Raw genomic sequence first — 55,262 nt, forward strand, 5'->3', positions numbered from 1 at the left:
GTCGCCGCGCGCTGGAAGGCGCGCACGCCGTCCGAAGCCGATGAATGGTCGTCGTACGCGACGATCTGGATGGGCCGGCCATCGACGCCACCGCTGGCGTTGATCTGGTCCGCGGCGAGTTGCGCCGCCTTGCTGATCGAAGCGCCCGCCACCGAGGATTCTTCGCTGATCACGCCGATCTTGATCGGCTCTGCCGCCGCATGGGCGCCTGCCGGCAGACCCAGGCCCGCCGCTACCATCCCCGTCGCGACGACGCAATGAAAGTTTCGCCACACACTGTTACTGGACATCATGCATCTCCGATTCGAAAGGATCGTTGAGCAACATTTGCCCGCCACATCGCAGCATTTGAAGAATGCGCACACAACAATATTCACGGGCCTCGCAGCGCTCAATCGGTACAAACGATGACCGGGTCCCTACGGATTTCATGGTGCAGAGCGGAAAAAATATTCCTCCCGCGCCGCCGGACGCGGTTTGTCCACCGTGAGAGCGATGGCTATGGACCGCGAGATTAGCGGCCTTCGTCCTCTCGCTCATTCGTCGTCCGAAGCATTGTGGCCGCATCGCTTTGCGGGGTTGGTGCGGCGGTTCAATGGACCGACCCGCGCCATGATCAGCTGAGGGCGGTCGCGGCGCGGAAACGGACCACGCGGCGAGCGTGCCTGCGTGCGGGTCCGAACACTGCGCGGCAACCCTGCTTGCTGACACATGTACGTCATGATAGGTTGCTGCAATTCCCGCTGCCGCATCTGGCATCTATTTTTCGCAACGCTGCGCGCGATCAAAAAAAAGCGGGGTGGGTTGCTCTGGACTCATCGTACGCATACGCCTTTCCCCTAGAGGAATTCAAGAGCCATGGCTTCAATGATCCAGCGGACGACCCTGTTCGCCTGCCTCCGCGCGGCTTCCGTCGCGGCTTGCCTGTCCATCGCCGCCTTTGGTGCCCATGCCGCGGATCTCGTGATCGCAGGCCGGGACGACATCTACGGCCGCGGACTCGCGCAGGCGGTGGACGGCTACAAGAAACAGCACCCGGGCGTCGATATCGAGTTGCTGAAGCTGCCGAACAACGACCTGTATCAGAAACTGAAGCTATCATTGCGCGAAAACACGCGCGCCTATGACCTGGTGATGATGGACGACACCTGGTCCCCCGAATTCATCGCCAACGGATGGCTTCAGCCGCTGCCCGCCACGCTCGCGGATGCCGACATGGTGACGTCCACGATCTCCCTCGGACGCACGTCGACGGGAACCTTGTACGCGATGCCGATCGTCGGCAATGTCGAGATGTTCGCTTATCGCAAGGATCTGCTCGCGAGTCGCGGCCTGCAGCCGCCGCGCAGTTGGGACGACGTGCTGAAGATCGCGCAGACCATCGGCACTGCCGACAAGGACGTCTCGGCTGTCGTGTTTCGCGGCGTGAAGGGTAACCCCGTCGTCAGCGGTTTTCTGCCGATCCTTTGGGCCTATGGCGGAGAAGTCGTCGACACCAACGGCAAGGTCACGATCGATTCGCCCGAAGCGCTGGCCGCGCTGAAGATGCTGCTCGCCCTGAAGAAGTGGGCGCCGAAGGACGTCGACGTATATGGCGCCGGTGAAGTGCGAGACGCCCTGCAGGGCGGCACGGCCGCGCAGGCCATCGAAGTGTGGCCCGCCTGGCTGCCCGCGCTCGACGATCCGGCGAAGTCGCGCGTCGTCGGCCAGGTCGCGCTGCAACCGCCGCCCGGTCAGGTCAAAGGGCCGGCGCCGATGCTCGGCATCTGGCAAATGGGTATTGCGAAAGATGCGGCACATGCGAAAGTGGCGGCGGATTTCCTCGCCTATCTGACTTCGTCGGCCACGCAAACACAACTGGCCGTGCTCGGCATTCCGCCGACGCGCAAGAGCGTCTTCGTCAATCCGACGCTCGTCAAGCAGTATCGCTGGTACCCGGACCAGCTGAAGGCGCTCGAAGCGGGCCGTGCGCGGCCTCGCGTGAAAGACTGGCAGCAGATCGAGGCGATTCTCGGCGACGCGTTGCAACTCGCGCTGACGGGGCAGGCCGCGCCCGACGCAGCCTTGCATCAGGCGGCGCAGAAGATCGCCCAGGCCAACGCCGCATTGCAGTGAAAGCGGCTGTGACAGCGCAGACAAGCGTGGGAAAGAGTCGATGAGCGGGTTGCGACGTTATCTGCCGCTGATCGTCCTGATGAGCCCAGCTGCGCTCGTGCTCGGCGTGCTGGCGCTCTACCCGATGGCGCGCGTGCTGATCGATTCGTTTTTCTCGGTGAATTACGCGTCGGGGCATCGCTCATTCATCGGGCTCGCCAACTATCGATCGGTCATTTCGGACGGCGAGTTCGGCACGAGTTTCGTCAATACGATCCAGTTCATGAGCGTGGCCTCGCTCGCTGAAGTCCTGTTCGGCCTCGCGCTCGCGCTGCTGTTCGTCCGCGCGTTTCCGGGCCGGCGCATCGCCTTGCCGCTCGCCGTGCTGCCGATGATGCTCTCCACGCTCGTGTGCTCCGCCATCTGGCGCAATTGGCTCAATTACCGCGGCTTCCTGAATGCGCTGCTGACGGCGGCTGGTCTGCCGGCGGTGCCCTGGTTATCCGATCCGCACCTCGCGCTCTGGTCGCTGATGTTGGTCGATGTCTGGCAATGGACGCCGATGGCATTCCTGATCATTCTCGCGGGGCTGCAGTCGATTCCGCCTGAAATCGCCGAAGCGGCCCGCACCGACGGCGCGAACGAATGGCAGTGCCTGCGATACATCACGCTGCCGCTCGTTGCACCCCACGTCGCCCTCGCGATGCTGCTGCGCTCGATCGACACCTTCAAGCTGTTCGACAAGGTGTACGCATTGACGGGCGGCGGTCCGGGCAATGCCACGCAAACGCTGTCGACGTACATCTACGACACGGGTTTCCGGTTCTTCAACGTAGGACCCGCCAGCGCGGCTTCGGTACTGATGCTGCTCACGTGCGCGGTGCTGGTCTCGGGATACATATGGAAATCGGCCGTCAAGCGCGACCGTTGATGCCTCTCGCACGCTTGCAGGGTTTAGCGCGACGCTCCTCCGCTGCCGCGGTACGAGGGCTGTTGCGGATCGCTGCGCTGGCGGTGCTGCTGCTGCCGTGCATATGGATGGCTGGCGCGGCCTTCACGCCGACGCTGGAACGCCTCGCCCATCCGCTCGCGTTGTGGCCTTCGGCGCCCACGTTCGAGCATTTCGCGGCGGTGTGGGAAAGCGGCATGGCCCAGTCGGTGCTGAACTCCGTGTGGGTCGCGCCAGTCGCCACGTTGCTCGCGCTCGCGCTGGCTTTTCCGGCCGCTTATGCACTCGCGCGGCTTGCGTTTCCCGCGCGCCTCGATCTGCTGTTCCTGCTGCTCGTGCTGGCACTGAAGCTGATGCCGCCGATTACGGTGGCCGTACCGCTGTTTTCGCTGGCCAAGTGGCTCCATCTGCTCGATTCGCTGTTTGGGCTGATACTCGCCTATCAGCTGTACGCGCTGCCGATGGCGATCTGGATGTTGCTGCCGTTCGTGCGCGACGTGCCGATCGAATTCGAGGAGGCCGCGGCGCTCGACGGCGCGAACCTCGCGCAGCGCATCGTCTTCATCGTCGTGCCGCTGTGCGCGCCAGGTCTCGTTGCCACCGCCATCTTCGTGTTCATCATCGCGTGGAACGAGTTTCTGCTGGCGCTGTTGTTCGTCTCGTCGCCGAGTCATTTCACGCTGCCGCTCGCCATGGCGGGTTATGTGACCGAGAACGGCATCGACTGGGGCGAACTGATGAGCGCGGGGCTGATTTCGTCGGTGCCGACGCTTCTGCTCGCGGGCTATGTGCAGCGCTATCTGCTGCAGGGCTTTTCGGGCGGGTTGAAGTAGGGGGCTCCGACTTCACGCCGCCGCTGCGGCAGACGCTTTGCTTATCCAGAGGTTCTCTTGCGCCCTGCCCTGACTGATCACACCGTTTCGCCGGCTGACTGGATGTCGGCCGTCGATGGCAGCCGCTTGCTGTCCGTACTCACCTTGCCGGGTAGCCACGACACCTGCGCCTACACGATCGATGACCGGCTCGCGCGCACGCAGCATGCCACGCTCGACGATCAGTTGCACCATGGCGTGCGGGTCCTCGACATCCGCTGCCGCCATGTGCGTGATCGCTTCGCGATTCATCACGGCGGCATCTCGCTGGGTCTGACTTTCGACGATGTGGTGCGGACATGCACTCAGTTTCTCACGCTTCACCGCGGCGAATGTATCGTCATGTCCGTCAAGGACGAATGGCCCGCGCGTGAGTGCGCCCGCGCGTTTGCCGCGACCTTCGAATGGTATGTGGAAAGACATGCGGATTTGCGCTGGCACCTTGCTTCCGGGCGGCCGCTGCTGGAGGCGGTACGCGGGAGCATCGTGCTACTGCGGCGCTTCGCAAGTGAAGAGCCGCTCGGCATCGACCTGACAGTCTGGCCCGAGAACGCGACGTTCGATATCGACGTCGCGCCGGCGCCGTTCACCATTCAGGACGAGTTTCGCGTGCCGGTGCCGACATCGATCGCTTACAAATGGCGCGCCATCGATTCACTGTTGAACCTCGCCCCCGCTCTGTGCGGCGAGCGGTGGGTAGTCAACTTTTGCAGCGGCACGGGATGGCGGCGGCGCCGGTCGTCGTGGCGTGTGGCGATACACGGCATCGCGGCATTCACGAGCAACTTGCGGAGCGACTCGCGGCTCGTCCGGAACCAGGCGGCACAATGATGCTCGACTTTTGCGACTGGCAGGACTGGCGCCTCGTTGATGCGTTGATCGACTGCAACTGGAGCCGATAAGGTTTCGCTGCGGGTATGACGTTGCCCGCGAACGTCAGCGTGGTTCCTTGTTTGCCTGAGGCTGCCGCGGTGGCGGCTTCGATTCTTGTCCGCGTTGCGCCGGTTCACGCGCACAGGCGTCCGGCGGCGTGACATAAGGAACGTCGTCGCGGCAACACGCATAGATCGGAAACCCATACGCGTTCGTGCCGACGATGGTCGTTGGCCCGTGCAGCGGGCACACCACCTTCATGGCGCCCCCCATGAAACTCATCGATCAATCGCTTCCATCTTACGCTCGCGTGCGAACGGTGTTCTATGCGCCTGCGTTGCCCTTCGAAACCCGGTCCCGTTCACCGCCGCCGACACGCATTCGCTATGCGTGCCGCGCCGCAGCGTTCGCCATTCTCTACAGCACGCGTCGCGCTCGAGCGACGCTACCTGGGCAGCCGCCCCCTCGTGCAGCAAGCCGGCCGGGCTCACGCCGGAGTGCCTGACAGGGTCGGCTGAATTGACATTTTCTTGCATAACATGCAATGATGCATCCGGTGGTGCTCACTGCAGTGTCCTGTCATTTCGGCCATTTTGGTGACATTGTTGGGGTGCTCTGCGAAGCAATCGGAGAGCGCATTCATCATCGCTGGCCATTGACGTCCTTCGTTCGGACGTTCAAACGTCGACTTAGCGCGACTACGCCCCTGACAGCCGACCTTTCGGAATAGGGGTATTCACCTAGCCTTTCGTCCCAAAAATTTAACATTTCGAAGTTAGAATTAATCCTCTAAAAACGAGATTGTGATGTCATTTCATGACAGTTGAAATAGAGGGCGCAGCATCCGGTCAGTGACACGGCAGGACTGACGAGGGTTATGGCCAACCGATCGGCCACGACCCGATGATGGACACCGGGTCGTCATTCGACTGTTGAATACCCACGATCAGAAGTGCGATCCGGGCCGAACTGGTTTTGTGGTGTTTATTTAGTCTTACTAATAACACTTTTGCTCCGGAATCCTCTCGACCGACATTCAGCACATTCATCGCGCATGTCGTCTCCGGGGCAAGCGGGTTCGAAATCAATTCAGGGAGAAGCAATGAAAGACCTCTCGTCCGAAGATTTGCTGAAACTCTGCCGAACGAATGCGTCAATTTTTCTTTCGCTCGCCAGCGAAGCGTTTGAAGGGCACAGAAACTCGCCGGCCTGAACCGGCTGGCGAGAAACGCCATTCGGGGCATCTGGAATCTTTGAGCAGTGCGCCGGCGCGGCATATCGCGGCGAGCTGGCGCACCCGGCTCCATTCGCGCAATACCACAAGCCAATAAAAACCCGCGCGGTTCAATCAATGCCGCAGCCGTTCTCCCACGACGCGGGAGGAGCAGCGCATTGTGGCAAAGGAATGGCTGGTTGTGCGAGACGGCCATTGGGTATTCACGATCCTCGCAGATATGACGATCACGGATGGAAAGGATGACGAAACGAATCGTAGTAGTAACAGGCGGCATGGGCGGCCTGGGAGAAGCGATCAGTACGAAACTGCACGACGCAGGGTATGCGGTGGTAGTCACGCACTCGCCGAACAACACCGGTGCGGACAAATGGCTGGCTGACATGGAAACTCAGGGCCGGAGCTTCCGCGCTTACCCGGTCGATGTGGCCGACTACGACTCATGCCAGCGTTGCGCGGACAAGATTCGGGCGGAGGTCGGCCCGGTCGACATCCTGGTCAACAACGCGGGGATCACCCAGGACATGACTCTCAGGAAGATGGACAAGGTGAACTGGGATGCGGTCATTCGCACGAACCTCGATTCGGTCTTCAACATGACCAAGCCGCTGTGCGAAGAGATGGTCGCACGAGGCTGGGGGCGCATCGTCAATATTTCGTCCGTCAACGGTTCAAAAGGCTCGGTCGGCCAGACCAACTACGCCGCGGCCAAGGCTGGCATGCACGGTTTCAGCAAGTCGCTAGCACTGGAAGTGGCGCGCAAAGGGGTCACCGTCAACACGATTTCGCCGGGCTACCTGGCCACCAAGATGGTCACCGCGATTCCGCAGGAGATCCTCGATACGAAGGTCCTGCCGCATATCCCGATGGGACGTCTCGGCAAGCCCGAGGAAGTCGCGGCGCTCGTGCTCTATCTATGCTCGGACGATGCCGGCTTCGTGACCGGCTCCAATATCGCGATCAACGGTGGCCAGCACATGCAGTAACGCGACACACCGCGCCGGTACGCCCCGGAACATCGGACGAAGACGGCGTGAACCATTCACGCAACACCCCTGTGCTTCCATGAGAGGAACGTGTCATGAGTGAGACCTGGATGGGCCTGATCATTGGGGGCTCGGCCCTCAGCATCGCAATGCTGATGGTGATTGATCACTATCGCCGTGAGCGCAGACGGGCACGACTGCTACGACATCTGGATCATCACGAGTGGTGGCATCAACCGCGCGGGCGAATGTAGGCGCATCGTCCGTGCCAATAACAGATCAGATACTTCGAGAGGGCTGAAGAATGACACCGGAAACCACCGGACAACTAAAGGCCACAGGCCATCAGATTACGGTTCGTACGAGGCGCGGCGGCATGCGGGTCGCCGCAGTGTGGCAGGTATTGATGCCGGTCGCGGATGCCATCGAGGACGTACGGATTACGAGCAACCGCAAACGCGACGTCGAAGACATGACGATCGCGTTTGCCGACAGGTTCTCCGGATCGCTGCACACCGTTCTCAGGCAGTTCGAGACGATGCCGTGGGTGGCCGCCGCGGAACTTTGCTGAACACCGGGGCCGTGCCGCTTGCAATGGGTCGCGTCGCCACGCCACCCCGCGCGCGTCATGCTACCTGGCCCGCCAGGTAGCTGGCGGGCGCGCGCCCCGCATGGGTTGTTTGGCACGAACCGGCCAATTGAAGTCGGACGCATACGACCGGACCTAGCCGGTCACCACCTGAGAGAAGTGGATGAAAACAACAAGCAAGAAAGGGCCCCCGGACAGGGAGAGCCCCTATACACCCCTGACCGCTGGAGATGCGATTTCCCATCTCGAACGGATCCTGTCCTCCGATGGCGCGGATTCGTTGTTCAGCCGGACCTACTGGCGCGCGCGTGTTCAGCAGGTGAGCGCTACTCAAGGACTGACTCCGCGGCAGCAGGCAAGGCTTGTGAAGTTGCTCGAGTCGCTCCCGCCCCCGGTCCCGAGCGAAGAATCGTGCTAGGGCCTGTTCACTTTTCGACCTCGCTACATCGTGGAGATTCGGGCGCAACTCGATTGGCAGGCGGCCGCCGGCTCGGACAGCCAATCGCCAAGCCGCAGACGTACGCCGTCCGCGATGGATCAGAGCTGGTCGTCTACATCCAGCAGCCGATCCTCCACATGCAGATCTTCGGCGCACTCTCCCCGCAAGGGCAGCTCACCGCCTTCCGCTCGGAGTCGATCGCGGACCATTTGGCCGAGGCGTTCGCGCACGAGGATACGTTGTGCCGTGTCCATCCGCGCGTAACGCTGAATCTGCGAATCCGAAAAGTGGAGTGTGAGCACGCATCGCGCATCCAGCGTCGTGTCGCCATGTGACTCGACGACCCAGGAGGCCCGGATGAAAAACGTCCGGCCGTCGTCGTAGCTGCTGATCGCGGGCGCCTTCGGCGACTCGAATAGCGTGGAAAGAGCCAGTTCGATTTCTTCGACGCGCTGGTTCAGATCGATGTCTTTCATTGAAAGTCCTCCTTGTGGTCGAGGGCCCGGTTGCGTGGCATCGGGCGTCGTCGTGACCGCGGGTTCGCTCGACGCTGCGCCCGAGTCGCCCGCTGGCACGACGGCGCTCGCGTGTCCGCACTATGCGTGCCGGCATTGCGCCTGGCCCCGCCGAATTGATGAATCGATGAATACGCGAGCAAGAACTGTGACCGGCTGCCTCTGGCCGCCCAATGAAGAGGCAGCGTGCTTCGGCTGAAGCCGTCGAAATCGCTGGCGCGTCCGGAAGTGGGCGCGCGGCTCGTGAAGAAAAGCGCGGACTACGACCGTGCCGTCGAACAGATCGTCGGGTTGCAAGCCGAAGGCCTCCGTAGTCAGGCTATCCAAACCCTGAACAAGGAGCTGCTGCCGATCTACATCGGTTACACGGCGACACTCGAGGACATCAACCAGTTTCAGGTCGCCGGGACAACGAAGGCCATCGCCGCCATCACGGACATCGCCCAGAAGTTCGAGGTCACCAGCAGAGACGAACGGGCCATCTGCTCAACGCTCTCAAGGACATGAACGACAGGCAAGGACGTCACCGCATTCAAGCCTCACCGGCGCGCGCTGATGCTCAATCCCAAGGTGCTGCTGCTCGACGAGCCGCTCGAGGGCCTCGCGCCGATTATCGTGCAGGACTTGATGCGCATCCTCTCGGAGATCATCCGCGACGAAGGCCTCTCAGTGATTCTGGTCGAGCAGAACGCGCGCAAGGCGCTGGGCATCACGCACAACGCCGTGGTGCTCGAGCGCGGCTCGGTTGTTCATTCGAGTACGGTGGTCGAGTTGCTGGCCGAGGATCACAAGATCGATACCTTGCTGGCCGTGTCTCAACATTAAGAGGCGCGCGATGCGCGGGGCTGCCCCCTTTGGGCTCCGCAGGCGCATCGCGTGCTGGCCGGGAAAACCAGCGTGCACGCCGGAGCACTCTGCCGCCAACCGGGCTACGCCGCGAAAGTCGCTACCGCCCTGTTGAACGCATCCGGTCTCGCGACATTCATCCCATGCGACGCACCCTCGATCGTTTCGCGTTCGGCAAACTCGATCCACTGTTCGAGCTTGTCGACCGTATTGCGGAACATACGGGGACTTTTCTGGCCATCGATCAACAACGTACGGCACTTGATATCGCGCGCGGATTCCGGCGTATAGGCGGGAAGCGGATCGAGCAACTGCTTTGGCAGCGTGAGCGCGTTGTCGAGCGCCATGCGACGAAAGCTCTCCGGGCTTTTGTTCCAGAACCCCGGCATGCTCACCGAGTCGACGAACATCGACAAGCCGGCGTCGAACTCGCCCCGCTCGATCAGTTCCGCGACCCGTGCGCGCAACACGTTGGTCGCTGGCGGCATGAACGCGGGCTGCCCCCTCGGTTCGGTTTGCAGCGGGCCGCCGGGATCGGCTAGCGTCAGCGTTTTCACGAGGCGCGGAAATTCGCGCGCGAGATGGAAAGCCACGCACCCACCCCGCGAGTGACCGACCAGATGAACGGGAGCAAGGTCGAGCGCCGTGATGAATCCGGCAATTTCCTCGACGTGCGCCTCCCAACTGAAGTCGCTGTATCCAAACGCATCGATCTCGGGCCAGTAATGGCTCAAGCTCGGCGCGAAGCAGCGAAACCGGCCAGACAGAGAGGCCATCTGGGCGTCCCAATAGCGATAGTCGCAAAGCGAGCCGTGCACGAACACCATCGGCTCGCCGCGCCCGGACTCGACATACGGTATCGCAAGACTCGATGCGGTGGTCACAAACGATGGCGCGGACGCGCCAAAGGCCGAGGCCAGAATCGATGGGCTGCTACGTGCATTCATCACAGGGGCTCCTTTGGCGCCACTATCGAGGGTGTGCTCGCAAAAGAAAATCGCATAATATTGATGGAATCGATCTACTTTTCTGATATCAACCATCATGGCAACGGAAATGAAAGCGCTCGATCTGGACGTGCTGTCCATGATCATCGCGGTCGCGGACGCCGGCACGATCAGTCGCGCGGCGCAGGTCGTGCATCGTTCGCAATCGGCGGTGAGCATGCAGATCAAGACGCTCGAGACGGCGCTCGGCAAGGCGCTTTTCGTGCGCAAGCCTCGCAGCGTGGTGCCGACGCAGGACGGCGAAATGCTGTTGACCTACGCGCGACGGATGATCGCCCTGCGCGACGAAGCGTGGGCAGCGGTGGTACGGCCCGACGTGACCGGACGCGTGGTGATCGGCGTGCCTGACGACTATGCGACGTCACTGTTCCCGCCGATCCTCAAGAAATTCTCGGCGACCTATCCGAAGGTGGAGATTCAGGTAGTGGGCCTGCCAAGCGTCGCTCTCGAGCCCATGTTGAAGGACGGCACGGTCGATCTCGTCTGCGCGACGCGCGTGAAAGGATTGCACGGCGAGTTCCTGCGTCATGAACCGATGGTCTGGGCCGCCGCGCCAGGCGCGACCGAGATCTGGCGTGAAAGGCCCTTGCCCATCGCCGTGTTTTTGCCCGGCAGCGTCGCGCGGGAGAAAGCCATCCGGAGCCTGGAGCGCGCGCGCATCACGTATCGAACCTCGTATGAAAGTCCGAGTCTGCTGGGTCTGCTGACGATGGCCGAGGCCGGACTCGCGGTGACTCCTTTGGCCAAGTGCGCGGTACCGGCTCACTTCTCGCTGCTGGGAACCGCGAATGGCCTGCCGGAAATCGGCACACTTGAAGTCGTGCTGGCGCGAAGTGCCGCTTCGAAACGGCCTGTGTGCGATTTTCTCGCGGAACGCATTCTCGCCGACCTGAAGAATTAACCCGCAGATCGACGGTTGCGTATCACGCCACGGCGGACAGTTCCGACGGAGCGTACTTCGAGGTCGCGAGCGCTTCGGCGGGAACGGCAACGTGCGCGCGCCGCACCAGCGCGCCGCCGAGAAACAGTCCGCTCGGGCGCTCTCGTCCGCCGCAAAGACGTGGCGGTGCCAACCACCTCAGGACGACTCCCACTCCTGGACCCCGCGCGACGCGCACATCCGCCACGAAGCCTTCGGCACGGCAGCGGTTTGCGCAACGTCGCGCCACCAGCGTTCGCCGCGATGCACCGCAGTCAGATCGAGCCGCTCGCCCATGCGCGGTGTCGACAGCGCGACGCCTCGCGCAAGCGCCAGCCCCGTCACCCTTTCGAACGGCTCCTGCCAGCGATGCATCGCGAGGTCGAAGGTGCCGTTATGGATCGGCACGAGCCAGCGGCCGCGCAGGTCGATATGCGCCTGCACGGTTTCTTCGGGCTGCATATGGACGTATGGCCACATCGCGTCGTACGCGCCGGTCTCGATCAACGTGACGTCGAATGGTCCGAGGCGCTCGCCGATCGCGCTGAAACCCTCGAAGTAACCGGTGTCGCCGCTGAAAAACACGCGCAAATCGTGATCGACGATCACCCACGACGCCCACAACGTCCGGTTGCCGTCGAACAGGCTGCGCCCGGAGAAGTGCTGCGCGGGCGTTGCGGTGAACTCGATGCCCTCGACCTCCGTGCCCTGCCACCAGTCGAACTGCCGGACCTTTGCCGCGTCGATACCCCATTCGATGAGCCGGTCGCCGACCCCAAGCGGCGTCAAAAACACCTCGGTACGCTGCGCCAGTATCAGCACGGTTTCGCGGTCGAGATGGTCGTAGTGATCGTGCGACAGGATCACGCCGCGCAGCGGCGGCAAATCGTGGAGTGAGACCGGCGGCGCATGAAAGCGCTTCGGACCGAGATTGCGGAACGGAGACGCCCGCTCGGCGAACACGGGATCGGTCAGCCAGAACTTGCCGCGCAACTTCAGCAGCATCGTCGAATGACCGAGCCGGTACAGGCTGCGGTCGGGCGCCGCGTCGAGTTGCGCGCGCGTCAGCGTTTCGACCGGCAACGCGTCGGCCGGCACGGTGCCGCTCGGCTTGTTGAACAACACCGTCCACGCGAGCCCGAGCGTTTTGCGCAGGCTTTCCGCCGGACGCGGCTTGACGTTGCGGAAGCGCTCGCCGTCATGCTGCGGCGACAGGCTGAACCTCGCGCGGCTGCGCTGTGCGGCGTTCACGCCGAGCATTCGGCGGACAAAGGCGGGAAGCGACGTCATGAAGTTGACCTTCCGAAGAAAATTTACACTCGGCAGTGTAGTTTATTTTCAAGAAAAGTAAACTGGCCAGTGTAAAATCGTTGGATGGAATCCTGTGCCCGCCCCCAACGTCTGACTGACCGAAAGCGCGTCGCGATCGTCGCCGCCGCGATCGAGGAATTCCTCGCGGCCGGCTACGACGCTACCAGCATGGACCGCATCGCCGCCCGCGCGAACGTCTCGAAGCGCACGGTCTATAACCATTTCCCGAGCAAGGAAGCGCTTTTCGCGGCGATTCTCCATCAGCTGTGGGACGCGAGCCATGACGGCGATGCACCCTCTTATCGTGCTGGCCAACCGTTGCGCGCGCAGTTGCTCGATCTGCTGGAGCGCAAGCTGCGGTTGCTTCACGACGAGTCCTTTTTGTCGCTTGCCCGGGTGGCGATCGCGGCTGGCATACATTCACCGGAGCGCGCGCGGGACATGGTCGCTCGCATGGGGGAACGCGAGGAAGATCTGACGGCGTGGGTCCGGGCGGCCGCCGCGGACGGCCGCATCAAGACCGATGACCCCGTCTTCGCGGCACTGCAGTTGCAGGGGCTCGTGAAGGCTTTTGCCTTCTGGCCGCAAGTGGCGATGGGGCAAGTGCCGCTCGATGCCAAGGAGCAGAAGCGCATCGCGGAAGCGGCAGCGGATATGTTTCTCGCGCGGTATGCGTGAGTCGGTTTGCCGGGTTGGGGCGTCACGTCGATCGCGACTGGAGGGTTGATCTGCGTCGAGTCTCTGTCGTCTGTCGAGCACTACCGATGGCTGGAATTGCCCTTCATCCTCCTTGAATCGACTTTAATTCATCAATGGTTGCAGCAACTACGTCGTCCAGTGAGCTACTAGCCCACCGTCCGGCAGCGGCTCCAGCCGGACTTTTTCTCCGAACCACCCGGGCAGGAAGACGCGCGCCTCGAACGACTCGACCACCTGCCGCCGTGGCGCGTGGCGTATTGCCCGCCGCTTACGTTTAGACGCCAATACAGTCGTAGAAATAACGCCGCGCGAAACCAACGCGAGCCCGAACGTGTGAAAACTTGACGGCTCCCACCTAAGGCCAGCGGGCTATGGTGATGACAAAGTCCAGACCCAGAACAGACGATTTTTCGTCTGGCGGCCAAAGCCGAAGAGGTACGGAAAACCGGCAACAGGGCAATCTGTTCGAGGGTTCGCAGTCCGCGCCTTCCGCGACTGATCAATCTCGCGCCGGCACGGACTCACTTGCCGCGGATGATCAGCCAGCGCGAGCGGATGCCCTCCGTGAGCGACTGCACGTTGTCGCCCAGTTTGTATTTTCCCCGCAGCATTTCCTTGCCCGACGAGATGCCGCGGTGGCAGGCCTCGATCAGCTTCTTGCGCATCGAAGCCGAGAACCCGATCCCATTGCCGAAGCAGAGTTCGATCAGCGAGTCGACCAGCGCGGTCGCGACCTCGTCGCGCTCGCGCCGCGCGCCCGGGGCAAGGATGCGGCCGGGCCAGAGGGCGTACTCGACGCCTAAGTTCTTGTTGGTGGCCTCCAGGTCCTCGATGGTGCGGTTCAGGTCGGACCAGGGGCCGGCGCCGTCGTAGGTATCCAGGCCTACGGCCGTGAACTTCCCGTACCTGATCTGGAAGAAGATGTTCTGGTCGCCGAGGATCGAGCCGCGCGGATACTTTTCACCGGAGTTCACTTCGCGAAAGCGGTCTCCGTTGCCGATGAAGAAGTCGACCGCCAGTATCTCGCCAAGACCGAAGGGCACGTCGGTATTGCCGCGCACCAGCGCGTCGCCGAGTAGCTTCTTCTGCTCCAGATCCTTGCCGATACCGTGCAGGTTTGCCAGCTCCTCGACGAAGCTAACCTTGATGGCGGTCTTGACCGTTCGGTCAGCGGTATGGAGCAGGTCGTCGAGCTTCTGCAACCATTGCGTCTGCGTGAGCGGCGGGGTGGCTTTGACCTTGGCCGGGTCGCAGCGCTTGAGTTCGTCGATTTCCTTGAGTGAGAGCTTGGCGGTTTCGAAGGGCAGGCCACGCAGCCTGGAGAAGGCGGTGGCATGGAACTCCAGCATGGCGCCGACGTTGTTGCGCCCGGCGCCGTCCTCGGACTTCACCACCAGCGGGCGCGAAGCATTGCGCTGGCTAATGAGCAGCACCACGTTCTTGTTGTTGGCCTCGACCGGCTGGATCGACGAGATCTCGCCGGCGGCGATATCCATGAACGGCATCAGACTCTCCTTGGGGATCAGGAAATCAGAACGACCTTTCGGCCAGACTCGGGACTCGGGGTCAGGTAGCCAGGCATCCAATGGGCATATGACTGAAACGCGACGAGTTTCAGCCACATGTCTGCGTCGAGCGAGCGTCGCTTCATGGCCGGCCTCTGCCCGATGCGCTCGGCTGGAGACGACGTTCAGGCGTTGATCCAGGCTCGCGCCTGTTCCAGCTCGTTCACGTGGAACGCCTTGATTTCAGCCTTTGTGAAGAACCGCGCCAAATGCATCGAGGCGTGAATCCAGCCCGCGTCAGCCACCACGGCGGCGCGCTTGACCTTGCGGGCGACGGAGACGCCGAGCGTCAGGTCGGTCCACAGCGCCTTCGGCTCGATGCCACTGAAATGCTCAATGCGTTCGAGCACGCGGGTCTTACCGTTCAGTTCAAGATCACCACGCATACGCTCGATGGTTTCGCGCAGTTCGTGGTCGGTGATCTTGCCTTCAACGGCTATTTCGATGACCGACGAATCGGGTGCAGTGTGATAACGGATCATGGCAAGCCCCCAGGCCAGGGAGATGCTACACGTTCAGGCACGGATGAGCCTGGCGTTCGATGGCTTGCTCATGGTACCCCTTTCCACGCGCCCGGTAAGGCTACGAGCACCGCGTTTCGTTCTGATGCCCGTCGGTGCTCGTGCGTTGCGAACGACCCTTGCACATAATCCAGCGGACGTTCGGTTCCACACGTCGAGCGTCGCGTCATGGTCGAGAGCACCAGTTCCGCGAACCTACTCCAGAGCTGACGTCGGGGTCTTCAATGGCCGCTTTCCGGCGAGGGGGACGAATGCGTACTGCCGGCCATGAACGGTCTTCCGATAGCCGCTCCACCGCGACATTCGACCGGTTGAATCCGCCTCGAGAAGCGGTCTTTCGAACGCCATCGTCCGGGAGAAATCCTTTCTCGCGAGACGTTGCGCGGCGCGAGCGTACCTGAGTGATACGCAATACCGTGGAGTTGGACTACGCAAAGCGTTCGCCTGCGCCTGACCTGTGTCCGGAACTTTGCATGGACTTTCAGCTGTGCGGTGATGCGACCGCCGAGCAAGAGAACGAAATTCGCCCGATCCAGACCCAACCTGACATTCAGGTTACGCAACCAACGCCAAGCCCCCGGACTTCGGCGGAAAATTTTCCAAAAATTGGTAGATTATCCAGTGTCATTCAACATATTGTCGATTGATAATTGATTTCACGCACCCGCCGCGGCAAGTACACACCGACTTGAAATTGTCTCGCGATGCCGGTGCTGGACGGCAGCCGGACCAGCCGGGGCCGCACGCCCCTGTCGACAATCTTTGATAAGCGAGTCAAGCAATGGAACCGAGGTTTTACCGATCGTGGCATCTCGCAAAATCTGACGCCGAGTTCAAGATCGCGGAGTTCGAGTGGTCACTGATTCGTTTTTACGAGTCCTTCACCCGCTTCGTTCTGGCAACAGGCGTCGTTACGATCACAGCGAACGTCGAACTCAAACATCAGGAGCACGTGATCCTTCACGTCATTCGTATGCAGGACCGTCCCAAGACCAGCGCAATGATCGGACGATTGATGAACCGCGACGATATTCCCAACATCCAGTACAGCCTGAGAAAGCTGGAAGCCGCCGGGTTGATCGAAAAGCTACAGGACACGAGCAGCAAGACCTACCTGTATTGCGCGAGCGATCTGGGGATCCGATTGACGGACGAGTACTACAAGGTCCGAAAAGAGATACTGGTTCAGCGCCTCGGGGAAATCAGCGACACAGAGGAGAAGTTCGAGCGCTACGCGCGCTTCATGTCTCTGCTTACTGGGATTTACGATGAGGCTGCTCGCGACGCCGCCACCATCACACCGCAGACTGAAAAAAGTGCGACAGCCACCGGATCGGCGCAAAGCGTGACACAGCAAAAGGAACCCTGAATCGGGTCTGATGCGGCGAAAACAACCCCTCCCCCGGCGCAAAGTCCGAGGAGAGAGGTAGCAGGGGCGGATCAGTCTTCGATCTGCTCGGTCTTGTAGGTCATCCGCTTGCCGTCCGCAGCGCGCTTGAAGCGCAGGCTGCTGTCCTTTCGCGCGCCCGGCACGCCGCGTCCCGGTTTCGCGATGCCGCGATTCCAGCGCGAAGCAACCTTGCGCCAGGTGATGGCCGAGATGTCCGTTGCGACCATCTGCTCGCTCTCCCATCCGGTGCCGTCACCGTAGAAGTCTTCCATCGACTCGCGTGCATAGATATCGCAGTCGTTGAAGCCATGCAGTGCCAGCGGCTCATAGACACGCTCGTAGCGATATTTGTGCGCCTCCAGTTCCTCCGGCGTGTTGCAGATGCGCACGATCACCTCCCAATACTCATGCGTGTCGTCGGTAATCGGCACGAACCACTCCAGCTGGGTCATATGTTCGCCCGGCCAGTTCTCGACCGCCACGAGTCCGGGCAACACGATCGAAGTCCGATAGGGGCGGCCTACGAGTCCAGGCACTTTCAGTCCCAGTTCCTTGTTTTCCAGCACCGGTTGCCACTTGTCAGTGCCGAGCCACTGCAGCATGCCCTTGGGACCGTCAGAGTCTTCGAGGGTCTCGACGCAGTCTTCGCCGCTCGGCAGCAGGCCAAGCGGAAGGACCCATTCCATCGCGTGAATGATGCTGTTGTCCTTGTGCAGCAGCAGATGAGCGTTGTCGATGCCGTTCTCGCACGCAATGCGCCAGTTCGTGAAGCCGATGCGATGAATGCCCATCGCCACCGCGTTCTCGTCGAGCAGACTGGGCACGGCCGGCCACAGCGGGTGCGGGTAGCGGTCGCTTTGCTTCGGAAAGCGCACCGGCAGATCCTGTTCGAGCGACGGAACGTCCTCAAGCGGGAAATCGTCGTCGCGCACGAAGACGAAGATCAAGCCCGCGACTTCGTGCACCGGATAGTTCGTAATGCCGACCGTGCCGATCAGCTTGTCCTCGGGGTTCGCGATGATGGTCGCAAGCTTGCCCGTTTCAAGGTCGAACGTGAAGCCGTGATACCAGCACGATATCGTCTTCTTGTTGAAGCACATCGGCTTTTCGGAAAGGCGAACGCCACGGTGCAGACATTGATCCTTGAGCGCATGAACCTTGCCGTTCGCGCGCCTCAATACAATCGGAATCCCGCATATCTGCACGCCTTCCACCTGGTCCTCCGTCAGTTCGTGGCTGAAAAGCGCCGGATACCAGTGATTGACGAAGCCCCACGCAGCGTCCTTATAGGGCTGGTATTGACTCGATGTACCACTATTGCCGCCACTCACCGTGCGGCGGCGGACGATCGTCGGGTCTGACATTACTTCGCTCCATGATGAAATCGGGCGCCGCGGACTTGCCGTTCGCACGGCCCCGTTGACCAAATCAGTGCGTGGGCCAGCCTGCAATGCCTGGCCGTTATCGAAGCCAAATAGGTGAATTACGTCGTGACGGAGATGGAGCGCTTGCCATGCATCGACACCATCAGGTACGCGGCGACCGAAACCACAAACGTTGCCGGCGCGGAAAACGTGTGGACCGATTCCGGTCCGCTCATCACGCCAATGCCCGCCGCGACGCCGACAAACCACGAAATCAGTCCGCCGGCGTTGAAGGTCGGCACGTTGCGCAACGTCGATTCGAGTGCGTCGTCGGAAGTCCGCTCCGACTTGTGCGACAGGATATGGGCGAGCGCCACCGCCACCCACGCGACGACGAACACTCCTTGATAGGCGAGTGCGAGGAGCAGCTTCGAGAAGATGCCGGACAGCATCAGCGCGTACACGATCACGCCGACGACGATCGTCCAGACAAATTTCGGCAGCTTCAGACCGAGGCCTGCTTCGAACAGTGCCTGCGTATTGATGGTCGCGAGATAGTAGTTGGCGGTGTTGATGCGAGTCTGCGTGACGACGAGGAAGCCGAGTCCCCAGAGTCCCATCAACTTGAGCAGCGCGAGCACGACCGATACCTCGGACAGCGCGCCTTGTCCGGGGATCGTGCTGACGAGATAAATCCCGATCACGCCGTTGACGATAAACGTAACAAACCAGAACGGCATGCCGAAGTTGATCACGCTGTGATAGCGGACGTCCTGCTTCTTGCCGAAGCGCGCGAAGTCGAAAGCGGCGAGCATGAACAGCCACACGCCCATGTAGTAGACGAAGCAGTCCCACCAGCCGTTCGACACGACTGCCCCCTTAGTCTCGCCGAAATGCATCCAGGCCGGGCTATAGCCGTGCGTGGACGTCGCCACTACCACAGCCGCGATCAGGCCGGCCGCGTAGAACGGCAGAAGCACGCCGTTGAGCTTGTCGAGCCAGTTCTGCACGCTGCCGAAAACGAGCGGCACGCTATAGGCGACCACGATCAGGCAAGCCAGTGGATAGGAAACGGATGGAAAAAGACTGTTCAGCGCGACCGCGATAACGGAACTCTCGAAGACGGCATAGTAGATGACGGTTGCCGCGAATATCAGCGTTGCCAATGCGGCGCCCGCACTGCCGAACAGCACGCGGGAGAAAAGCGACACGGAAAGACCCGTGCGGATCGCATAGTTCGTCAGCACGTAGTTCACGGCCGAATAAACGACCACGGACATCACCATCCCGATCAGCGCATTGGTCGTGCCGTAATAAAGCGCCAGCGTCGCGCCGATGATCAGATACACCATCGCGCTGCAGAGCCCCCACCAGGCCATGGTGAGCGCGAACTTAGGCATGCGCGAACTCTCCGGCACCCTGATGGTCGAGACATCGACTTCATCTTCCTGCGTCAATTCAATCGTGCTAGGCATGACTCTCTCCAAACGTTTCGCCATTCGGCGGACAATTAGTTAGTAAAGCCAACTGAAGTACATGAGGCTGATTCAACTTCGCTTTGGCCCCTCCGCCGAAGGGCTTTCTCCGACGCCGTCAAGCGTCAACTCAAACCGCCGTCGGCGCTTCCACGCTGAATGCAGACACAACCCGGGCCAGATGGCCGGCCTCGTCGCGTAGCGCGTTCGCGGCATTCGCGGCGGCCGCGGCCTCTTCCACCATCGCGGAGTTCTGCTGCACCGCTTCGTCCATCTGCATGACCGCGCGATTGATCTGGTCGATGCCCGCCGATCGCTCCTGGCTCGCCGCCGAAATCTCCCGCACGATGGACGCGACCCGGTGGACGCTCGCGACCACATCGGTCATCGTCGCGCCCGCTTCGTCGACGAGCCTGCTGCCCGCGGCGACCTTCGACACTGAGTCGTCGATCAAGAGCTTGATTTCCTTCGCGGCAATTCGGATCGGGCCCTGGTTCATCTCCCGCAGCGCCGCCTGCAAACGCCCCGTTTCATCGCGCAATTTCACGTCGATCGTCTGCGTCAGTTCTTTTTGCTGATTCCGTATTGATTCGTCGTCCCGGGCGTGATCGTTCAACGTCCAATTGCTCGCGCCGGGACGACGTCTCATTGCCCCACCGGTCGTATGGTCAACTGGTTGTTCACCGACACGACACCGGGCACACCTTGGGCCGTGCGCAACGCAAGCTGGAGTTGGGACTGCTCCGGCACCCACCCCTGCAAAGTGAGCGCGCCGTCATTCGCGCGTACTGCAATGCCCGACGCGTTGAGGCCCTTGGTGTGAGCCAGCGCGCGGCGCACTTTCTTCTGCAGTTGCCGGTTCGCCGCGCGCGTCGCGCTTTTGCTCTGGTCCGAAGCCGCGCTCGCAGCCGGCGTCGAAGCCGTTGCACCGCCGCCCTGAGCATTCGCACCGAAGGCAATCAGCGCGATAAGCGCGCCGCCGATATACCGTGCTGCACGATTCGATCTCATCGTTCCTTCTCCTTGTGTCCCGTGAGCCTGAAATGGTCGTTCAGGTTGTCATGCCGCCGTCGACGGAAAGGGTGGTGCCAGTCACATAGGCCGCCTTGTCGGACAGCAGCCAGAGCACCGCGTCGGCGACTTCATGAGGCTGGCCGATGCGGCGCATCGGAATCATGTCATCGAGCAGGTGCACGTCGCCGTCGGTCGAGCGCATGTAGTTCGGCGTCTCGGTTGCGCCCGGACACACGGCGTTAATGCGGATACCGCTACCGGCATATTCCTTCGCGACCGCACGCGTGAGGCCGACTACCGCGTGCTTGCTTGCAACGTAGTGAGCGATGCCGTTCATGCCGCGTAAGCCGAAGATGGACGCGTTGTTGACGATCGCGCCGCCGCCCGCGCGCAGCATCGCTTCAACCTGATACTTGACGCCGTAATAGACGCCCTTGAAGTTCAGATCGATCACCCATTCCGACTCTTCGACCGGTGTCTGATCAATGGGCTTAAAGTCCGCGTGGCCGCCCGCGTTGTTGAATGCGAAATCGAGCCTGCCGAAGCGCGACTCGACGAACGCGACGAGCGCCTCGTTATCCTCGCGACGCGATACGTCGGCCGAGCGGATTTCCGCCCGTCCTCCGGCTCGCTGGATTTCGTCGCGCACGGTCGCAAGCTTTTCTTCACCGCGTCCAGCGAGCACGACGATCGCGCCCTCGCGCGCCAGCGCAAGCGCCGCCGCGCGCCCCATGCCCGAGCCGCCGCCCGTTACGAGTCCCACCTTGTCCTTCATGATCATGTTTAGCTCCGTCACTTCGTTCAGGCCGCCTCAGCCACTTGCAGATCGCGTCGCAACACGACGGGTGCGCCGCCATACATCTTCTTGTTGATCCACGCCGACAATGCCGAATCCATATAGTCGGCGTGACCTGGAAACCAGTCGGCCAATGCCTGTGCGAGACGCTTGACGTCCTGCAGGCCGACCTGGCCAATGGCTGCGAGTGCGTTCACCTTTTGCACGGCCTCCATCACCCGTTGGTGCTCGTCGAGATGGCATTCGGCGGCGGGAAAATCGGTCTTTTCCATCCATTCCTGCTCGACTGCGAAGTGGGACAGCAGATGCGCCTCCACCGCCTGCAAGCAGGCCAGCGCCGTATGCTGCGTACAACCGGCGAGCGCCGTCACCACTTCGACAAACTCTTCATGCGCGGCGTCGATCGGCGCGTGACCGAGCAACATCGCGTCGCTCCATTCCAGCGTTTCGGCGCGTGGTGCCCTGGGCGGCCCGTCGTGGGGATGTTCTGCTTGCTGACTCATCGTTTGCTCTCTCACTTCGTTTGCCGTTACCGCGCCGCCTGCGTCTCGGCGCCGATCAATACCGCCACCATCACCGCCGGCATCGTGCTGCGATTGCGCCATGCGTGACGCGTGCCATTCTGGATCACGATGTCGCCTGCCTTCAGATGGCGAATCTCACCGTCGTCGAGTTCGAGCCACAGTTCGCCGGAAACGATGATGTCGTAGTCGACCGACGCGGTACGGTGCATGCCTGAACCATCGGGTTCGAACGCCTGGGCGAGGCCAGGCAGATGCGCTTCGTATTCCGCGCCAGCCGCAACCGGGTCGAAGTCCGCGGAATCGAGCGAGCTGTCCGGCGGGAACTGCACGACGAGCAGGCGTGTGCCATGCGGATCGGGCACCACCGACTGGATGCCGACCACCGGGTCCTTGCCGTCATGCGGCAGGGGCGCCATGCCCTGCAGCGTCGCCCATGCGAGCGTGGTCTGGAAGCCGGGCACGGCTGCGTAGTCGTGTGTATTGGCGACGGGGCCATCGGAGACGATGACCGACTTGCCGTCTTTCTCGCCTGTCACGACGCGTCTTACCATGATGTTCTCCTGTTCGATTCGGGCTGTTTCATTGAACGATGACGACGTTGACGAAGCCGCCAGCGCGCTTTTCTGCTTCCGAGAGTGCTTCGTCGGCCTGATCGAGCGTGTAGCGGTGGTGTTCGAACACACCGAGATCGAGCGTGCCGGCCGCAGCCATCTTCGCCAGGTCCTGGCCTTCGGCAACCGAGAACCAGAGCGAGCCGATCACGCTGATCTGCGCGCACATCATCTCGTGCAGGTTCAGCGGCAGCGGGTCGGTCATCGCGCCAATTTCGACGAGCCGGCCACCACGCCTCAGTGCCGCCATGCTGTCGAGCGTGACCTGATGCGAGGCGCCCGGCGCGATCGCGTCGATGACCGCGTCGACGCCCACACCGTCCGTCTGCTCGCGGGCCCAGTCGGCCAGCGAGCCGGTGCCGTACGAAAACGTGCGGATACGCTGCGGATCGAGTGCACGCACACGGGCGAGCAGCGCTTCGTTGCGCGCGACGCACAGGATGCGAGTCGCGCCCATCGCGCGTGCGATCTGCACGGCGCCCAGACCCAGCGTGCCGCTTGCGCCCACGATCAGCACGGTCCGGCCCGCGCCGACGCCTGCCTTGCGCAGACCAGAATACGCGGTGCCGAGGTAGCCGAAACGCGCGGCCTGCTCGAAGCTCACTGCTTCAGGCAGCTTGACGAGGCCGTCGGCGGGCGCCGTTGCGAACTCGCTGAAACCGCCGTACGGGTATTGCCGGTACATCGCCTTCGATTGCGGGCCAAAGCCGAAGTAGCCCTGAAACGTGAAGGCCACGCAGTTGATCGACTGACCTGTCCGGCACGCGTCGCACGATCCGCACGAGCGGCCCGGATTGATATAGACACGATCGCCCGGCACGAGGCCGGTCACGGCGCTGCCCACCTCGGCAACCACGCCGGCCGCATCCAGCCCGTAGATAGCGGGCAGATCCGGCACGGTGAGGTAAGCACGCTCGCCGTAATTGCTCATTACGTTGCGCAGATTCGGCACGACGCCGGACGCCTTCACGTCGACGAGGACGTCGGTCGGCCGCAGCAGTTCAGGGCGCGGGATCGTGTCGAGCACGAAGCGCCCGCCGGGTTCGTGTACACGCATCGCGCGCATGGTGGGGTGGTTGCTCATGGTGGTATCTCCTGTATGTATTTGGAGGGTCTTGACTGGCTTGCGCCAGTCGAGAAGCGCGGTGCCACAGCCTCGGTGTGTTGAGCGACGGGTTCCGCGTGGTCAGGTCATATCGTCAGAACACGTGCTGCAGGCCGATGTCGACCGCCGTCTGCCGGCCGCCCGACGAGGGTCCCGGCACAAGCGAAATCCAGGCGGGACCGCCCGAGGCCTGCTGCAGCGCCAGCGCTGAGTAGATGCTCGTGCGTTTGGAGAGCGAATACAGGACCGACAACGTCTCCTGACTGGCCTTCTGGCCTTTCAAGACGTCGTTGCCTTTCATGTACTGGTAAGCGAGATTCGTGTGCAGGAACGGGGAGACCGTCCACGTCACGTCGGCCTCGTAGACACCGACACGCGCGCCGTTCTGCGTGTTCTGCGTGCTCGTGTACATCGCGGCGAGCTCGGTCGGCCCCACGACCCACGAAGCGGCCAGACCCATGTTGCGGATACCGTCGTTGCCGTTGTTCAACTCGGGATACTTGATGTATGTGTACGCGCCATTCAGCGCGACGGCGCCGATGTGATAGTTCAGGCCGAAGCTCTGCCCGCTATCCTGACCGAACGAACCAGCCTGTCCGCCGAAGCTGTACTGCGCGCCCATCGAGAGGCCGCCGACTGTCGGGCTCATGTACTTGACCGAGTTCGCGATCGGAGCGCCGAGCGTGCGGTCGAAGTCGAACGAACCGTTGCCCGGTGGCCCTGGAATATTCAGGCCCGAAAACGAGCCTTGCCGCAGCCCCAGAGAATTGACGAACGGGAAGGCCGGGCCCCAGTGATCGACCACGAGCGAATAGAACATGAAGTCGATCTGATTGCCGGCGGTCAGCGTGCCCCAACGGTCGTCACGCAATCCCACATAGGTTTCGTGCCCGAACAGCCCGTTGGTGGATTCGCCGTTGTTCAGGCTGAACATGCCTTCGAGCTTGAATATCGCCTTCAGGCCATTGCCGAGATCTTCGGTTCCGCGAAAGCCGAACAAATTCGGCGCCATCGTGTCGGGGTCGGCCAGCCAGTTACTGTGACCGCCCACGTTCGACACATACATCACGCCCGTATCGATGATCCCGTAGATTTCGACGCTGCTTTGCGCATGGGCGTTAGCGGCCAGCGCGAGGCCGATCAGTAGTGCAGACTTCTTTATTTTCACCGGGTTCTCCTCTTCCTTTCGTCAATAGCCTTTGCTGCGCCCGCTGACCGGGCGAGTCGCCAGGCGGCGGCTTTTCAGCACACGTTTCGTGTTGTTTCTTTTGCCCTGCGCGTCGCTCTGCTCGGGTACCGGGTTCTCGTCCGGGACGCATTCTGGGCGGGAGCATCGCTAGGGACAACCCTGGGAAGATCGTCCATAGCGGCACCCCGCCTCCGACCAGCACATCTCCCGCTCAGCGCCTTCCCACGGGCGTTCGCCGATTTTTATCGCGTTATGTTCAATCGATTTACGATCAAAGTACGACCGAAGATTGATTGAAAATTAATTGACTGTCAATTTCTGTTTCCGTAGTCTTCACTCACAGCATCGGATGAGACGCGCACGGCGAAGCGCATCGAGCCGCGACAAGCTGTACAGAAATCAGCGCTCGTGAGCAGTCACGAGACGCGCCCCAGCCCACACATCAGGAGCACTCCATGAGCGACACGCCCATCGTCCGCCGGCGCAGCACCGGTCAGCGACTCAACGAGATCAGCGATGCCCGCGTCAACGACGCGAAAGTCCAGAGCCAGTACCAGCCGTACAAGGACGCGGCATGGGGCTTTATCAACCACTGGTATCCGGCGCTCTTCAGCCATGAATTGCCGGAAGATGCCGTAGAAGGCATCCAGATCTGCGGGGTTCAGATCGTGTTGCGCCGCGTGAAGGGCAAGATCTACGCGCTGAAGGACCAGTGCATTCACCGCGGCGTGCGGCTCTCCGCCAAGCCGATGTGTCTTACCGAGGACACGATCAGCTGCTGGTACCACGGGTTCACGTTCGACCTGGAAAGCGGCAAGCTCGCGACCATCGCCGGCAATCCGGATGACAAGCTGATCGGCACGACAGGTATCACGACCTATCCGGTCGAGGAAGTCGCGGGCATGATCTTCGTCTTCGTGCGCGAAGACGACTATCCGGATGAAGACGTGCCACCGCTCGCGCACGACCTGCCCATCCGCTTCCCGGAGAACGACGAGCGCTTCCCGCATCCGCTGTGGCCGTCAGCGCCGAGCCTGCTGGACAAGGACGTCGTCGCGTACGGCATGCACCGCACGGGTTTCGCGAACTGGCGCATTGCCTGCGAAAACGGCTTCGATAACGCGCACATCCTCGTGCACAAGGACAACGCGATCATTCACGCGAAGGACTGGGTGCTGCCGCTTGGCATCGTGCCGACCGCGGACGACTGCATCGCGCCGGTCGAAGACGAGAACGGTCCCAAGGGCCTCGTGCAATGGCTCTTCACGGAGAAGTGGAACCCCGTCCTCGAGAACGAGAGAGTCGACCTCAAGGTCGAGAACGTCAATGCCCGCCCGTACCGCACCTCCGTGTTCATGCCTGGCGTGCTGATGGTCGAGAACTGGCCGGAAGAGCATGTCGTCCAGTTCGAATGGTATGTGCCGATCACTGACGACACCTACGAGTACTGGGAAATCCTCGCGCGCGTGTGCCCGACCGACAAGGAGCGCAAGGACTTCAAGTATCGCTACGACTATCTGTTCAAGCCGCTGTGCCTGCATGGCTTCAACAACTGCGACCTGTACGCACGCGAAGCGATGCAGGATTTTTATGCCGATGGCACCGGCTGGAACAACGAACAACTCGTTGCAACCGACGTATCGCCGATCACCTGGCGCAAGATTGCTTCGCGCTGGAATCGAGGCATCGCCAAGCCAGGCAATGGTATCGACGGCACCATCAAGGCGTCGAGCATCCGCATGAAGCGAACCGCAGACGGCAAACGTCCTTCGTACTTCGTCGAGAAGATCGAAGAGGATCATTAATCACAGCAGTACTGAAGGTATCCGTATGTCTTCCGTTAAAAACGTCACATTGAGCTTTCGCGACGGGAAAGCGACATCGGTTGCCGTGCAGCAGGGCGAGAGCGTGCTGGACGCTGCTCTCGCCGCAGGTATCCCGGTCATCCACCAGTGCCGGTCGGGATCCTGTTCGAGCTGTATGGCGAAGCTTGTCGAGGGCCGCGCCGGCATGCGCTCGGGTGCCAGCTCGACGCTTCTGCGCAGCGAATACGAGGCCGGCGACCGGCTGCTGTGCCTGACCGAACCTGAAACCAACTGCACGTTCACGCTGAACTATGCGAGCGATGCGGCCGACGTGCAGGCGGTCAAGGCGCACGCATTCGTCGACAGCGTCGAGAAGGTGGCGTCGAACGTCGTGCGCCTGCGGCTCGAACTTGCCGAAGGCGCGTGGCTCGACTTCAAGCCGGGGCAGTTCATTCAGGTACGCGTGCCGGGGACGAATGTCACGCGCAGCTATTCGCCCGCCAGCACGGCGGCCGATCTGCCGAAGCTCGAACTACTGATTCGTGTGCTTGAAGATGGCGTGATGTCGAAGTGGCTGGAGCAGGAGGCGAAACCCGATGACGTTCTCGAAATCGAAGGCCCGTTCGGCAGTTTCTTCCTGCGTGAGAAGGTGCCTGCGCCGCACATCATGGTGGCGGGCGGGACCGGCCTCGCACCCATCCTGTCGATGATCGACGCCCTGCGTCGCCAGCCCGGACGCAAGCCGCCGATCCTGCTGAGCTTTGGCTGTGCAACGCCCGAGCAGCTTTTCTGCCTCGACGATCTGGAGCTGCGTCGGCAATGGCTGCCGAATCTCAAAACGCGCATCTCGGTAGACCACCACGCGAGCGGCGAACTGCTCGCCGGCAATCCCGTCGATGCGATCGGCGAGGCCGACGTGACGCACGAAAGCGCCGTCGCCTATCTGTGCGGTCCGCCGCGCATGATCGAGGCGGCCACGAAAAAGCTCGTCAATCTCGGCCTGCGCCCGGAAAACATCTACGCCGAACAGTTCGCGCCGTCGAACTGACCACGCATCGCAACGCAATCTGGAGGTATCCATCGTGATCAGCACCACGCCACTGCCCTTTTCTTCCGAGCAACAGGCCTGGTACGACCGGGCCTGCGCAAAGCTCGACGCGCGGCGGCTGCAACAGCTGCTGTTCAAACTCACGGACATTCACAGCCCGACCGGCGCCGCGCGCGACGCGAGCCAGTTCATGGTCGGGCATCTGGCGAGCGTCGGCCTGAGCGCAAGCTATCGGCCCATGAACGAGCGCACCGGCAACGTCGTCGCCGAAAAACGCGGCAGCGGCGGCGGTGCCGCGCTGATGCTCTACGCGCCCATCGACACCCATCTCGAGGGCGACGAAAGCGACGACCCGTGGATCGGTCCGCCCGATTTCGCGGACCTCAAGCCGCGCGCACGTATGGAAGGTGACTGGGTCTACGGCCTTGGCGCGTCGAACCCCAAAGGGATGATCGCCACGCTGACCGAAGTCGCGACCGCTCTGATCGAGGCCGACGTGCCGCTGGCCGGCGACCTGATCGTCGCGATGGCGGATGGCGGCATGCCCGTCGATCTCGCCGCGCGCGACCACGCGGGCATGTCCGCAGGCGTCACGCACCTGTTGAGCCGAGGCGTAGCGCCCGACTTCGCGATCGTGATGAAGCCCTGGAACTGGGTCTATCACGAAGAACCCGGCATGGGTTGGTTCAAGCTGAAGGTCAAGGGCACACTCGGTTACGCGGGCGTGCCGCGCGACACGCCGGGCTTTCGCAGCTCGGTCGTGCCGGCCGCGCACGTGATACTCGAACTCGAGCAATGGCTGATCGAGTACGCCGAGCGCAATACGTCCGGCGCGGTCAAGCCGCACGGCTGGATCTCGGGCGTGCGGGCGGGCTGGCCTGAACGGCCGGCGTTTCCTTCGGCCGTCACCGAGATTTTCTTCGACGTGCGCATCAATCCCCGTACCTCACCGGGCGAAGTGAAGGCGCAGTTCGCCGCATTCGTCGCGGCACTACGGGAGCGTCATCCCGATTTCGATCTCGACTGGGAAATGTATGGCTCCGTGCCCGGCGGCACGACGTCCCCGTCGAACTGGATCGTGCAGTCCGCGCGGCGCGGCTGGGAGCATATCGAGCAGCGTGCGCATCCGACGCCCGACCTGCTCGGCGGCCAGACCGACGGTGCCGCGCTGCGCCGCTTCGGCATTCCGACCGCGCGCATCGGCTGGCCATGGCCCGCCGAAGGCTCGCCGGTGCCGGTGGCCGAGGGGCTGGGCGGCATGGGCGCGACCTACATTCCCGACCTGATGCCTTGCGCGCACAAGATCATGTACGCCGTGATCGATACGCTCACGCGGCAGCGCGCAGAGCTCGGACTTTGAGTACGGAGGCAGATTGACCATGTCCCATTCCGGACTGCACTACATGGAGGTGCGCGAGTTGGCGCGCCTGATCGCCACGCGCGAGATCTCCCCCGTGGAAGTCACGACCGCGATGCTAGAACGCATCGAGCGGCTCGACCCCACGCTGCACAGCTACGCGCTCGTAATGCGTGACGAGGCGCTCGCATCCGCGCGCGAAGCCGAACGAAAAGTGCTGAATGGTGAGGCGCTCGGGCCGCTGCACGGCGTACCGCTGTCGGTGAAGGACCTGTACTGGTGCGCGGGTTCGCCGACTGCCGCCGGCACGACCATTCATCGCAACTTCGTGCCGACCGAAGACGCGACCGCCGTCAAGCGGCTGCGCGATGCCGGCGCGATCGTGCTCGGCAAACTTCAGCTCACGGAGGGCGCATTCGCAACGCATCACCCCGAGATCGCCGAGCCGGTCAATCCGTGGCATCCGGGGCACTGGGCGGGCGCGTCGTCGAGTGGCTCCGGCGTCGCGACGGCGGCGGGGCTATGCTACGCGTCGCTCGGTACCGATACGGGCGGCTCGATCCGTTTTCCCTCTGCAGCCAACGGTCTCACCGGCATCAAGCCGACGTGGGGACGCGTGAGCCGTCACGGTGTGTTCGCACTCGGCGCCAGTCTCGATCATCCGGGCCCCATGGCGCGCAGTGCAGCCGATGCCTCGCTGCTGCTTGGTGCGATTGCCGGGCATGATCCACTCGACCCAACCTCGTTGCCCGAGGCCAGACTCGTGTTGCCGGACGACGCGCACGATCTGGGCGGACTGCGAATCGGCATCGATGCCGAGTGGAACAGCAATGGCACCGACGACGTCATCGTGCACGCGCTCGCGCGGGTCGTGGAAGTGGTGAAGTCGCTAGGCGCTCAGGTGGAAGAAGTGCGCGCTCCCGATGTGCGCACGGTAGTCGACGAGTGGCAGATCAACTGCGGTGTGGAAGTGGCGGTGGCCCATGCCGACACCTATCCGCGGCTCGCGGCGCACTATGGGCCAGCGCTTACGCGCCTGATCGAGATTGGTCGCGAAACCAGTGGGATGGCGTATCAGCAGGTCCTGTTGAACCGTGCCGCGCTACGCGGAAAGATCAACCGGCTCATGAGCGGGATTGATCTGCTGATCGTGCCGATGCAGCCGTTCGCCGCGCCCACACATGAACAGCTTGGCGCGCTCGCGCAGGACCCGGAACTCAATGCGCGCCTGATCCAGTTCACGGCACCGTTCAACTCCAGCGGCCATCCCGCGATCGCTCTGCCATGCGGGCTCACGCAGGGCGGCCTGCCAATTGGCTTCCAGTTCGTTGCGGCTCATGGCGCCGAAGCCCTGCTGTGCCGCGCCGGCATGGCGTACCAGAAGGCTAGCGACTGGCACAGGTTGCATCCGGCGCTGTGACTCGCGCGGCTGCGGTTGCCGATTAAGCGGACTTGCGCGAAGCCTTCGGCTTCGGCGGCGGCTCGTCGGTTTGGGGCGTGATGGTCGCCGAATCGCGAGCCGCTTCCTCATAAATGCCGGTCAGGAGAGACATGAAGCGCGCGCCGCGCTCGAACTTCTCGTCGACGTCGCTGATCTCCTCGAAACGCTTGACCAGAATCTCCTGCCGGACCTTGTTGTATTCGTCGGTCAGCTTGACGCCAAGCTCGCTCGCCGTATACGAGTAGGTCTTGCTGTTCTTGTCCTTGAGCTTTTCGATCAGGCCGGCCGATTCCAGCTTGCGCAAGCTGTATTGAATGTTCGGGATGTCATCCCGATTCATCAGCCGCGCGATGGTCGCGCTGTTCTTCGGACGATCCTGCATGCGGATCACGTGCAGGATCACATGCTCCTGATACTTGATATCAACGTCGGCCGCGATCGTGATCATGCCCGTGGTCAGCACAAAACGCGAAAACGACTCGTAAAAGCGGATCAACGCCCACTCGAACTCCGTAGCCTTGTACTCCGTGTCCGATTTGGCCAGGTGCCAGCCGCGGTAAAACTTGGGTTCCATACTTCGCTCAACCTTCCATGGTTTCAACAGCCAGTGCCGCCCGGCAAGGCTGGGAACGCTCCAATACGCGTCAATGTGCTGTGTGCGGCTCCGACAGCGGGCCACGGCCTGACTGCCCGCCACCAAACGCGAAAGATTGGCTGTCGATCTTTTATCAACTACCAATTGGTTTTGAAGCGATAGTATACCAACCCTCGGTTCGGCTTGCCGGGGCGTCTGTCGTTACGCGCCTGCATGGGGGGACTCACTGGAGCGGGCAGTTTCGCCACTCATCGACGGACTCCGCCCAGAGCAAGTGACGACTCTATCCCGGAAACCGCCATCGCAATGGGCGAGGTCCAAATAGGCAGCTCCGGGTCAAAACTGTGGGTTCGTCGATGCTCAAAGTTGACGTCGAGGGCATCACGCTGCCAACGTCAGCCACCCGCCACACTGTTGACGCAGAACTCAGCCCCGCCCCGTGGCGCCTTTGGCCGAATTGTTTGCATAGCGCATCGGTCAGGTTGTTCGGCTCCATCAGCATCGACGGGTTGAACAGAGCGACAACATCATGCCGGCGTACACCGGTCCGACCATCGCGCCCTGACGCCCGACCGCCACCGCCGCGCCGACGCCGGTACCGCACAACCACGGCCGGATAGACCTGCTCAGCTAGCGCCTACAGCACCGATCCAGCGCCTGTTTATGAAGAAGGCCCCCCGGAACAGATCTTTGGCAATCCGACGCGCGACAGAACGCGCGCGTTCCTCAAGAGCATTCTGGAATGCCAAGCGTATCTGACCGATATCGCCAAGCCGCTCCATTCAGGCGTCTCTTATGGGGGCTCCGCACCGCGCGTGAAGGTCCCGCTCGTCGATGCAAGCTCCATTCGCTTGCGCTGCAGGAACCGGCGCACGGCCGGATCACGCTCCAGACCGATTGCCAGATCGTACGCGTCGAGTGCTTGCGCAGTCGCGCCGGCACGCGCGAGCAGATTGGCGCGTGCGGCCCAGTAGGGCTGGTAGTCGGCCAGCCGCGGGTCGTCCGCATACGGCGCAAGCGCGTCGAGCGCCGCCTGCGGGCCGTCGCGTTCGGCCACGGCAAGCGCACGGTTCACAGCCACTACCGGCGACGCAGCAATGGCGAACAGCCCATCGTAGAGCTGCACGATTTCGTCCCAGTTCGGGCGACGCGTGCGGCAGCGATCCACATGCGCCGACTGCAGCGCGGCCTCGAGCTGAAAGCGCCCGATTGCGTTGAGCGCGTTCGCGCGCCGCAGCAGTGCGTTCGCCGCGTCGATCATCGGCGCGTTCCACGTTGCAGGGTCCTGGGCCGACAGCGGCACGTAGTCGCCAGCCGCATCGCGTCGCGCATCACGTCGCGCCTGTGCAAACAGCATCAGCGCGAGCAGGCCCAACGTCTCGGGTTCGTCAGGGAGCAGCTCGACGAGCAGTTGCGCGAGATACAGCGCCTCGTCCGCGAGGTCGCGTCGCTCGGTATCGCCGCCGACCGGGTCCGTCCAACCCTCCGCATACGCCGCATAGACCGCTTCGAGCACCGCGTCGAGCCGGCCCGGCAGCTCCTCGCGCTCGGGCACGCTGAACGGAATGCCCGCTTCGCGGATCTTGGTCTTCGCCCGCACGAGGCGTTTGCTCATCGCGGCGGGCGACATCAGGAACGCGGACGCAATCGTCTTCGCTTCCAGCCCCAACACCACTTGCAGCATCAGCGGCGTACGAATCGCGGCCTCGAGCGCAGGGTGCGTGCACGCGAACAGCAGCGCAAGCCGCCGGTCGGGCAACGCGCCTGCCTCACTCTCGTCGATCTCGTCGGCGAGGATCATCAACTGGTTCGCCACGTCGTCGCCAACCTGGCGATGACGCGCGCCGTCGATCGCCCGGCGACGCGCAACCGTCATCAGCCACGCTTCAGGACTCGCGGGACAGCCGTGCTCCGGCCAGTCCGCGAGCGCGGCCGCGAATGCGTCGGCGAGCGCGTCCTCGGCTGCGGCGACGTCGCGCGTGCGCATTGCCAGCAGCGCGACGAGCTTGCCGTAGCTGCGGCGAGCGACCGCCTCGGCAATCGAACGCGCGGCGCCGTCATCGCCAAGGGCGCCGCCGGACGCACTCATGCAGTGGGTGCCTCGTAAGGGGCGGTCCAGACCGGGCGCACCTCCATGACGCCGTGCGCCGCGCCGGGACAACGCGACGCCCACGACATCGCCGCGTCGAGGTTCGGCACGTCGATCAGGTAGTAGCCGGCGAGTTGCTCCTTCGAATCGGAATACGGTCCATCGAGCACCTGCGGCTTGCCGTCGACGAGCCGCACCGTGGTGGCCGTGTTCGTGTGCTGCAGCCGGTTGGCCCCCACCAGGACCCCCGCTTTCTTCAACGATTCGGTGTACGCGTGATAGGCGGCAACGCCTTGCTGCCGCTCGCTGTCGGTCATCTTGTTCCAGCCGTTTTCTTCCGAGTAGATCATCAACAGGTATTCCATTTGAGCCTCCGTCATGGGGTTGAGGCGGATGAATTGCATCGGCCGCCATCACAATGACGCGCGGGCCGCATGCTGACGGACAGCGGGCGTCAAAAAAATCGCGGACGACCGCCTGGGACCCACGCTGCATTGGAAAAAGACGCTGGGATCGCAGCCCGTTCGACCGTGTTTCGCAAAGCATTGTCGGACGGGTCAAGTGCCTTGTCGACCGGGGATTGGCTGCGGCGCGGTAAGGCCGGACCGCGATCCCTGTTCGGCATGATCCGGTGTCGGCGGAATACTCGCTAGGTCCTGACCGGGACAAAGGCCGGACCGGGATCAGACGTGAGAATTTCCGAAACGAAATCGATAAATACGCGGGTCTTGGTCGGCAATCGTCGGCCGGAAGGATGAACGGCGTGAATGGGCATCGGCGCCGGCGCGAAATCCGGCAACAGGCTGACGACCGCACCGCTCGCGATCTCCGGCGCAAAGAGCCACGCCGGCGCTTGAACCAGTCCCATATGGGCGAGCACGGCAGCGCGAATCTGCTCCGCGTCGCCGGTGTGAAAATTGCCGGACGGGACGTGCAAGCCGGGACCGTCGACGTTTTCGAAGCGCCACGCCCGCGGCTCGCGCAGCGGCGCGAAAACGACGCAGGCATGTCGAGCGAGATCCTGTGGCCGTTCGGGGCGCCCGTGTTTTTCGAGGTAATCCGGCGTTGCGACGACAACGACTGGGCTCGATGCCACTTGCCTTGCAATCATCGAAGAGTCGGCAAGCCGCCCGCTTTTGATCGAAAGGTCGAAGCCCTCCTCGACCAGATTGACGGTTCGCTCGGTTGCCGCCAGGTCCACGGACACGTTGGGATACCTGGCAAAAAATGCCGGCAGGCGCGGCACCACATGCAGCCGGCCAAAAACCGGCGCCACGGTGACCCGGACCATCCCGGCCGGCGAAACCTGACCGCGCCCTACGGACGATTCGAGCTCCGTGAAATCTCCAATGATGCGCAAACCCGCTTCATAGACCGATTGTCCCGTCTCGGTCAGCGTCATGCTGCGCGACGTGCGCCTGACCAGTTGCGCGCCAAGATGGCGTTCGAGCGACGCGATCTGCTTGCTGACCGCGGGCTGGCCCACGCCTATTTCGCGCGCCGCCGCAGCGAAACTCCCGCTCTCGACGATGCGGACGAAAAGTTTGAGAGCATCCAGACGGTCCACCCCTTGCCTCCCAAAACTTCCAGAATGGAATTGATTGTATTCCGTTCGGCCTTCTTCTGGACGCTGCGTGGAATCGATATCGTCTGCCCATCGACCACCGCTAACTGAAGGAGCAAATGATGAGCGTCGTACAGCAGTCCAACCTGATCGAGACGCGGCACCCCTTGAATGACGACGACCGCGAGGCGGCGATATCGGTGCTCGACCGTACTCAACGACTCTTTGCGGAATTCGGCGGAGCCTCGCGTGAGGCCTACGACGCGATGACGGCGCAAACGCCTATAGCGGATGGCGTCGATCTTGAAAAAGTCGAGAGCGCGGACGTAAAAGGTTGGTGGATTCGGCCCGAATCGGCCGTGGCCGGCCGCGCGATCCTCTTTCTGCATGGAGGCGCGTTCGTATTCGGGTCTGCCACCGGTTATCGCGGCCTGGCGAGTCAGATCGCCGTGCGTGCCGGCATCGACACTTTCGTTCTCGACTATCCGCTTGCGCCCGAGCATCCGTTTCCCGCGGCATATGATGCCGTGATCGAAGCGCTGCGGTGGATCGCGACGTCAGGCATTCGCGGCATCGCGCTGGTTGGCGACTCGGCAGGCGGCGGGCTCGCGCTTGCGGCGCTGGGCGCTGACGGAGGCCGGTCGATGAACGTTACTTGTGTGGCCACTTTTTCGCCGTGGCTCGATCTTGCGTTGACGGGCCCGTCGTCGCGTAGTGAAGAGACCTGCGATCTGGTCTTGACGCGGCCCGTACTCGCCGATGCCGCCGCCGCGTACCTTGGGTCAGCCGATCCCGCGGACCGACGCGCGTCGCCGCTGTACCACGTTCCCGCACATCTGCCGCCGATCGCCATTCAGGTCGGCACGGACGAACTGCTGCTCGACGACGTCCGGCGCTACGCGGCTGCCGCTGCGCAGCGAGGAAACACGGTGCAGTTGGAAATCTACGAGGGACTCCATCACGTGTTCCAGCGCTCGACCGACGAGCTTGCAAGCGCCCGATACGCGTTGGACCAGGTCGCGGGGTTTGTCTTGCGATGCGGATCGGCTATCGCCAGGCCCTGAGATTCATCTGCGATCCCGGCGAGGCTGCCGCGCGCGGACCTCGACTCGAACGCCGCAAAAAAATGGCGCCGCAGGCATTCAGCCCACGGCGCCATTTCGTGGCGCTACGACGCGAACCACACGCCGTAGTCCGACAGCACACTTACATCGTCACGGCGTCGGCGACTTCCTTGAAGTCCTCGATCTGGTCGAAGTTCATGTATTGATAGATCTTGTCGCCGTTGGCGTTGAGCACGCTCATGTCGGCCATGTACTCTTCCTTGGTCGGGATCTTGCCCAGGCGCGAGCAGATCGCCGCCAGTTCCGCCGAGCCGAGGTACACGTTCGTGTTCTTGCCGAGGCGGTTCGGGAAGTTACGGGTCGACGTCGACATGACCGTCGCGCCTTCTCGCACCTGTGCCTGGTTGCCCATGCACAGCGAGCAGCCCGGCATTTCGGTACGCGCACCAGCCGTGCCGAAGACGCCGTAATGGCCTTCCTCGGTCAGTTGCTTCTGGTCCATCTTGGTCGGCGGGGCCACCCACAGCTTGACCGGGATGTCGCGCTTACCTTCCAGCAGCTTCGACGCGGCGCGGAAGTGACCGATGTTGGTCATGCACGAGCCGATGAACACTTCGTCGATCTTCGCGCCGGCCACGTCCGACAGCGTCTTCACGTCGTCCGGATCGTTCGGGCAGGCCACGATCGGCTCGTGGATGTCGGCGAGATCGATCTCGATGATGGCTGCGTATTCGGCGTCGGCATCCGGCGACAGCAGTTGCGGATCGGCCAGCCACTGCTCCATCGCCTTGATGCGGCGCTGCAGGCTGCGCGGATCCTGGTAGCCCTGAGCGATCATCCACTTCAGCAGCGTGACGTTGCTGTTCAGGTATTCGATGATCGGTGCCTTGTTCAGGTGCACCGTGCAACCGGCGGCCGAGCGCTCGGCGGAAGCATCCGACAGTTCGAACGCTTGCTCGACCTTCAGATCGGGCAGGCCTTCGATTTCGAGAATGCGGCCGGAGAAGATGTTCTTCTTGCCTTGCTTGGCAACCGTCAGCGTGCCTTGCTTGATCGCGTACAGCGGAATCGCGTTGACGAGGTCACGCAGGGTCACGCCAGGCTGCATCTTGCCCTTGAAGCGGACCAGCACCGATTCCGGCATGTCCAGCGGCATCGTGCCGGTGGCGGCCGCGAAGGCGACCAGACCCGAACCGGCCGGGAAGCTGATGCCGATCGGGAAGCGCGTGTGCGAGTCGCCGCCGGTGCCCACGGTGTCGGGCAACAGCATGCGGTTCAGCCACGAGTGGATCACGCCGTCGCCCGGGCGCAGCGCGATGCCGCCACGGTTGCTGATGAAGTTCGGCAGCGTCTGGTGGGTCTTGACGTCCACCGGCTTCGGATAAGCGGCGGTGTGGCAGAACGACTGCATGACGAGATCGGCCGAGAAGCCGAGGCACGCCAGGTCCTTCAGTTCGTCGCGGGTCATCGGGCCCGTGGTGTCCTGCGAGCCGACCGAGGTCATCTTCGGTTCGCAGTACGTGCCCGGACGGACGCCCTGGCCTTCCGGCAGACCGCAAGCGCGGCCGACCATCTTCTGCGCCAGCGAGAAGCCCTTGCCGCTGTTGGCGGGCTGCTGCGGCAGGCGGAACAGCGTCGACGGGGCGAGGCCCAGCGCTTCACGTGCCTTGGCGGTCAGGCCGCGACCGATGATCAGCGGAATGCGGCCGCCGGCGCGCACTTCATCGAACAGCACGTCGGACTTGACCTGGAACTCGGCGATCACTGCGCCGTTCTTCAGGGCTTTGCCTTCGTACGGGCGCAGTTCGACCACGTCGCCCATTTCCATCTGCGACACGTCGAGTTCGATCGGCAGAGCGCCGGCGTCTTCCATCGTGTTGTAGAAGATCGGGGCGATCTTGCCGCCGAGGCACACGCCGCCGAAGCGCTTGTTCGGGATGAAGGGGATGTCTTCGCCCGTGAACCACAGCACCGAGTTGGTGGCCGACTTGCGCGAGGAGCCAGTGCCGACCACGTCGCCCACGTACGCGACCAGGTGGCCCTTTTCCTTCAGCGACTCGATGAACTTGACCGGGCCGCGCTTGCCGTCCTCTTCCGGGGTGATACCGGGACGCGCGTTCTTCAGCATTGCCAGTGCGTGCAGCGGGATGTCCGGACGGGTGGTCGCATCCGGGGCCGGCGACAGGTCGTCGGTGTTGGTTTCGCCCGTCACCTTGAAGACGGTGATGGTCATGCTTTGCGGCACTTCCGGACGGCTCGTGAACCATTCGGCGTCGGCCCAGCTCTGCATCACGGCCTTCGCATTGGCGTTGCCCTTGTCGGCCAGTTCCTTGACGTCGTGGAACTGGTCGAACATCAGCAGGGTTTTCTTCAGCGCGTCGGCGGCCACGGTGCCCACTTCGGCGTCGGACAGCAGTTCGATCAGCGGCTGGATGTTGTAGCCGCCCAGCATCGTGCCGAGCAGTTCGGTGGCACGGGCGCGCGAGATCAGCGCGCAGGCGCTCTGGCCTTTGGCCACAGCGGCGAGGAAGCCTGCCTTCACGCGGGCGGCTTCGTCCACACCGGCGGGCACGCGGTTGGTGATCAGGTCGAGCAGCGTCTGCTCTTCGCCAGTGGGCGGGTTCGTCAGGAGTTCGACCAGCTCGGCGGTCTGCTGAGCCGTCAGCGGCAGGGGAGGAATGCCGAGCGCGGCGCGTGCGGCCACGTGAGCACGAAAGTTTTCAAGCATGGGGGACCTGCTGGTATTTGCGTTTCAGGGAAAGGCTTTTAAGGCACTCCAAGCTGTGCCGGGCACTGCTTCGATCGCGATTTTAATTGCATTACCCATGCAAGGTCAAATGTCTTATGTCTTATATAAGAGTTGTCCCGCGAAAATCGTCGATGCGCCACGCGCTTCAGGACCGCCAATCTGACTCCGCGGCCCCCTCCTGCACCGCAAAAGCACCGACTGTGTAAGCCGCTTCAATCATTCCCAGTGCCCGGAACGCTTTGATTCCTGCCCGCTTAACGGCTACAACAGAGGATGTCCGGCGATCTTCTTCCCGGCCGGATCCAACCGGCAGCGGAGGCGTGAATGAGCTATCAACTGATGGGCAGCATCCTCGAAGTGTGTGAATGCAAGGTGCTGTGTCCGTGCTGGATCGGAGAAGATCCCGATAACGGCATTTGCCGCAGCGCGCTTGCATACCACTACGAGCAAGGCATGATCGACGGCGTCGATGTATCGGGCCTGACGATCGCGTTCGCGGCATTCATTCCCGGCAACGTGCTCAAAGGCGGGTGGCGCGTCGCGATGTTCGTCGACGAGCGCGCGAGCGACGCGCAATTCGACGCCCTGGTTAGCGTGCACCGTGGCGAGCGCGGTGGCCCCCTCGCGGATCTCGCGCAGTTGATCGGCGAAGTCGTGTCCGTGGAACGCGCGCCGATCGAATACGCGGTCGTCGACGGCAAGGGCAGGATGAAAGTCGGCGAAGCCATCGAGGCCGAGTTGGAGCCCTATCGCGGCCCGACCGGCGAGCCGACCAAACTGGTCGAAAGCATCTTTTCGACGATACCCGGCTCCCCTGCTTTCGTCGGCAAGGCGAACGCATTCCGCCTGCGGCAAGAAAAGCTCGATCTCGACCTCGCCTTGACCGGACATAACGCCATTCAGGGATCGTTCAGCTTCGCGTCGTGAAGATGCTCGCACGCTCGCGGCTGTTCGCGCCGCTCTTCGTCGCATTGACGGGCAGCGCGTGGATCGCGTTATGGATATGGGACGCGGGGCCCTATGCGCGTTTTCTGCGTCATGCGAGTTGGGCCGAACTGCCGCTCGTCGGCGCGATATGCCGTGAGGTGCCCGGCGCGAGCCTCACGATTGCGGCATTGCTGCACAGCGTCGCATGGCTGCTGATGATCGCGGCGATGATGCTGCCGACCGCCTTCCCGCTCTTCGACACGTTCCGGCGGATGACCGTCGCGCGCGCCAACCGGCGCACGCTGATGGCGCTTCTGATCGTCGGTTATGCGACGACGTGGGCGCTGTTCGGCGTGCTCGCGCACGGCTTCGACGCGGCGCTCCATCTGGTCGCGGACCAGTCTCCGAGCTTGCTTGCAAACGGCTGGCTGATCGGCGCCGCGATCGTCGCGCTCGCGGGCCTTTATCAGTTCAGCAGCCTCAAGCACCGATGTCTCGACAAATGCCGCTCGCCGCTGATGTTCATCACCGAGCATTGGCGCGGCAGGAGCGCGCGCCGCGAGAGCTTTGTGCTCGGCATCGGTCACGGCGTTTTCTGCATCGGCTGCTGTTGGGCCCTGATGCTGCTGATGTTCGCGGTCGGCACTGGCAGCGTCGGCTGGATGCTGGCGCTCGGCGCGATCATGTCGGCCGAGAAGAATTTCCGCTGGGGCAGCTCCATCGGCAAGCCGCTCGGCATTGCGTTGCTTGTGTGGTCCGCATGGATCGTCGTACAGCACGCCGGCATCGCCTGAGCCATGCGCGGCATGTTGCGCCCACGCAGCCCCGTTACCCCTCTTCGCTTCCAAAGAAAGCAGTGAGTTCGTCGGCGACCGCGCGCGGTTGTTCTTCTGGAATGAAGTGCCCGCAGTGACTGATGGTGCGGCCTTTGACGTCGGTGAAAAAGGCTCTCAAAGGTGTTGCCATATCGGCGATGGAACCTTGATCGGAACCGAGCGTCAGCAGTGGCAGGTCGAGCATGCCTCGTTGCTTCAGTTCTGCATTCTGTTGGGCGGACACATGCGCGGCCCGGTAATACGCAAGGCCCGCGCGTAAGCCGCCGTCTTTCTTGAGAATGCGTAGATATTCATCGATATCGGCGTCAGTGAAAGTATCGGGATTGGCCGCCTTTCGCCGCAAAAACCAGTCGAGGTATTCACGTTCCTTGCCGGCGAGCAGCACTTCCGGCAGGTCCGGTAGCCCGTGAAATGCGAAATGCCAGGTGCGCCATGCACGCTCGGGCGCGCTCGGCAACGCATCAGGCAACGTCACGCCGGGGATCCCCGCATCCAGCAGCGCGAGTCGCCGGACCTCGTCGCCGAACATTACGGCGTAAGGAAAAGCCACCCACGCTCCAATGTCGTGTGCAGCAAGAAAGTACCGGGTCATCCCCAGTTGCTGGAGCAAACCATGAACATGGCTCGCAAGGGTTTGTGTGTCGTAGCCGTCTATCGGACGATCCGAATCACCTTGTCCGGGAAGGTCCAGTGCGACGACTCGGTAGGTCTTTGCAAGCAGTCCCATCACTTTGCGCCAGGCGAACCAGCTCTCGGGAAAGCCCGCGAGCAACACGACCACGTCGCCCTGTGGGTTTCCACCGGTGACGTAGTGCAGCCTCAGTCCGTCTACGGTTGCGAACTTGTGCTCGAATCCTGCTAGCCCCACCACGGGCCTTGCTACTGGCAACGTGCTTACGATTCCGGAACTCCCTGATGGCATGGGCGAGTGATGTATTTTCACGAACGAAACTCCTCTGGGTTGGGGGATGACACCGTTGAGCGGCTTTTCTCATTGGCGGATCATGTTAGGAAATGGACATTTCCTAATAGGGTGAGCGGCACGCGGAGGTCATGCGATGCTATGTCTTGCTGTGCTTAGTCCAGCAGACGCATGGCCTGATCCGCCGCCGCCATCATGTGTGCCCGGGATCGCCCGACTTTGCCGACGACCCTGAAACCTTGCGTCAGACTCAGCAGTGCGCGGCCGGTAGCGTCCGGATCCACGGCGGACGCGATCGAACCGTCTGTCTGGCCCACTCGGACCAAACGACACAACAGACGCTCCGTTCGCTGCAAAGACGCGACCACGTGACTCGCGACCTCATCATCGAAGGCCAGCAGGTCGACTGCACTTCCGACTACGAGACAGCCTCGCTTACCCTCTTCGCCAATTGCAGACTCAGCATAAAACCGCAGAATGGCCCGTACCTTGTCGCGGCCGGTCTGCTCCACGTCGAGCAGGCTCTGCAACTGGCCATTTCGTAGGTGGATGTAGCGCTCGAGCGCGGCAAGGAATACCGCTCGCTTATCGGCGAACGCCTTGTAGATACTGCCGGCCGTGAGCCCCATCGCGGACCCAAGGTCGCCAAGAGACGTCCCTTGATAACCGCGCTCGCGAAAAATCTGGATTGCGCCGTCCAGCGCGACGTCCATTTCGAATTCGCGTGGACGACCTGGAGCGCGTGGCTGTCTGGCAGCATGGTTGCGTGTAGTCATACGGCGATTATAGGAAATGATCATTTCCTAATCAAGATGTCCCAACGTGTACAGGCATTCGCGCCAGGCTCGTCCACCGTCTCATCCATTTTTTCCGTGTGCAACTTTTATCTGAAACCACTGGGGACGATCGGCCGTGACGCGGTCCAGCCAATCCGGTGTAGTCTGACAGTCTGGTGCTCATTTCGGAGGCGGCATGGAACGGGAGCTGAAGCTGCGCGTTGCGAACGAAGATCTCGTCAAATTGCGTAACGCGTCGATACTTGCGCAATCAGAAGCCACAGCGGGAACGCCTCACCTGCTGACGAGCACCTATTTCGACACGCCCGATTTTTCTTTTCACTGGTGCGGGGCTTCGCTGCGGGTGCGCACCGTCGGCAACGACAAAATCCAGACGCTGAAGCGCGAAGGATCGGCCAAGGCGGGGTTGTTCGACCGGGACGAGTTCGAGATGCCCGTGAATAGCGACGCGCCCGATCTAACGCTGCTGTACGACCAGATCCCCGACGACAGCGACTGCGGAAAACTGATTCGCGACGAGACCGTTGCGGCCCAACTGAAGCCGGTGTTCGTCACGCGGATCAACCGATCAGTGTTTGTGCTGCGCCAGCCGTCCGGAGACGAACTCGAGCTTGCTCTCGACGAAGGAAGCGTCGAGGCGGATTCAGGATCAGTGCAGATCGCCGCGGTGGAACTGGAACTGAAACAGGGCAATCCGGATGTGCTGTACCGCGTCGCGCTGGAAATGCTCGAAACTGTGCCGCTGCGTATCGATCATCGCAGCAAGGCAGATATCGGGTATGCACTGCTCATTGACGAGCACAGCGAGGCGGTGAAAGCGCAACCAGTGCGACTGAACAAACGCGATTCGGTCGAGGATGCGTTCTGCGTGATTGTGCGCAACTGTCTGGACCAGGTCCACGCGAATGAACGGGGCGTCGTGTCGGGCCACGATCCATCGAGCGTCCATCAGATGCGCGTGGGACTTCGCCGCTTGCGTTCGGCTCTCGACCTGTTTGCGAAAGTCATCCCCGCCTCGTCCGGATTCGACGAGGAGTTGCGCTGGATTGCCTCGGAGCTCGGCGCCGCGCGCGACTGGGAAGTGCTTGCGGCATCGACGCTCGAACACGCCGGAGCCGACGGCAATGCGGACGAGATCCGGCCCGTCAGAGAGGCGTGCGAGCAGATTGCCGTCAACAACCGGCAGCGCGCGGCTGCCGCGGTCGAGTCGGTTCGCTACACGCGGCTCGCGCTCCAGTTCGCGCTCTGGTTGAACTGCAAAGGTTGGCGCGATGAGATGTCCGACGAACAGCGCAACGCAATCAGCGGCCCGGTGAAGTCATTCGCCGCCGATGTCCTGCGTCGTCGGCACAAGAAACTGATCAAACGTGGCAAGGGTTTGGCCGATCTGGACGATCACCGTCGTCACCGCGCCCGCATCGCGGCGAAAAAAGTTCGATACGCCACCGAGTTCTTTGCGTCGCTATGCCCGAAGCAGGCCGTTCGCCATTATGTCGACGCGCTCACCGCGCTTCAGGATGATCTCGGCTGGCGCAACGATGCCGTCGTCGCCGATCAGCTTCTGAAGTCGTTGTTGAAAACGTCGCCGGAAGCGGTCTCGGGCGCGGCCTTCGCACGCGGCTTCCTCGCGTCACGCGTCGCGGCCGATCATCAGACATTGAAGAAGCTGTGGAAGCGCTTCAAACTGCTTTCGTCACCGCACTGACGCGAACAATTCACCGCGATCTATCCCGGCACGAACGTGTCACGCGCAACACTCATCGTGAGGTCTCACGATGTTCGAGATCGAAGTCTTATTATCCGAACAAACGCGACCACGCCGCGCGTATGCGGCGCGCGCGGTCCTCGAACAGGTACGACGCAGCGAGCGCGAACAGGCCTGACATGACCCCCGTCGCGACGTGTTCGAGAACATGAGAGCGGTAGTGGCTCAAATGAGAGTAGGCATCGCCGATAGCGGTCAGGCAACCGACGAGCAGCGCGTTGCTATAGCGATTCCCGTACCACTTCGCCGCCGGCGTGAAGGTGAGCAGCAGGGCGAGCACACCGGTGAGCAGCCCGGTTTTGAATGCGATCGCCCAGTGCGTGAGGCTCATGATGTTGCCCCAGCTCCCCGGCATACAGGTCATGCACGCGCTGGTCGGCTGCCAGAAACGCTGGATAAACAGTTTGAAGCGGCGTTTCCATGCGCTTCCCATGAAGTACTCCACGATATCCAGCGCGAGATTTCACGCAGACATGGTACATCGCGAGCGTGCCGTAGCGTGGCATGTGATGAGCGTTCCCACCTGATGGATCCGACAAGCAAACGCCAAAGGCTATGACGACCGATCGCGATTACGCGCACGCGTGGCGCCCGTAATCACCGCAATGCCGAGCAGGATCACGGCCACGATTGCGATGATGTGCTGCGCGACATGCAGCGCCATCAATCCCCACGCGACGCCGCCAATGAAAATGATCCATCCGACCAGATAGATGAGCAGGGTCATCGATTTCTCCTTGTGGTTTCGGCCAATGGCGCCGGTTGCCTGCGCTGCAAAAATTACCGTGCGCTCCGATGATCCGTTGACGGCATTTCTAGCGGCGCATGGCGCGGTGCACACGACGCCCTCGCCGCAAAAGCAATCACCGGGTCTATTTCCGAGCACATTGCGCGCCTGGCGCCGTCTCGCGTTATGTGGGGCATAGTCTGTGCACGTCATCCAGATATCCTGAGGTCGATCACTATGCTCAGGAGGCGCAAGAGCGTCACCACAGCGGCCAGAATCGCAGCGAGATGCAACCCTTCGGCAAGATGATTGAGCTCCGGCCGCACCATCGAACCGAACAGCCCACGTTGATCAGAAAAATTGCCGGCCAACCGAAGCGGTCGACAATTCTGAAGCGCTGCGACGGGCGGTGTTGCGCGGCATGGGCATCGCAATGCTGCCCGAGATTCTGGTGGCCGCGGATCTGCGAGCGAAGCGGTCGATCGAAGTGCTGCTGGCGTTTGCCGCGCCCGAGCGGCCACAGAATCTGCTGTATCTGCGTGAGCGACAGACGTCGCCGAAGCTTCGGAGCTTTATCGAATTCATGGTCGAGCGCTTCGGCGCGAAGGCGGCATCGCACAACGGCGATTGACCAAAAGCAGACGAGCCTGAACGCTCGGCACCGACTCTCAATGCGAATCCCGTTGCCGCCTGCGCAGGTCGTCCCGCACACGACGAGCGACCAGCACCGTCAGGTAGTCCGTGATTCGTGCGCCTTCGCTGTATTCAATCCGCGTCTGCGCGTACATCTGCGAGACCGTTTCCTCGGGAGTCTCGGTAGCGGCGGCAATCTGCCTGATGACATCCTCGACGTTGCGCGTGACCATGGCTTGGTCCGAGCGTGCGGTGATAAAGGACCGTCACACACACGTTACCCGCCTCCGCGCGTCAGTCAATTGATCTGCCTCAATTGATTTCGCCCATGCTCGATCACGAGCTGTTTGAGGCGGGTTGCGCCGAGGCCATCACTGAAACACCGGTTTTCCCGATGCGTCCTTGACCTTGGTCTTCCATTGCGCGCGGATTTCCGACACGACCGAATCCGGCAGCGATATGTAGTCGAGATCGCTGGCGGCCTGCCCGCCGTTCTTGAACGCCCAGTCGAAGAACTTCAGCGTTGCCGCGCCTTGCGCCGGCTTGTCCTGCGTCGCATGCAGCAGCACGAAGGTCGCGCCGACGACCGGCCACGCGTCCTTGCCGGGCTCGTTCGTCAGGATCTGGTAGAAGGACGTCTTCCAGTCCGCGCCGGTGGCGGCCGCCTTGAAGGTTTCGGTCTTCGGCGCAACCACGGTACCGGCCGAATTCTTCAGGCTGGTATAGATCATGTTGTTTTGCTTCGCATATGCCCACTCGACGTAACCGACCGCGCCCGGCAGGCGTTGCACGAACGCGGCAACGCCGTCATTGCCCTTGCCGCCCGTACCGGTCGGCCAGTTCACCGTCGTGCCTTCGCCGATCTTCGACTTCCACTCCGGGTTCACCTTCGACAGAAAGTTCGTCCAGATGAAGCTCGTGCCTGAACCGTCGGCGCGGCGCACCACGGCGATGTCCGTATCTGGCAGCTTCATACCCGGATTCAGCGCGGCGATCGCCGGATCGTTCCATTTCTTGATCTTGTTCAGATAGATGTCGCCAAGCACGGCACCCGACAGAATGAGTTGACCCGGCTTCACGCCGGGCAGGTTCACGACCGGCACGACGCCGCCGACCACGGTCGGGAATTGGAACAGGCCAGTCTTCGCCAGTTCGTCGTCCTTCATCGGCGCATCGGAACCTGCGAAATCAACGGTCTTCGCGAGGATCTGCTTGATGCCGCCCGCTGAACCGATGCCTTGGTAGTTGACCTTGCCGCCTCCCGCCTTTTGGTAGGCGTCAGCCCACTTGTTATAGATCGGGGCCGCAAAAGTGCTGCCCGCGCCGGTGATGTTGACGGTTTGCGCTTGCGCGGCCGCGAGCGGTAGAGCAACGGCAAGAACTGCAATTCCTCGTTTGAACAGCATGGTTTGCCTCCACGAGATTGACTGACCGGTTCAATGGTTACAGCAAGCTACGCGCCGCGATCCCTCACTTGCGCATTCCGCAGGCCCGGCGTGCCTCATCGCCGCGTCGAGCCTTGCCATCGGCTCGGACGTCTAAACTTAGGCGGTTCGAATGACATTTCGTTGACAACCGCGGCGCGGCGTTCAGACGGTCTGATTGCGGTGTCGTTCAGCAATGCGGTTGGCTTTGTCGCGTTGAAGGATGGAATCTCACGAACAGGCTTCGGCTTCTGCATAGTACCGGTTCGGCGCGGGAAAAACTCCGGTGATGACTTCGATCAGAAAGGGGCCGTCATATTGACAAGCTTCACTCAATACGCCATCAAGCTCGTCGATGCGCTCAACCGCGCGCGCGGCCACACCGATCGATGATGCAAAAGCCGACCAGCTATGACAGGGCAACTTGGTGAACTGCTCTGAAATCGAACCACTCCTGATAGCGTCGATATGGATTGCGCCATGCGCGGCGTTATTCAGAACCACGTAGATTACCTTCACGCCGTATCGAGCCGCAGTCTGAATCTCCATGCCGTGCATCATCATGCAGCCATCGCCCGTCACCACGACACACGGGCGTTCTGGGGCCGCGAGCTTGACGCCGATTCCGGCTGCGATGGCCCAGCCCATCGGGGCGAGCGAGCTCGACGAAAAGTAGTTGCCCTTACCTGACGACAGCCAGTAATGGGCCATGAAGATGCGGTGGGCTCCGGAATCCACCACGACGTTGCTGTCCTTCGGCAGCATCCGGCACAAGTGCTTAACTACGTCTCCAGGATATAGCGCTTCGTCACCGCTGGAATCTCGGGCTCCTAACTGCTCGAACCGGTGGTCGTACAGGGGGGTCTCGTTGATCTCGGCAATCCACCCCTTTCTTCTTTGCAGTGCCTGCGGCAGCCCGGGAGGGTTGTCCGCGGCTTTCTGGGCCAGCAACCGGAAGCTCGCGGAAATTCCGGAGAAGATTCCTTGACGCGAAATGTGCCCCATCGCCGGTGAATCGAAGCTGTCATCAAAGATGAATAGCTCCTTCCCCCCTGTCAGCCTCCTGCTCCAGTTCATGCTGTCTCGCTGGTTCAGGTCGCTACCAAACACGACTAGTACATCAAGTTCGTCGGAGTTGATCACCCGTGCAGCGCGCGAATGACTTGAAAATCCGTACACACCTAGTGCAAGGGCATGTTGCTCAGGAAATGCACCTTTTCCCGATAGTGTCGTTGCGACTGGAATGTGAAAGCCTTCGGCAACCTCGAGAAGAAGCTTTGCAGTTTCCGCATCATTGCCGCGACTTCCGACCAGAAACGCGACTCTCTTCGACTGAAACAGATACTGATCGCACAGCGCATCCAGAGCGGCGCGGTTCGCGGGCACTTCGCACGCGTTAAATTCGCGGTGAGCGTAGGGTTGCCGTGCCACGTCCTGACCGGGCAGGACATCCTGCTTTTGAACGTCTACGGGAATACTGATGAATGACTGCGCTCGACGCATCCAGTTCAACCCTTCGGTCGCACGACGCATCTCGGCCTGAGTATTTTCCTTGTTCTTTAGCTCGACGATATCCGTCACCAGACTTCTGACCACGCCGCTTTCAAAAATGCCTCCGGGCGTGGCATCCTGGAACGCCCCTTTACCTTCAGCATGCGACGAGATCCCGCCGGCAATATAGAGCATCGGAATCCGGTCTGCGTGAGCGGCCGCCATGCCGGGAACGAAATTCATCGTGCCTGGGCCGGAAATCCCTGCGCAAACGCCGAATTTCCGGCTGGCGCGGGCATAGCCATCGGCCATGAAAGCACTGCCAGTCTCATGAGCGCCTACGATTCCGCGAATCAAAGGGGAGTTGTCGATTGCGTCCAGCAGCGGATAGATCAGTTTGCCCGGGACCAGGAACACGTGGTCTATTCCGGCGGACTCCAACGAGTTCACAACCATTGTCGAGACATTGAGCGGAGCGTTTGATCCCATAGTTTTGATTACGATCTCACGAGTTACCGTTAATCGAATCTCACCGCTGCGCATCTGCCCGTCACGCGCTGCATGTCGGAGCGGCACGAGACGAGATCGGCGATGGCCAGTGCGGAGACGGCGAGACGACATTCAAGGCGCTGCACGTCGAGTGCAGTCGCGCATCACGCTATTTCCTCGAACCCGCTTGACCGGCGGGCCCGGGTGTCTCCGTCCACAATCACACGCCCTGGCTGCACTGTTGATCATCCACGCTGCCTCCGTGCCTGAGGCAGTCGCCGCGGCGAATTGATAGCCGTCCGGCGCACGTGTATCGCGGATCTTCGCCCGCTCGACTCCCGCGGGGCTGGCACGCGCCGACGGTATGAATCGACGTCATCCAGCACCCGGAACCGGTCGGAATCGCTCAGAATTTCTGCCAGTCCGTCTCAGTCGCGGCGGCGACGACTACCGGACCTTCTGAAGAGGGAACTGGTCTCCTCGCAACCTTTGCCGGTGTTACAGCAGAGGACCGGGCGCGGTTCAGGGCCGTCCGTTGCGGTACTGCCGCTTGCGTCGTCGCTCGCGATGAAGCAGCCTTCTCGCCGTTGACCTTGAAAAATGCGACCGTCTTGCGCAGGCTTTCCGCTTGCCGTGCCATTGTCTGGGCTGCCGCCGACGCCTCTTCGACAAGCGCAGCGTTTTGCTGTGTGACCTGGTCCATCTGGTTGACCGCCTGATTGACCTGTTCGATACCCGTGCTTTGCTCGCTCGATGCCGACGAGATTTCGCCCACGATGTCGGTCACGCGCTTCACTGACTGCACGATTTCCTTGATCGCACCGCCCGCTTCTTCGACGAGCATCGAGCCTGCCTCCACCCGGCTGACAGAGTCCGAGATCAACTCCTTGATTTCCTTCGCGGCAGTCGCACTGCGCTGCGCGAGCGTGCGGACTTCGCCCGCAACGACAGCGAAGCCCCGTCCCTGTTCTCCCGCGCGCGCCGCTTCGACCGCTGCGTTCAGCGCGAGGATGTTGGTCTGGAAGGCGATGCCTTCGATGACGCCGATGATCTCGGACATCGTGGCCGAGCTGGTGGAGATGTCACGCATTGTGTCCACCACGCGCCCGACGATCTCGCCGCCATGTTGCGCGACGCTCGAGGCTGTACCCGCGAGCGTGGCAGCCTGCGTTGCATTGTCCGTGTTGTGGCGGACCGCCGCAGTCAGTTCCTCCATGCTGGAAGCCGTTTCTTCGAGCGACGCCGCCTGTTGCTCCGTGCGGCTCGACAGATCCAGATTGCCTTGTGCGATCTGCGCACTCGCAGTCGCGACACCTTCGGCGTTCTCGCGCACCTCTGATACGACCTGCACCAGGGCGTCGCACATGGCTTTCAACGACGCCATCAGGCTGTTCGTGTCGCCTGGCCGCAGGGCGATACTGATGTTCAGGTCGCCGGCCGCCACGCTTCTGGCCACAGCAGCAGCCGTCGCCGGCTCCGTACCCAGTTGCCGCGTTACGCTACGCATCATCCATATGCCGATTCCCACGCCGATCGACACGGACATCGCCACGAAGATCAGCATCAGATTTCGACCTTGCTCGTACACGGCATCGTTGGATTCAGCTGTCCGTTGCGCGTCGGCCTGTTTCAGGGCAACCAGATTGCCCATCAGCACGAGGGTCTTGAAGCCTTTGTGGTGGTACTCGCCCAGCATGTATTCGGTCAGGCTGTCCCGATCCCCTAACGCCGCCGCGTTGATCTTGCCTTTCATTTCATTGAAGGCCTGGATGTAGTCCTGCCAACCTTGATCGAGGTCGGCGAACGTAGCCTTGCCTTTGTCGGTATAGACGAGCGGCTCCGCCTGATTGAGGTGCTCACGTGCCGAGGCAAGGGCCTTGTCAGCCTGATCGAGCGAGCCAGCCCGCTGTGCGGCCGTCGTGGCCAGAACCGCGTTGCGCAGATAGGTGCCGACTCGCAGTACGTCGGTGTTAGCCTGCTGTATCAGGTTGAGCCCGACAAGGTCCTGCCGATACGTCTTGTCTGCGTTCGCGCTGATCTGCGCCATGTTGCGCAGGCCGATCCCGCTGACAACAGCGCTGATGATCGAAACCAGGATGAAAGCACTGATCAGCTTGGCGCCGAGTTTCATATTGCCGAAATTCATAGTTCGCTTTGTTGAGAATGTAAGAACCCGAACGGATAAGCAGGTACATCACCGCTTTGGCGTCCGCTGTAACACAAGGCCATACCGACGCGAAACGCAGTACCGGACATAACTGGTTATCGGCAATACGTTCTCATTCTTCAGATTAATAGCGGGATCATCGCGAAGATTTTTTTACGTCCCTATAAGAGAACAGGAGTGCTCCATTTTGAGCCGATGAAAGTGCCAATCGATGCACACACTCGTGCCGGTCGCACTCGTTTGGTGCAAAGCTTTCGGTCGCGCCTAACATGCACGCTCTATATCTTTAGCTAAATATAATATTTATCGTTTGCATAACCCGGTGATAGCCTGAATTCGTCCCGCAGGCGTGCACTGCGTCACGTCTGCTTCCGCTGCCATTTCTCCATCGAAACGAATATCCGGAAAGGAGCTACCGTGAGCGTCGAATTCATCGGCATGATCCAGCAACGCAAGGTCTCGGAGACGCATGCTCCGCAAGGTCCCGCGATCGACACCGACTACGTGCGCGCATTCGCGCAAGCCCACGAAAACGCGGGCTTCGACCGCATCCTCGTGCCCCACAGCTCGACCAGTCCCGACGCGACCATCACGATCGCCTATGCGGCGAGCGTGACGTCGCGCGTGCATTTCATGCTCGCACATCGGCCGGGCTTCGTCGCGCCGACTTTGGCCGCGCGCCAGCTTGCGACGCTCGATCATTTTTCCGGCGGCCGCCTCGCGGTGCACTTCATCTCCGGCGGCAGCGACGAAGACCAGCGGCGCGACGGCGACTTTCTGAGCCATGACGAGCGTTACGCGCGCACCGACGAGTATCTGCAGATCTTGCGCCGGGTCTGGACCGAAGAGCGCCCGTTCGATCACGAAGGCCGTTTCTACCGCTTCGAAAAAGCCTTCTCCGATGTGAAGCCGAAACAGACGCCCCACGTGCCGATCTTTTTCGGTGGTGCGTCGGAACCCGCGCTCGCAGTCGCGGGCAAATACGCGGACGTCTACGCGCTGTGGGGCGAATCGAAACAGCAGGTCCACGAGCAGATCATGCGCGTGCGAGCCGAAGCCGCGAAACATGGCCGTAGCGTGCGCTTTTCGGTGTCGTTCCGGCCGATCCTCGCGTCGACGGAAAAAGCCGCGTGGGAGCGCGCCGAACACATTCTCGACGAGACGCGCCGGCTGCGCGTCGAGCAAGGCTTCGCGCGCGGCGGCCCGCTGCAAAGCGAAGGCGCGCGGCGTCTGCTAGCGGCGGGCGGCGACGGCGTGCGCGCGGACGAGCGTCTGTGGACCGCGGTCGCCAGGGAGATCGGCGGCCGTTCGAATTCGACGGCGCTCGTCGGCACACCGGCACAGGTCGCACAAACGCTCGCCGAATATCAGGCGCTCGGCGTCACGACGTTCCTGATCCGCGGCTTCGACCCGCTCGAAGACGCGATCGACTACGGCCGCGAACTGATTCCCGCCACGCGCGAACTAACGTCGCGCGCCCGCCATGCGGCGTAACCGGAGCGCGACGACCTCATGAGCACCGTACTCGCCGATACGCCCTCGCTTGCGTTGCGCTCCACCCCGCTGCGCAAATTCTGGTTCGACGACGAAGCCGAGCCGCCCCGCTCGCTCGCGCAGGAGCGCCTGCACCGGCAACAGCGCCTCGCCGGCGCGTTCCGTCTATTCGCGCGTTACGGCTTCGCGCAAGGTCTCGCCGGTCACATCACCGCGCGCGATCCCGAATGGACCGATCATTTCTGGGTCAATCCGCTTGGCCGGCATTTCGGCCGCATTTGCGTGTCGGATCTGTTGCTCGTCAACAGTCACGGCGAGATCGTGATCGGCGACGGTCCCGTCAATCAGGCCGCGTTCGCGATTCATGCGGCGATTCACGAGGCACGACCCGACGTGGTGGCCGCCGCGCACACGCATTCCCTGTATGGCAAGGCATGGTCGACGCTCGGGCGCAAGCTCGATCCATTGACGCAGGATTCCTGCGCGTTCTACGAAGACCATGCGCTGTTCGACGACTTTCGCGGCGTCGTGCTCGACACCTCCGAAGGCGCGCGCATTGCGGACGCGCTCGGCTCGCACAAGGCCGTGATCCTGAAGAACCACGGCATCCTGACGGCCGGTCCTTCCGTGGAAGCGGCCGCGTGGTGGTACATCGCGCTCGACAACGCGTGCCATGCGCAACTGCTCGCGCAGGCGGCCGGCACGCCGCAGCCGATCCCGCACGACATGGCGGCCCTCACGCATCAGCAGGTCGGCCGCGCGAACGGCGCGCGACACGCGTTCGACAGCCTGTATGAAGGGCTCGTCGAAGCCGAACCGGAACTGCTCGACTGATGGCCATTCACAAACTGCGGCGCTTTGTCGGCGACATCGCGGCACTCGTCGATTCCGGCGTGAACGAAACCGCATTGCTCGAACAAGGCGCACACGCGCTGCGCGAACTGATCCGAGTCGACGACTGGCTGCCGGACGCATACGTGCAGCCGTCCGTCGAGCGCTATCGACAATTCCTGTTGTATGCCGATGCGCGCCAGCGCTTCAGCGTCGTCAGCTTCGTGTGGGGACCGGGCCAGCAGACGCCGATTCACGACCATACGGTGTGGGGCTTGATCGGCGTGCTGCGCGGCGCTGAACTCGCCGCGCCGTACACCCGCGACGAAGGCACGCTGCGTCAGACGGGCGCCGAAGTGCGCCTTGAAGCCGGCGACGTCGAAGCGGTATCGCCGGCGATTGGCGACATTCATCGCGTGCGCAACGCCTACGACGACCGCACGTCGATCAGCATTCACGTGTACGGCGCGAACATCGGCGCGGTGCGCCGCTCGACGTACACGCCCGATGGCCTGCCGAAGCCCTTCATCTCCGGTTATTCGAACGACACCCTCCCCAACCTGTGGGACCTCAGCAAGGAACAGCATCACTGATGACGACCTATCCGGTTCGCACCTACGAAGACGTGCGCGAAGCGCTGCTCGCGCGCCGTGAGATCGCGCTGCTGGACGTGCGCGAAGAAGACCCGCATGCGCAGGCTCATCCGCTGTTCGCGGCCAATTTTCCGCTGTCGAAACTCGAACTCGACGCCTATACGCGTCTGCCGCGCCGCGACGTGCCGATCGTGCTGCTCGACGCCGGTGAAGGACTTGCCGCGCGCGCCGCCGGCAAGCTGACGGCGCTCGGCTATACACAGGTCGCGTTGCTCGCGGGCGGCCTCGACGGCTGGATTCGCGCCGGCGGCGAGGTGTTTCGCGACGTCAACGTGCCGAGCAAGGCGTTTGGCGAATTCGTCGAAGCGCATCGGCACACGCCGTCTTTGTCGGCCGAGGCTGTCGAGACGCTGCTCGCCGATGGCGACGACGTCGTCGTGCTCGATGCACGGCGTTTCGACGAATACCAGACGATGAACATCCCCGGCAGCGTCAGCGTGCCCGGCGCCGAACTCGTGCTGCGCGCGCGTGCGCTCGCGCCGGACCCGAACACGCGCGTGATCGTCAATTGCGCGGGACGCACGCGCAGCATCATCGGCGCGCAGTCGCTCGTCAACGCGGGGTTGCCGAATCCGGTGGCGGCGCTGCGCAACGGCACGATCGGCTGGACGCTCGCGGGACAGTCGCTCGAACATGGCAGCAACCGGCAGTTCGATCCGCAAGCAGGGCTCGACGCGAACCATCTCGCCGCTTCACGTGGCGCGGCGCGCGCGCTCGCGGACCGCGCGGGCGTAAGCCGCACGACACTCGACGAAGCCGCGCGCTGGGCCGCCGAAGCGTCGCGCACCATCTATCGCTTCGACGTGCGCACGCCCGCCGAATACGAACGCGCGCATGCGCCCGGCTTTCAGGGCGCACCGGGCGGCCAGCTCGTGCAGGAAACCGAGATGTTCGCCCCCGTGCGCGGCGCGCGCGTCGTGCTGTTCGACGACGACGGCGTACGCGCGAACATGACGGCCTCATGGCTCGCGCAAATGAACCTCGACGTGTATGTCGTCGAGGGGGCGACGCCGCAAGAACTGAGCGCGAGCGGCGCATGGCGCGGCGCGAAGCCAGAGCCGGCGCCCACACCTACCGTGTCCGCTGAAGACCTGGCCGCGCTCCTTGCAGACCCAGCGAGCGGCACTGTCGTGATCGACGTGACAGCTAGCGCGAATCATGTGAAAGCCCATATTCCGGGCGCCTGGTGGCTCGTGCGATCGCGACTGTCCAACACCGTCGACGATCTGCGCACGCTCCCCGATGCGAAACGCTACGTGCTCACGTGCGCGACGAGTACGCTCGCGCCGTTCGCGGCACCGGAGATTGCCGCGCTGACGGGCAAGCCCGTGCAGGTGCTCGAAGGCGGCACGTCCGCGTGGATTCGCGCGGGCCAGCCGACCGAAACCGGCGACGCTCATCTCGCGTCGCCGCGCATCGATCGTTACCGGCGTCCGTACGAGGGTACCGACAACGCGCGTGCGGCGATGAACGGGTATCTGGAATGGGAGTACGGCCTCGTCGCGCA

56 protein-coding genes and 2 pseudogenes (2 of these 58 running past the window's edge) are annotated in these 55,262 nt (G+C 62.4%); 28 read left to right on the forward strand and 30 right to left on the reverse strand.

Annotated features, from left to right (window positions below):
- Positions 1–290, reverse strand: the beginning of a protein-coding gene (locus tag OKW28_RS20785) for an ABC transporter substrate-binding protein (protein WP_429448453.1). It extends 976 nt beyond the left edge of the window; the window shows 290 of its 1,266 coding nt (coding positions 1–290); the start codon lies at positions 288–290; the stop codon falls past the left edge of the window.
- Positions 291–858: 568 nt separating this feature from the next.
- Between OKW28_RS20785 and OKW28_RS20790 the strand changes: the two genes are divergently transcribed.
- The 4 genes from OKW28_RS20790 to OKW28_RS20805 all read left to right on the forward strand — a co-directional run bounded on the left by OKW28_RS20790 (position 859) and on the right by OKW28_RS20805 (position 4,746).
- A complete protein-coding gene (locus tag OKW28_RS20790) occupies positions 859–2,115 on the forward strand; it encodes an ABC transporter substrate-binding protein (RefSeq protein WP_429448455.1) in 1,257 nt (418 codons plus the stop codon).
- Positions 2,116–2,155: 40 nt separating this feature from the next.
- Positions 2,156–3,025, forward strand: coding sequence for a carbohydrate ABC transporter permease (locus OKW28_RS20795; protein WP_429448457.1), 870 nt, complete (start codon positions 2,156–2,158; stop codon positions 3,023–3,025).
- The gene (locus tag OKW28_RS20800) at positions 3,025–3,876 is read left to right on the forward strand and encodes a carbohydrate ABC transporter permease (RefSeq protein ID WP_429448459.1); all 852 of its coding nucleotides are present in this window, start codon (positions 3,025–3,027) and stop codon (positions 3,874–3,876) included. The genes OKW28_RS20795 and OKW28_RS20800 overlap by 1 nt, the downstream gene beginning before the upstream one ends.
- Positions 3,877–3,978: 102 nt before the next feature.
- Positions 3,979–4,746 (forward strand): phosphatidylinositol-specific phospholipase C, encoded by a 768-nt coding sequence (locus tag OKW28_RS20805; protein ID WP_429448461.1) that lies wholly within the window; start codon positions 3,979–3,981, stop codon positions 4,744–4,746.
- A gap of 917 nt (positions 4,747–5,663) precedes the next feature.
- Here the strand turns inward: OKW28_RS20805 and OKW28_RS20810 are convergent.
- Entirely contained in the window at positions 5,664–6,218 is a 555-nt protein-coding gene (locus OKW28_RS20810; RefSeq protein ID WP_429448462.1) for a hypothetical protein, read from the reverse strand.
- A 46-nt stretch (positions 6,219–6,264) separates the two neighbouring features.
- Here OKW28_RS20810 and phbB point away from each other — a divergent pair, with 46 nt between their 5' ends.
- The 4 genes from phbB to OKW28_RS20830 all read left to right on the forward strand — a co-directional run bounded on the left by phbB (position 6,265) and on the right by OKW28_RS20830 (position 8,015).
- On the forward strand, positions 6,265–7,008 hold the full coding sequence (gene phbB, locus OKW28_RS20815; protein WP_429448464.1) for an acetoacetyl-CoA reductase: 744 nt from the start codon (positions 6,265–6,267) through the stop codon (positions 7,006–7,008).
- Between the two features lie 95 nt (positions 7,009–7,103).
- Positions 7,104–7,262, forward strand: coding sequence for a hypothetical protein (locus OKW28_RS20820; RefSeq protein WP_018436194.1), 159 nt, complete (start codon positions 7,104–7,106; stop codon positions 7,260–7,262).
- 122 nt (positions 7,263–7,384) lie between these two features.
- Positions 7,385–7,579 carry a hypothetical protein gene (locus OKW28_RS20825; RefSeq protein ID WP_429448466.1) on the forward strand — a complete coding sequence of 65 codons (195 nt, stop codon included), beginning with the start codon at positions 7,385–7,387 and terminating at the stop codon, positions 7,577–7,579.
- A 181-nt stretch (positions 7,580–7,760) separates the two neighbouring features.
- Entirely contained in the window at positions 7,761–8,015 is a 255-nt protein-coding gene (locus tag OKW28_RS20830; RefSeq protein ID WP_429448467.1) for a hypothetical protein, read from the forward strand.
- Between the two features lie 119 nt (positions 8,016–8,134).
- On the opposite strand, the gene OKW28_RS20835 is transcribed toward OKW28_RS20830, so the two are convergent.
- Positions 8,135–8,512, reverse strand: a complete 378-nt coding sequence (locus OKW28_RS20835; protein ID WP_429448468.1) for a DUF3022 domain-containing protein — start codon at positions 8,510–8,512, stop codon at positions 8,135–8,137.
- Between the two features lie 225 nt (positions 8,513–8,737).
- Between OKW28_RS20835 and OKW28_RS20840 the strand changes: the two genes are divergently transcribed.
- Both OKW28_RS20840 and OKW28_RS20845 read left to right on the forward strand, forming a co-directional pair.
- Entirely contained in the window at positions 8,738–9,058 is a 321-nt protein-coding gene (locus OKW28_RS20840) for a hypothetical protein (protein WP_429448470.1), read from the forward strand.
- Between the two features lie 48 nt (positions 9,059–9,106).
- Positions 9,107–9,376 (forward strand): hypothetical protein, encoded by a 270-nt coding sequence (locus tag OKW28_RS20845; RefSeq protein WP_429448472.1) that lies wholly within the window; start codon positions 9,107–9,109, stop codon positions 9,374–9,376.
- 104 nt (positions 9,377–9,480) lie between these two features.
- Here the strand turns inward: OKW28_RS20845 and OKW28_RS20850 are convergent, their stop codons facing one another.
- Positions 9,481–10,344 (reverse strand): alpha/beta fold hydrolase, encoded by an 864-nt coding sequence (locus OKW28_RS20850; protein ID WP_429448474.1) that lies wholly within the window; start codon positions 10,342–10,344, stop codon positions 9,481–9,483.
- A gap of 109 nt (positions 10,345–10,453) precedes the next feature.
- Between OKW28_RS20850 and OKW28_RS20855 the strand changes: the two genes are divergently transcribed.
- On the forward strand, positions 10,454–11,305 hold the full coding sequence (locus OKW28_RS20855; protein WP_184069590.1) for a LysR substrate-binding domain-containing protein: 852 nt from the start codon (positions 10,454–10,456) through the stop codon (positions 11,303–11,305).
- A gap of 177 nt (positions 11,306–11,482) precedes the next feature.
- On the opposite strand, the gene OKW28_RS20860 is transcribed toward OKW28_RS20855, so the two are convergent.
- The gene (locus tag OKW28_RS20860) at positions 11,483–12,613 is read right to left on the reverse strand and encodes an MBL fold metallo-hydrolase (RefSeq protein WP_429448476.1); all 1,131 of its coding nucleotides are present in this window, start codon (positions 12,611–12,613) and stop codon (positions 11,483–11,485) included.
- Positions 12,614–12,697: 84 nt separating this feature from the next.
- Between OKW28_RS20860 and OKW28_RS20865 the strand changes: the two genes are divergently transcribed.
- Positions 12,698–13,312, forward strand: a complete 615-nt coding sequence (locus tag OKW28_RS20865; protein WP_429448478.1) for a TetR/AcrR family transcriptional regulator — start codon at positions 12,698–12,700, stop codon at positions 13,310–13,312.
- A gap of 542 nt (positions 13,313–13,854) precedes the next feature.
- On the opposite strand, the gene OKW28_RS20870 is transcribed toward OKW28_RS20865, so the two are convergent.
- Entirely contained in the window at positions 13,855–14,838 is a 984-nt protein-coding gene (locus OKW28_RS20870) for a hypothetical protein (RefSeq protein ID WP_429448479.1), read from the reverse strand.
- Positions 14,839–15,023: 185 nt separating this feature from the next.
- A complete protein-coding gene (locus OKW28_RS20875) occupies positions 15,024–15,380 on the reverse strand; it encodes an STAS/SEC14 domain-containing protein (RefSeq protein ID WP_429448481.1) in 357 nt (118 codons plus the stop codon).
- A gap of 512 nt (positions 15,381–15,892) precedes the next feature.
- On the opposite strand from OKW28_RS20875, the gene OKW28_RS20880 reads away from it, so the two are divergent.
- A complete protein-coding gene (locus OKW28_RS20880) occupies positions 15,893–16,066 on the forward strand; it encodes a hypothetical protein (protein WP_429448482.1) in 174 nt (57 codons plus the stop codon).
- A gap of 134 nt (positions 16,067–16,200) precedes the next feature.
- A complete protein-coding gene (locus tag OKW28_RS20885) occupies positions 16,201–16,788 on the forward strand; it encodes a winged helix DNA-binding protein (protein ID WP_184023986.1) in 588 nt (195 codons plus the stop codon).
- A gap of 71 nt (positions 16,789–16,859) precedes the next feature.
- Here OKW28_RS20885 and OKW28_RS20890 read toward each other — a convergent pair whose 3' ends face one another.
- From OKW28_RS20890 to OKW28_RS20930, 9 genes and pseudogenes are all read right to left on the reverse strand, one after another.
- Positions 16,860–18,173 (reverse strand): Rieske 2Fe-2S domain-containing protein, encoded by a 1,314-nt coding sequence (locus tag OKW28_RS20890; protein WP_429448484.1) that lies wholly within the window; start codon positions 18,171–18,173, stop codon positions 16,860–16,862.
- 119 nt (positions 18,174–18,292) lie between these two features.
- Positions 18,293–19,648, reverse strand: coding sequence for a purine-cytosine permease family protein (locus OKW28_RS20895; RefSeq protein WP_429448486.1), 1,356 nt, complete (start codon positions 19,646–19,648; stop codon positions 18,293–18,295).
- A gap of 130 nt (positions 19,649–19,778) precedes the next feature.
- A pseudogene (locus tag OKW28_RS20900) lies at positions 19,779–20,123 on the reverse strand (methyl-accepting chemotaxis protein); the annotation flags it as partial.
- Between the two features lie 170 nt (positions 20,124–20,293).
- The gene (locus OKW28_RS20905) at positions 20,294–20,659 is read right to left on the reverse strand and encodes a BON domain-containing protein (RefSeq protein WP_429448488.1); all 366 of its coding nucleotides are present in this window, start codon (positions 20,657–20,659) and stop codon (positions 20,294–20,296) included.
- Between the two features lie 40 nt (positions 20,660–20,699).
- Positions 20,700–21,443, reverse strand: a complete 744-nt coding sequence (locus tag OKW28_RS20910) for an SDR family NAD(P)-dependent oxidoreductase (protein WP_429448490.1) — start codon at positions 21,441–21,443, stop codon at positions 20,700–20,702.
- 20 nt (positions 21,444–21,463) lie between these two features.
- On the reverse strand, positions 21,464–21,961 hold the full coding sequence (locus tag OKW28_RS20915) for a bacteriohemerythrin (RefSeq protein WP_429448492.1): 498 nt from the start codon (positions 21,959–21,961) through the stop codon (positions 21,464–21,466).
- Positions 21,962–21,987: 26 nt separating this feature from the next.
- The gene (locus OKW28_RS20920; protein ID WP_429448494.1) at positions 21,988–22,533 is read right to left on the reverse strand and encodes a cupin domain-containing protein; all 546 of its coding nucleotides are present in this window, start codon (positions 22,531–22,533) and stop codon (positions 21,988–21,990) included.
- A gap of 28 nt (positions 22,534–22,561) precedes the next feature.
- Complete coding sequence (locus OKW28_RS20925) at positions 22,562–23,677, reverse strand: alcohol dehydrogenase catalytic domain-containing protein (protein WP_429448496.1); 1,116 nt, start codon at positions 23,675–23,677, stop codon at positions 22,562–22,564.
- A 115-nt stretch (positions 23,678–23,792) separates the two neighbouring features.
- Positions 23,793–24,866, reverse strand: a complete 1,074-nt coding sequence (locus tag OKW28_RS20930; protein WP_429448498.1) for a porin — start codon at positions 24,864–24,866, stop codon at positions 23,793–23,795.
- Between the two features lie 476 nt (positions 24,867–25,342).
- On the opposite strand from OKW28_RS20930, the gene OKW28_RS20935 reads away from it, so the two are divergent.
- Genes OKW28_RS20935 through OKW28_RS20950 form a run of 4 tightly spaced genes read left to right on the forward strand, consistent with a single transcriptional unit; the run spans position 25,343 to position 30,517 of the window.
- The gene (locus OKW28_RS20935) at positions 25,343–26,692 is read left to right on the forward strand and encodes a Rieske 2Fe-2S domain-containing protein (RefSeq protein WP_429448500.1); all 1,350 of its coding nucleotides are present in this window, start codon (positions 25,343–25,345) and stop codon (positions 26,690–26,692) included.
- A gap of 25 nt (positions 26,693–26,717) precedes the next feature.
- Positions 26,718–27,740, forward strand: coding sequence for an FAD-binding oxidoreductase (locus OKW28_RS20940; protein WP_429448502.1), 1,023 nt, complete (start codon positions 26,718–26,720; stop codon positions 27,738–27,740).
- A gap of 34 nt (positions 27,741–27,774) precedes the next feature.
- The gene (locus OKW28_RS20945) at positions 27,775–29,100 is read left to right on the forward strand and encodes a M20 family metallopeptidase (RefSeq protein ID WP_429448504.1); all 1,326 of its coding nucleotides are present in this window, start codon (positions 27,775–27,777) and stop codon (positions 29,098–29,100) included.
- A gap of 19 nt (positions 29,101–29,119) precedes the next feature.
- Entirely contained in the window at positions 29,120–30,517 is a 1,398-nt protein-coding gene (locus tag OKW28_RS20950) for an amidase (RefSeq protein ID WP_429448505.1), read from the forward strand.
- Between the two features lie 22 nt (positions 30,518–30,539).
- On the opposite strand, the gene OKW28_RS20955 is transcribed toward OKW28_RS20950, so the two are convergent.
- The 4 genes from OKW28_RS20955 to OKW28_RS20970 form a co-directional block, all read right to left on the reverse strand.
- Positions 30,540–31,112: a winged helix DNA-binding protein gene (locus OKW28_RS20955; protein WP_184012166.1), complete on the reverse strand. Its 573-nt coding sequence runs from the start codon at positions 31,110–31,112 to the stop codon at positions 30,540–30,542.
- Positions 31,113–31,926: 814 nt separating this feature from the next.
- Positions 31,927–33,222, reverse strand: coding sequence for an RNA polymerase sigma factor (locus OKW28_RS20960; protein WP_429448507.1), 1,296 nt, complete (start codon positions 33,220–33,222; stop codon positions 31,927–31,929).
- On the reverse strand, positions 33,219–33,587 hold the full coding sequence (locus OKW28_RS20965) for a YciI family protein (RefSeq protein ID WP_429448509.1): 369 nt from the start codon (positions 33,585–33,587) through the stop codon (positions 33,219–33,221). Before OKW28_RS20965 ends, OKW28_RS20960 begins: the two co-directional genes overlap by 4 nt.
- 284 nt (positions 33,588–33,871) lie before the next feature.
- Positions 33,872–34,753, reverse strand: a complete 882-nt coding sequence (locus OKW28_RS20970) for a LysR substrate-binding domain-containing protein (protein WP_429448823.1) — start codon at positions 34,751–34,753, stop codon at positions 33,872–33,874.
- Between OKW28_RS20970 and OKW28_RS20975 the strand changes: the two genes are divergently transcribed.
- Entirely contained in the window at positions 34,649–34,897 is a 249-nt protein-coding gene (locus tag OKW28_RS20975; protein ID WP_429448843.1) for a hypothetical protein, read from the forward strand. The genes OKW28_RS20970 and OKW28_RS20975 overlap by 105 nt on opposite strands.
- 11 nt (positions 34,898–34,908) lie before the next feature.
- A complete protein-coding gene (locus tag OKW28_RS20980) occupies positions 34,909–35,850 on the forward strand; it encodes an alpha/beta hydrolase fold domain-containing protein (protein ID WP_429448511.1) in 942 nt (313 codons plus the stop codon).
- Between the two features lie 142 nt (positions 35,851–35,992).
- Here the strand turns inward: OKW28_RS20980 and acnB are convergent, their stop codons facing one another.
- Positions 35,993–38,578 (reverse strand): bifunctional aconitate hydratase 2/2-methylisocitrate dehydratase, encoded by a 2,586-nt coding sequence (acnB, locus tag OKW28_RS20985; protein ID WP_429448513.1) that lies wholly within the window; start codon positions 38,576–38,578, stop codon positions 35,993–35,995.
- Between the two features lie 345 nt (positions 38,579–38,923).
- Between acnB and OKW28_RS20990 the strand changes: the two genes are divergently transcribed.
- Both OKW28_RS20990 and OKW28_RS20995 read left to right on the forward strand, forming a co-directional pair.
- Positions 38,924–39,526, forward strand: a complete 603-nt coding sequence (locus OKW28_RS20990) for a DUF1326 domain-containing protein (RefSeq protein ID WP_429448514.1) — start codon at positions 38,924–38,926, stop codon at positions 39,524–39,526.
- 2 nt (positions 39,527–39,528) lie between these two features.
- On the forward strand, positions 39,529–40,320 hold the full coding sequence (locus tag OKW28_RS20995) for a DUF2182 domain-containing protein (protein ID WP_429448825.1): 792 nt from the start codon (positions 39,529–39,531) through the stop codon (positions 40,318–40,320).
- A 34-nt stretch (positions 40,321–40,354) separates the two neighbouring features.
- Here OKW28_RS20995 and OKW28_RS21000 read toward each other — a convergent pair whose 3' ends face one another.
- Positions 40,355–41,284 carry an alpha/beta fold hydrolase gene (locus OKW28_RS21000; RefSeq protein WP_429448826.1) on the reverse strand — a complete coding sequence of 310 codons (930 nt, stop codon included), beginning with the start codon at positions 41,282–41,284 and terminating at the stop codon, positions 40,355–40,357.
- Between the two features lie 155 nt (positions 41,285–41,439).
- Positions 41,440–41,997: a TetR/AcrR family transcriptional regulator gene (locus OKW28_RS21005; protein WP_429448516.1), complete on the reverse strand. Its 558-nt coding sequence runs from the start codon at positions 41,995–41,997 to the stop codon at positions 41,440–41,442.
- A 259-nt stretch (positions 41,998–42,256) separates the two neighbouring features.
- Here OKW28_RS21005 and OKW28_RS21010 point away from each other — a divergent pair, with 259 nt between their 5' ends.
- Positions 42,257–43,786 carry a CHAD domain-containing protein gene (locus tag OKW28_RS21010; protein ID WP_429448518.1) on the forward strand — a complete coding sequence of 510 codons (1,530 nt, stop codon included), beginning with the start codon at positions 42,257–42,259 and terminating at the stop codon, positions 43,784–43,786.
- A 91-nt stretch (positions 43,787–43,877) separates the two neighbouring features.
- Here the strand turns inward: OKW28_RS21010 and OKW28_RS21015 are convergent, their stop codons facing one another.
- The 3 genes from OKW28_RS21015 to OKW28_RS21025 all read right to left on the reverse strand — a co-directional run bounded on the left by OKW28_RS21015 (position 43,878) and on the right by OKW28_RS21025 (position 44,944).
- Positions 43,878–44,279: a hypothetical protein gene (locus OKW28_RS21015; protein ID WP_429448520.1), complete on the reverse strand. Its 402-nt coding sequence runs from the start codon at positions 44,277–44,279 to the stop codon at positions 43,878–43,880.
- Positions 44,280–44,399: 120 nt separating this feature from the next.
- Positions 44,400–44,573, reverse strand: coding sequence for a hypothetical protein (locus tag OKW28_RS21020; RefSeq protein WP_013093753.1), 174 nt, complete (start codon positions 44,571–44,573; stop codon positions 44,400–44,402).
- Positions 44,574–44,782: 209 nt separating this feature from the next.
- The gene (locus tag OKW28_RS21025; RefSeq protein WP_429448521.1) at positions 44,783–44,944 is read right to left on the reverse strand and encodes a hypothetical protein; all 162 of its coding nucleotides are present in this window, start codon (positions 44,942–44,944) and stop codon (positions 44,783–44,785) included.
- Positions 44,945–44,952: 8 nt separating this feature from the next.
- Between OKW28_RS21025 and OKW28_RS21030 the strand changes: the two are divergent.
- Positions 44,953–45,204: pseudogene (locus OKW28_RS21030) on the forward strand (LysR substrate-binding domain-containing protein); the annotation flags it as partial.
- 37 nt (positions 45,205–45,241) lie between these two features.
- Here OKW28_RS21030 and OKW28_RS21035 read toward each other — a convergent pair.
- The 4 genes from OKW28_RS21035 to OKW28_RS21050 all read right to left on the reverse strand — a co-directional run bounded on the left by OKW28_RS21035 (position 45,242) and on the right by OKW28_RS21050 (position 50,756).
- Positions 45,242–45,439 carry a DUF3562 domain-containing protein gene (locus OKW28_RS21035; RefSeq protein WP_429448522.1) on the reverse strand — a complete coding sequence of 66 codons (198 nt, stop codon included), beginning with the start codon at positions 45,437–45,439 and terminating at the stop codon, positions 45,242–45,244.
- 138 nt (positions 45,440–45,577) lie between these two features.
- Positions 45,578–46,612 (reverse strand): phosphate ABC transporter substrate-binding protein PstS, encoded by a 1,035-nt coding sequence (gene pstS / locus OKW28_RS21040; protein WP_429448524.1) that lies wholly within the window; start codon positions 46,610–46,612, stop codon positions 45,578–45,580.
- 249 nt (positions 46,613–46,861) lie between these two features.
- Positions 46,862–48,664: a thiamine pyrophosphate-binding protein gene (locus OKW28_RS21045; protein ID WP_429448526.1), complete on the reverse strand. Its 1,803-nt coding sequence runs from the start codon at positions 48,662–48,664 to the stop codon at positions 46,862–46,864.
- A gap of 352 nt (positions 48,665–49,016) precedes the next feature.
- Positions 49,017–50,756, reverse strand: coding sequence for a methyl-accepting chemotaxis protein (locus OKW28_RS21050; RefSeq protein WP_429448528.1), 1,740 nt, complete (start codon positions 50,754–50,756; stop codon positions 49,017–49,019).
- Positions 50,757–51,194: 438 nt separating this feature from the next.
- On the opposite strand from OKW28_RS21050, the gene OKW28_RS21055 reads away from it, so the two are divergent.
- The 4 genes in view from OKW28_RS21055 to OKW28_RS21070 are tightly spaced (at most 18 nt apart) and all read left to right on the forward strand, a layout consistent with a single transcriptional unit that may run on beyond the window.
- A complete protein-coding gene (locus OKW28_RS21055) occupies positions 51,195–52,271 on the forward strand; it encodes an LLM class flavin-dependent oxidoreductase (protein ID WP_429448530.1) in 1,077 nt (358 codons plus the stop codon).
- Between the two features lie 18 nt (positions 52,272–52,289).
- Entirely contained in the window at positions 52,290–53,105 is an 816-nt protein-coding gene (locus OKW28_RS21060; protein WP_429448532.1) for a class II aldolase/adducin family protein, read from the forward strand.
- On the forward strand, positions 53,105–53,695 hold the full coding sequence (locus tag OKW28_RS21065; protein WP_429448534.1) for a cysteine dioxygenase: 591 nt from the start codon (positions 53,105–53,107) through the stop codon (positions 53,693–53,695). Before OKW28_RS21060 ends, OKW28_RS21065 begins: the two co-directional genes overlap by 1 nt.
- Positions 53,695–55,262, forward strand: the 5' portion of a protein-coding gene (locus OKW28_RS21070; RefSeq protein ID WP_429448536.1) for a rhodanese-related sulfurtransferase. The gene runs 40 nt beyond the window's last position; only the first 1,568 of its 1,608 coding nucleotides appear in the window; it begins with the start codon at positions 53,695–53,697; its stop codon lies beyond the right edge, outside the window. Before OKW28_RS21065 ends, OKW28_RS21070 begins: the two co-directional genes overlap by 1 nt.

Origin of the sequence: Paraburkholderia sp. 40, assembly GCF_050434105.1 — a bacterium.
Classification (GTDB): Bacteria; Pseudomonadota; Gammaproteobacteria; order Burkholderiales; family Burkholderiaceae; genus Paraburkholderia; species Paraburkholderia tuberum.

What these genes read in the sequence shown, in the direction of transcription:
- OKW28_RS20790 (WP_429448455.1), top strand. Translation starts at nt 859, where the DNA reads ATGGCTTCAATGATCCAGCGGACGACCCTGTTCGCCTGCCTCCGCGCG.
- OKW28_RS20795 (WP_429448457.1), top strand. Translation starts at nt 2,156, where the DNA reads ATGAGCGGGTTGCGACGTTATCTGCCGCTGATCGTCCTGATGAGCCCA.
- OKW28_RS20800 (WP_429448459.1), top strand. Translation starts at nt 3,025, where the DNA reads ATGCCTCTCGCACGCTTGCAGGGTTTAGCGCGACGCTCCTCCGCTGCC.
- OKW28_RS20805 (WP_429448461.1), top strand. Translation starts at nt 3,979, where the DNA reads ATGTCGGCCGTCGATGGCAGCCGCTTGCTGTCCGTACTCACCTTGCCG.
- OKW28_RS20810 (WP_429448462.1), bottom strand. Translation starts at nt 6,218, where the DNA reads ATGGCCGTCTCGCACAACCAGCCATTCCTTTGCCACAATGCGCTGCTC.
- phbB (WP_429448464.1), top strand. Translation starts at nt 6,265, where the DNA reads ATGACGAAACGAATCGTAGTAGTAACAGGCGGCATGGGCGGCCTGGGA.
- OKW28_RS20820 (WP_018436194.1), top strand. Translation starts at nt 7,104, where the DNA reads ATGAGTGAGACCTGGATGGGCCTGATCATTGGGGGCTCGGCCCTCAGC.
- OKW28_RS20825 (WP_429448466.1), top strand. Translation starts at nt 7,385, where the DNA reads ATGCGGGTCGCCGCAGTGTGGCAGGTATTGATGCCGGTCGCGGATGCC.
- OKW28_RS20830 (WP_429448467.1), top strand. Translation starts at nt 7,761, where the DNA reads ATGAAAACAACAAGCAAGAAAGGGCCCCCGGACAGGGAGAGCCCCTAT.
- OKW28_RS20835 (WP_429448468.1), bottom strand. Translation starts at nt 8,512, where the DNA reads ATGAAAGACATCGATCTGAACCAGCGCGTCGAAGAAATCGAACTGGCT.
- OKW28_RS20845 (WP_429448472.1), top strand. Translation starts at nt 9,107, where the DNA reads ATGCTCAATCCCAAGGTGCTGCTGCTCGACGAGCCGCTCGAGGGCCTC.
- OKW28_RS20850 (WP_429448474.1), bottom strand. Translation starts at nt 10,344, where the DNA reads ATGAATGCACGTAGCAGCCCATCGATTCTGGCCTCGGCCTTTGGCGCG.
- OKW28_RS20855 (WP_184069590.1), top strand. Translation starts at nt 10,454, where the DNA reads ATGAAAGCGCTCGATCTGGACGTGCTGTCCATGATCATCGCGGTCGCG.
- OKW28_RS20860 (WP_429448476.1), bottom strand. Translation starts at nt 12,613, where the DNA reads ATGACGTCGCTTCCCGCCTTTGTCCGCCGAATGCTCGGCGTGAACGCC.
- OKW28_RS20865 (WP_429448478.1), top strand. Translation starts at nt 12,698, where the DNA reads ATGGAATCCTGTGCCCGCCCCCAACGTCTGACTGACCGAAAGCGCGTC.
- OKW28_RS20870 (WP_429448479.1), bottom strand. Translation starts at nt 14,838, where the DNA reads ATGCCGTTCATGGATATCGCCGCCGGCGAGATCTCGTCGATCCAGCCG.
- OKW28_RS20875 (WP_429448481.1), bottom strand. Translation starts at nt 15,380, where the DNA reads ATGATCCGTTATCACACTGCACCCGATTCGTCGGTCATCGAAATAGCC.
- OKW28_RS20880 (WP_429448482.1), top strand. Translation starts at nt 15,893, where the DNA reads ATGGACTTTCAGCTGTGCGGTGATGCGACCGCCGAGCAAGAGAACGAA.
- OKW28_RS20885 (WP_184023986.1), top strand. Translation starts at nt 16,201, where the DNA reads ATGGAACCGAGGTTTTACCGATCGTGGCATCTCGCAAAATCTGACGCC.
- OKW28_RS20890 (WP_429448484.1), bottom strand. Translation starts at nt 18,173, where the DNA reads ATGTCAGACCCGACGATCGTCCGCCGCCGCACGGTGAGTGGCGGCAAT.
- OKW28_RS20895 (WP_429448486.1), bottom strand. Translation starts at nt 19,648, where the DNA reads ATGCCTAGCACGATTGAATTGACGCAGGAAGATGAAGTCGATGTCTCG.
- OKW28_RS20905 (WP_429448488.1), bottom strand. Translation starts at nt 20,659, where the DNA reads ATGAGATCGAATCGTGCAGCACGGTATATCGGCGGCGCGCTTATCGCG.
- OKW28_RS20910 (WP_429448490.1), bottom strand. Translation starts at nt 21,443, where the DNA reads ATGATCATGAAGGACAAGGTGGGACTCGTAACGGGCGGCGGCTCGGGC.
- OKW28_RS20915 (WP_429448492.1), bottom strand. Translation starts at nt 21,961, where the DNA reads ATGAGTCAGCAAGCAGAACATCCCCACGACGGGCCGCCCAGGGCACCA.
- OKW28_RS20920 (WP_429448494.1), bottom strand. Translation starts at nt 22,533, where the DNA reads ATGGTAAGACGCGTCGTGACAGGCGAGAAAGACGGCAAGTCGGTCATC.
- OKW28_RS20925 (WP_429448496.1), bottom strand. Translation starts at nt 23,677, where the DNA reads ATGAGCAACCACCCCACCATGCGCGCGATGCGTGTACACGAACCCGGC.
- OKW28_RS20935 (WP_429448500.1), top strand. Translation starts at nt 25,343, where the DNA reads ATGAGCGACACGCCCATCGTCCGCCGGCGCAGCACCGGTCAGCGACTC.
- OKW28_RS20940 (WP_429448502.1), top strand. Translation starts at nt 26,718, where the DNA reads ATGTCTTCCGTTAAAAACGTCACATTGAGCTTTCGCGACGGGAAAGCG.
- OKW28_RS20950 (WP_429448505.1), top strand. Translation starts at nt 29,120, where the DNA reads ATGTCCCATTCCGGACTGCACTACATGGAGGTGCGCGAGTTGGCGCGC.
- OKW28_RS20955 (WP_184012166.1), bottom strand. Translation starts at nt 31,112, where the DNA reads ATGGAACCCAAGTTTTACCGCGGCTGGCACCTGGCCAAATCGGACACG.
- OKW28_RS20960 (WP_429448507.1), bottom strand. Translation starts at nt 33,222, where the DNA reads ATGAGTGCGTCCGGCGGCGCCCTTGGCGATGACGGCGCCGCGCGTTCG.
- OKW28_RS20965 (WP_429448509.1), bottom strand. Translation starts at nt 33,587, where the DNA reads ATGGAATACCTGTTGATGATCTACTCGGAAGAAAACGGCTGGAACAAG.
- OKW28_RS20980 (WP_429448511.1), top strand. Translation starts at nt 34,909, where the DNA reads ATGAGCGTCGTACAGCAGTCCAACCTGATCGAGACGCGGCACCCCTTG.
- acnB (WP_429448513.1), bottom strand. Translation starts at nt 38,578, where the DNA reads ATGCTTGAAAACTTTCGTGCTCACGTGGCCGCACGCGCCGCGCTCGGC.
- OKW28_RS20990 (WP_429448514.1), top strand. Translation starts at nt 38,924, where the DNA reads ATGAGCTATCAACTGATGGGCAGCATCCTCGAAGTGTGTGAATGCAAG.
- OKW28_RS20995 (WP_429448825.1), top strand. Translation starts at nt 39,529, where the DNA reads ATGCTCGCACGCTCGCGGCTGTTCGCGCCGCTCTTCGTCGCATTGACG.
- OKW28_RS21000 (WP_429448826.1), bottom strand. Translation starts at nt 41,284, where the DNA reads ATGCCATCAGGGAGTTCCGGAATCGTAAGCACGTTGCCAGTAGCAAGG.
- OKW28_RS21005 (WP_429448516.1), bottom strand. Translation starts at nt 41,997, where the DNA reads ATGGACGTCGCGCTGGACGGCGCAATCCAGATTTTTCGCGAGCGCGGT.
- OKW28_RS21010 (WP_429448518.1), top strand. Translation starts at nt 42,257, where the DNA reads ATGGAACGGGAGCTGAAGCTGCGCGTTGCGAACGAAGATCTCGTCAAA.
- OKW28_RS21015 (WP_429448520.1), bottom strand. Translation starts at nt 44,279, where the DNA reads ATGGGAAGCGCATGGAAACGCCGCTTCAAACTGTTTATCCAGCGTTTC.
- OKW28_RS21020 (WP_013093753.1), bottom strand. Translation starts at nt 44,573, where the DNA reads ATGACCCTGCTCATCTATCTGGTCGGATGGATCATTTTCATTGGCGGC.
- OKW28_RS21035 (WP_429448522.1), bottom strand. Translation starts at nt 45,439, where the DNA reads ATGGTCACGCGCAACGTCGAGGATGTCATCAGGCAGATTGCCGCCGCT.
- pstS (WP_429448524.1), bottom strand. Translation starts at nt 46,612, where the DNA reads ATGCTGTTCAAACGAGGAATTGCAGTTCTTGCCGTTGCTCTACCGCTC.
- OKW28_RS21045 (WP_429448526.1), bottom strand. Translation starts at nt 48,664, where the DNA reads ATGCGCAGCGGTGAGATTCGATTAACGGTAACTCGTGAGATCGTAATC.
- OKW28_RS21050 (WP_429448528.1), bottom strand. Translation starts at nt 50,756, where the DNA reads ATGAATTTCGGCAATATGAAACTCGGCGCCAAGCTGATCAGTGCTTTC.
- OKW28_RS21060 (WP_429448532.1), top strand. Translation starts at nt 52,290, where the DNA reads ATGAGCACCGTACTCGCCGATACGCCCTCGCTTGCGTTGCGCTCCACC.
- OKW28_RS21065 (WP_429448534.1), top strand. Translation starts at nt 53,105, where the DNA reads ATGGCCATTCACAAACTGCGGCGCTTTGTCGGCGACATCGCGGCACTC.